General features: G+C 70.3%; 54 protein-coding genes and 1 tRNA gene (2 of these 55 running past the window's edge). 33 read left to right on the top strand and 22 right to left on the bottom strand.

Annotated features, from left to right (window positions below; translation table 11 throughout):
* A protein-coding gene (locus DN771_RS16150) for a hypothetical protein (RefSeq protein WP_162942019.1) crosses the window boundary here: on the top strand, positions 1-295 show its 3' portion. Its footprint begins 197 nt before the window's first position; 295 of the gene's 492 nt are visible here — the last part of the coding sequence; its start codon lies off the left edge, out of view; its stop codon occupies positions 293-295.
* A gap of 68 nt (positions 296-363) precedes the next feature.
* Here DN771_RS16150 and DN771_RS16145 read toward each other — a convergent pair whose 3' ends face one another.
* Positions 364-1,308: a hypothetical protein gene (locus DN771_RS16145; protein ID WP_116998567.1), complete on the bottom strand. Its 945-nt coding sequence runs from the start codon at positions 1,306-1,308 to the stop codon at positions 364-366.
* Positions 1,309-1,403: 95 nt separating this feature from the next.
* Positions 1,404-2,081, bottom strand: coding sequence for an endonuclease III domain-containing protein (locus DN771_RS16140; RefSeq protein WP_116998616.1), 678 nt, complete (start codon positions 2,079-2,081; stop codon positions 1,404-1,406).
* 94 nt (positions 2,082-2,175) lie between these two features.
* Between DN771_RS16140 and DN771_RS16135 the strand changes: the two genes are divergently transcribed.
* A tRNA-Pro gene (locus tag DN771_RS16135) sits at positions 2,176-2,250 on the top strand.
* A gap of 72 nt (positions 2,251-2,322) precedes the next feature.
* On the opposite strand, the gene DN771_RS16130 is transcribed toward DN771_RS16135, so the two are convergent.
* Positions 2,323-2,871, bottom strand: a complete 549-nt coding sequence (locus tag DN771_RS16130; protein ID WP_116998566.1) for a dihydrofolate reductase family protein — start codon at positions 2,869-2,871, stop codon at positions 2,323-2,325.
* A gap of 166 nt (positions 2,872-3,037) precedes the next feature.
* On the opposite strand from DN771_RS16130, the gene DN771_RS16125 reads away from it, so the two are divergent.
* Positions 3,038-3,358: a hypothetical protein gene (locus DN771_RS16125; protein WP_116998565.1), complete on the top strand. Its 321-nt coding sequence runs from the start codon at positions 3,038-3,040 to the stop codon at positions 3,356-3,358.
* A gap of 25 nt (positions 3,359-3,383) precedes the next feature.
* On the opposite strand, the gene DN771_RS30690 is transcribed toward DN771_RS16125, so the two are convergent.
* Complete coding sequence (locus DN771_RS30690; RefSeq protein WP_276113799.1) at positions 3,384-3,506, bottom strand: hypothetical protein; 123 nt, start codon at positions 3,504-3,506, stop codon at positions 3,384-3,386.
* A gap of 327 nt (positions 3,507-3,833) precedes the next feature.
* On the bottom strand, positions 3,834-5,096 hold the full coding sequence (locus DN771_RS16120) for an HNH endonuclease signature motif containing protein (protein ID WP_116998564.1): 1,263 nt from the start codon (positions 5,094-5,096) through the stop codon (positions 3,834-3,836).
* A gap of 137 nt (positions 5,097-5,233) precedes the next feature.
* Between DN771_RS16120 and DN771_RS16115 the strand changes: the two genes are divergently transcribed.
* Positions 5,234-6,091 carry a crotonase/enoyl-CoA hydratase family protein gene (locus DN771_RS16115; protein ID WP_116998615.1) on the top strand — a complete coding sequence of 286 codons (858 nt, stop codon included), beginning with the start codon at positions 5,234-5,236 and terminating at the stop codon, positions 6,089-6,091.
* On the top strand, positions 6,088-7,728 hold the full coding sequence (locus DN771_RS16110) for an AMP-binding protein (RefSeq protein WP_116998563.1): 1,641 nt from the start codon (positions 6,088-6,090) through the stop codon (positions 7,726-7,728). Before DN771_RS16115 ends, DN771_RS16110 begins: the two co-directional genes overlap by 4 nt.
* Before the next feature lie 172 nt (positions 7,729-7,900).
* Here DN771_RS16110 and DN771_RS16105 read toward each other — a convergent pair whose 3' ends face one another.
* Genes DN771_RS16105 through DN771_RS16095 form a run of 3 tightly spaced genes read right to left on the bottom strand, consistent with a single transcriptional unit; the run spans position 7,901 to position 10,944 of the window.
* The gene (locus DN771_RS16105; protein ID WP_116998562.1) at positions 7,901-8,134 is read right to left on the bottom strand and encodes a hypothetical protein; all 234 of its coding nucleotides are present in this window, start codon (positions 8,132-8,134) and stop codon (positions 7,901-7,903) included.
* A gap of 3 nt (positions 8,135-8,137) precedes the next feature.
* Positions 8,138-9,523 carry a ribosome biogenesis GTPase Der gene (gene der / locus DN771_RS16100; RefSeq protein ID WP_116998561.1) on the bottom strand — a complete coding sequence of 462 codons (1,386 nt, stop codon included), beginning with the start codon at positions 9,521-9,523 and terminating at the stop codon, positions 8,138-8,140.
* Positions 9,520-10,944: a DUF512 domain-containing protein gene (locus tag DN771_RS16095; RefSeq protein WP_116998560.1), complete on the bottom strand. Its 1,425-nt coding sequence runs from the start codon at positions 10,942-10,944 to the stop codon at positions 9,520-9,522. The genes der and DN771_RS16095 overlap by 4 nt, the downstream gene beginning before the upstream one ends.
* Positions 10,945-11,134: 190 nt before the next feature.
* Here DN771_RS16095 and ispH point away from each other — a divergent pair, with 190 nt between their 5' ends.
* A complete protein-coding gene (ispH, locus tag DN771_RS16090; protein WP_227462377.1) occupies positions 11,135-12,181 on the top strand; it encodes a 4-hydroxy-3-methylbut-2-enyl diphosphate reductase in 1,047 nt (348 codons plus the stop codon).
* 6 nt (positions 12,182-12,187) lie between these two features.
* Here ispH and DN771_RS16085 read toward each other — a convergent pair whose 3' ends face one another.
* Positions 12,188-12,613, bottom strand: a complete 426-nt coding sequence (locus tag DN771_RS16085; RefSeq protein WP_162942018.1) for a hemerythrin domain-containing protein — start codon at positions 12,611-12,613, stop codon at positions 12,188-12,190.
* Between the two features lie 114 nt (positions 12,614-12,727).
* On the opposite strand from DN771_RS16085, the gene nifJ reads away from it, so the two are divergent.
* Complete coding sequence (gene nifJ / locus DN771_RS16080) at positions 12,728-16,309, top strand: pyruvate:ferredoxin (flavodoxin) oxidoreductase (protein WP_116998612.1); 3,582 nt, start codon at positions 12,728-12,730, stop codon at positions 16,307-16,309.
* 1 nt (position 16,310) lies between these two features.
* Positions 16,311-17,336, top strand: a complete 1,026-nt coding sequence (locus DN771_RS16075; RefSeq protein WP_116998559.1) for a dihydroorotate dehydrogenase-like protein — start codon at positions 16,311-16,313, stop codon at positions 17,334-17,336.
* A gap of 50 nt (positions 17,337-17,386) precedes the next feature.
* Here the strand turns inward: DN771_RS16075 and DN771_RS16070 are convergent, their stop codons facing one another.
* Positions 17,387-18,589, bottom strand: coding sequence for an acyl-CoA dehydrogenase family protein (locus DN771_RS16070; protein ID WP_116998558.1), 1,203 nt, complete (start codon positions 18,587-18,589; stop codon positions 17,387-17,389).
* Positions 18,590-18,760: 171 nt separating this feature from the next.
* Here DN771_RS16070 and DN771_RS16065 point away from each other — a divergent pair, with 171 nt between their 5' ends.
* From DN771_RS16065 to DN771_RS16055, 3 genes are read left to right on the top strand one after another with little or no spacing between them, the layout of a single operon-like run.
* Positions 18,761-20,314 (top strand): AMP-binding protein, encoded by a 1,554-nt coding sequence (locus tag DN771_RS16065; RefSeq protein WP_116998557.1) that lies wholly within the window; start codon positions 18,761-18,763, stop codon positions 20,312-20,314.
* A gap of 54 nt (positions 20,315-20,368) precedes the next feature.
* Positions 20,369-20,845, top strand: a complete 477-nt coding sequence (locus DN771_RS16060; RefSeq protein ID WP_116998556.1) for a cupredoxin domain-containing protein — start codon at positions 20,369-20,371, stop codon at positions 20,843-20,845.
* Positions 20,842-21,255, top strand: a complete 414-nt coding sequence (locus tag DN771_RS16055; protein WP_116998555.1) for a hypothetical protein — start codon at positions 20,842-20,844, stop codon at positions 21,253-21,255. Before DN771_RS16060 ends, DN771_RS16055 begins: the two co-directional genes overlap by 4 nt.
* Before the next feature lie 81 nt (positions 21,256-21,336).
* Here DN771_RS16055 and DN771_RS16050 read toward each other — a convergent pair whose 3' ends face one another.
* Positions 21,337-22,773 (bottom strand): aldehyde dehydrogenase family protein, encoded by a 1,437-nt coding sequence (locus DN771_RS16050; protein WP_116998554.1) that lies wholly within the window; start codon positions 22,771-22,773, stop codon positions 21,337-21,339.
* 11 nt (positions 22,774-22,784) lie between these two features.
* Between DN771_RS16050 and DN771_RS16045 the strand changes: the two genes are divergently transcribed.
* Positions 22,785-23,537, top strand: coding sequence for a glycerophosphodiester phosphodiesterase family protein (locus DN771_RS16045; RefSeq protein ID WP_420810931.1), 753 nt, complete (start codon positions 22,785-22,787; stop codon positions 23,535-23,537).
* Positions 23,538-23,615: 78 nt separating this feature from the next.
* Positions 23,616-25,175 carry a gamma-glutamyltransferase gene (locus DN771_RS16040; protein ID WP_116998553.1) on the top strand — a complete coding sequence of 520 codons (1,560 nt, stop codon included), beginning with the start codon at positions 23,616-23,618 and terminating at the stop codon, positions 25,173-25,175.
* Here the strand turns inward: DN771_RS16040 and DN771_RS16035 are convergent.
* The 3 genes from DN771_RS16035 to DN771_RS16025 all read right to left on the bottom strand — a co-directional run bounded on the left by DN771_RS16035 (position 25,158) and on the right by DN771_RS16025 (position 27,366).
* A complete protein-coding gene (locus tag DN771_RS16035; protein ID WP_116998552.1) occupies positions 25,158-25,574 on the bottom strand; it encodes a hypothetical protein in 417 nt (138 codons plus the stop codon). The two genes, DN771_RS16040 and DN771_RS16035, sit on opposite strands and share 18 nt — an antisense overlap.
* Positions 25,574-26,095: a hypothetical protein gene (locus DN771_RS16030; RefSeq protein WP_116998551.1), complete on the bottom strand. Its 522-nt coding sequence runs from the start codon at positions 26,093-26,095 to the stop codon at positions 25,574-25,576. Before DN771_RS16030 ends, DN771_RS16035 begins: the two co-directional genes overlap by 1 nt.
* A gap of 98 nt (positions 26,096-26,193) precedes the next feature.
* Positions 26,194-27,366 carry an LLM class flavin-dependent oxidoreductase gene (locus tag DN771_RS16025; protein WP_227462375.1) on the bottom strand — a complete coding sequence of 391 codons (1,173 nt, stop codon included), beginning with the start codon at positions 27,364-27,366 and terminating at the stop codon, positions 26,194-26,196.
* Positions 27,367-27,403: 37 nt separating this feature from the next.
* On the opposite strand from DN771_RS16025, the gene DN771_RS16020 reads away from it, so the two are divergent.
* Positions 27,404-28,465 carry an amidohydrolase family protein gene (locus DN771_RS16020; protein ID WP_116998549.1) on the top strand — a complete coding sequence of 354 codons (1,062 nt, stop codon included), beginning with the start codon at positions 27,404-27,406 and terminating at the stop codon, positions 28,463-28,465.
* Between the two features lie 72 nt (positions 28,466-28,537).
* Here DN771_RS16020 and DN771_RS16015 read toward each other — a convergent pair whose 3' ends face one another.
* The gene (locus tag DN771_RS16015; RefSeq protein ID WP_116998548.1) at positions 28,538-29,791 is read right to left on the bottom strand and encodes a Zn-dependent hydrolase; all 1,254 of its coding nucleotides are present in this window, start codon (positions 29,789-29,791) and stop codon (positions 28,538-28,540) included.
* Positions 29,788-30,573 (bottom strand): creatininase family protein, encoded by a 786-nt coding sequence (locus DN771_RS16010; RefSeq protein ID WP_116998547.1) that lies wholly within the window; start codon positions 30,571-30,573, stop codon positions 29,788-29,790. Before DN771_RS16010 ends, DN771_RS16015 begins: the two co-directional genes overlap by 4 nt.
* Positions 30,574-30,657: 84 nt before the next feature.
* Between DN771_RS16010 and DN771_RS16005 the strand changes: the two genes are divergently transcribed.
* The 5 genes from DN771_RS16005 (at position 30,658) to DN771_RS15985 (ending at position 35,770) form a co-directional block, all read left to right on the top strand.
* Complete coding sequence (locus DN771_RS16005; RefSeq protein ID WP_205528618.1) at positions 30,658-32,187, top strand: phytoene desaturase family protein; 1,530 nt, start codon at positions 30,658-30,660, stop codon at positions 32,185-32,187.
* A gap of 72 nt (positions 32,188-32,259) precedes the next feature.
* A complete protein-coding gene (locus tag DN771_RS16000; RefSeq protein ID WP_116998546.1) occupies positions 32,260-33,354 on the top strand; it encodes a site-2 protease family protein in 1,095 nt (364 codons plus the stop codon).
* A gap of 143 nt (positions 33,355-33,497) precedes the next feature.
* Positions 33,498-34,406 (top strand): DUF559 domain-containing protein, encoded by a 909-nt coding sequence (locus DN771_RS15995; RefSeq protein WP_162942017.1) that lies wholly within the window; start codon positions 33,498-33,500, stop codon positions 34,404-34,406.
* Between the two features lie 35 nt (positions 34,407-34,441).
* Positions 34,442-34,954: a phosphoribosyltransferase gene (locus DN771_RS15990; protein WP_116998544.1), complete on the top strand. Its 513-nt coding sequence runs from the start codon at positions 34,442-34,444 to the stop codon at positions 34,952-34,954.
* 60 nt (positions 34,955-35,014) lie between these two features.
* Entirely contained in the window at positions 35,015-35,770 is a 756-nt protein-coding gene (locus tag DN771_RS15985) for a hypothetical protein (RefSeq protein ID WP_116998543.1), read from the top strand.
* An 8-nt stretch (positions 35,771-35,778) separates the two neighbouring features.
* On the opposite strand, the gene pucD is transcribed toward DN771_RS15985, so the two are convergent.
* The 4 genes from pucD to DN771_RS15965 form a co-directional block, all read right to left on the bottom strand.
* Positions 35,779-38,097 carry a xanthine dehydrogenase subunit D gene (gene pucD / locus DN771_RS15980; protein WP_116998542.1) on the bottom strand — a complete coding sequence of 773 codons (2,319 nt, stop codon included), beginning with the start codon at positions 38,095-38,097 and terminating at the stop codon, positions 35,779-35,781.
* Positions 38,097-38,573: a (2Fe-2S)-binding protein gene (locus DN771_RS15975; protein ID WP_205528617.1), complete on the bottom strand. Its 477-nt coding sequence runs from the start codon at positions 38,571-38,573 to the stop codon at positions 38,097-38,099. The genes pucD and DN771_RS15975 overlap by 1 nt, the downstream gene beginning before the upstream one ends.
* Before the next feature lie 42 nt (positions 38,574-38,615).
* A complete protein-coding gene (locus DN771_RS15970) occupies positions 38,616-39,491 on the bottom strand; it encodes an FAD binding domain-containing protein (RefSeq protein ID WP_116998541.1) in 876 nt (291 codons plus the stop codon).
* Between the two features lie 82 nt (positions 39,492-39,573).
* Positions 39,574-40,458, bottom strand: a complete 885-nt coding sequence (locus tag DN771_RS15965) for a PPK2 family polyphosphate kinase (protein WP_227462374.1) — start codon at positions 40,456-40,458, stop codon at positions 39,574-39,576.
* 71 nt (positions 40,459-40,529) lie between these two features.
* Between DN771_RS15965 and DN771_RS15960 the strand changes: the two genes are divergently transcribed.
* The 10 genes from DN771_RS15960 (at position 40,530) to DN771_RS15920 (ending at position 51,008) form a co-directional block, all read left to right on the top strand.
* Positions 40,530-42,257, top strand: a complete 1,728-nt coding sequence (locus tag DN771_RS15960) for an ABC transporter substrate-binding protein (RefSeq protein WP_116998540.1) — start codon at positions 40,530-40,532, stop codon at positions 42,255-42,257.
* An 8-nt stretch (positions 42,258-42,265) separates the two neighbouring features.
* Positions 42,266-43,237 (top strand): ABC transporter permease, encoded by a 972-nt coding sequence (locus DN771_RS15955; RefSeq protein WP_116998539.1) that lies wholly within the window; start codon positions 42,266-42,268, stop codon positions 43,235-43,237.
* Positions 43,234-44,196, top strand: a complete 963-nt coding sequence (locus tag DN771_RS15950) for an ABC transporter permease (protein WP_116998538.1) — start codon at positions 43,234-43,236, stop codon at positions 44,194-44,196. The genes DN771_RS15955 and DN771_RS15950 overlap by 4 nt, the downstream gene beginning before the upstream one ends.
* Positions 44,196-45,215: an ABC transporter ATP-binding protein gene (locus tag DN771_RS15945; RefSeq protein ID WP_116998537.1), complete on the top strand. Its 1,020-nt coding sequence runs from the start codon at positions 44,196-44,198 to the stop codon at positions 45,213-45,215. Before DN771_RS15950 ends, DN771_RS15945 begins: the two co-directional genes overlap by 1 nt.
* Positions 45,216-45,294: 79 nt before the next feature.
* The gene (locus tag DN771_RS15940; RefSeq protein ID WP_116998536.1) at positions 45,295-46,302 is read left to right on the top strand and encodes an ABC transporter ATP-binding protein; all 1,008 of its coding nucleotides are present in this window, start codon (positions 45,295-45,297) and stop codon (positions 46,300-46,302) included.
* Positions 46,303-46,411: 109 nt separating this feature from the next.
* The gene (locus tag DN771_RS15935; RefSeq protein ID WP_116998535.1) at positions 46,412-47,356 is read left to right on the top strand and encodes a DNA-3-methyladenine glycosylase family protein; all 945 of its coding nucleotides are present in this window, start codon (positions 46,412-46,414) and stop codon (positions 47,354-47,356) included.
* Between the two features lie 10 nt (positions 47,357-47,366).
* Positions 47,367-48,638, top strand: a complete 1,272-nt coding sequence (locus DN771_RS15930; protein ID WP_116998534.1) for a hypothetical protein — start codon at positions 47,367-47,369, stop codon at positions 48,636-48,638.
* Positions 48,638-49,900 carry a hypothetical protein gene (locus tag DN771_RS30435; RefSeq protein WP_227462373.1) on the top strand — a complete coding sequence of 421 codons (1,263 nt, stop codon included), beginning with the start codon at positions 48,638-48,640 and terminating at the stop codon, positions 49,898-49,900. Before DN771_RS15930 ends, DN771_RS30435 begins: the two co-directional genes overlap by 1 nt.
* The gene (locus DN771_RS30430) at positions 49,897-50,616 is read left to right on the top strand and encodes a glycosyltransferase family 2 protein (RefSeq protein WP_227462372.1); all 720 of its coding nucleotides are present in this window, start codon (positions 49,897-49,899) and stop codon (positions 50,614-50,616) included. Before DN771_RS30435 ends, DN771_RS30430 begins: the two co-directional genes overlap by 4 nt.
* An 89-nt stretch (positions 50,617-50,705) precedes the next feature.
* Entirely contained in the window at positions 50,706-51,008 is a 303-nt protein-coding gene (locus DN771_RS15920; RefSeq protein ID WP_116998532.1) for a hypothetical protein, read from the top strand.
* A 15-nt stretch (positions 51,009-51,023) separates the two neighbouring features.
* Here DN771_RS15920 and DN771_RS15915 read toward each other — a convergent pair whose 3' ends face one another.
* Entirely contained in the window at positions 51,024-52,187 is a 1,164-nt protein-coding gene (locus tag DN771_RS15915; protein ID WP_227462371.1) for a glycosyltransferase family 4 protein, read from the bottom strand.
* Between the two features lie 61 nt (positions 52,188-52,248).
* Entirely contained in the window at positions 52,249-53,304 is a 1,056-nt protein-coding gene (locus DN771_RS30090) for a thrombospondin type 3 repeat-containing protein (protein ID WP_193615376.1), read from the bottom strand.
* A 122-nt stretch (positions 53,305-53,426) separates the two neighbouring features.
* Here DN771_RS30090 and DN771_RS15905 point away from each other — a divergent pair, with 122 nt between their 5' ends.
* The 4 genes in view from DN771_RS15905 to DN771_RS15890 are tightly spaced (each overlapping or abutting the next) and all read left to right on the top strand, a layout consistent with a single transcriptional unit that may run on beyond the window.
* On the top strand, positions 53,427-53,792 hold the full coding sequence (locus DN771_RS15905) for a hypothetical protein (RefSeq protein ID WP_116998531.1): 366 nt from the start codon (positions 53,427-53,429) through the stop codon (positions 53,790-53,792).
* On the top strand, positions 53,789-55,231 hold the full coding sequence (locus tag DN771_RS15900; RefSeq protein ID WP_116998530.1) for a GMC family oxidoreductase N-terminal domain-containing protein: 1,443 nt from the start codon (positions 53,789-53,791) through the stop codon (positions 55,229-55,231). Before DN771_RS15905 ends, DN771_RS15900 begins: the two co-directional genes overlap by 4 nt.
* On the top strand, positions 55,221-56,294 hold the full coding sequence (locus DN771_RS15895; protein ID WP_116998529.1) for an NAD-dependent epimerase/dehydratase family protein: 1,074 nt from the start codon (positions 55,221-55,223) through the stop codon (positions 56,292-56,294). The genes DN771_RS15900 and DN771_RS15895 overlap by 11 nt, the downstream gene beginning before the upstream one ends.
* Positions 56,291-56,322, top strand: the start of a protein-coding gene (locus tag DN771_RS15890; RefSeq protein ID WP_162942015.1) for an NAD-dependent epimerase/dehydratase family protein. Its footprint extends 1,012 nt past the window's final position; 32 of the gene's 1,044 nt are visible here — the first part of the coding sequence; its start codon is at positions 56,291-56,293; its stop codon lies beyond the right edge, outside the window. The genes DN771_RS15895 and DN771_RS15890 overlap by 4 nt, the downstream gene beginning before the upstream one ends.

Genomic DNA, 56,322 nt, shown 5'->3' with positions numbered 1-56,322 from the left:
CACCACGGCGATCGTCGGGTTCGCGTCCGGCAACGAGGCGCGATTCGCCGCCGAGGGCCTGATCCCGTCGTACATCCAGTCTCAGTTCCAGCTCGAGGTCACCGACGCGGCGTGCTCCAAGCCGGCGAGCGGTGAGACCGGTCAGCAGTTCGTCTGCTACGCGCTCAAGCCGGGTGACCTCGTGATCGCGCTTCGCGCCACGATCGGCGAGGAGCGCCTGGTCGACCTCACACTGATCACCGATCAGCAGCCCACCACGACCACCACCGAGCCCGTCGCCACCACGACGGCCTGAACGCCGGACGCGCCACGGGCCGGCCGATCCGGCGATCGGCCGGCCCGTGACCAGGAGATCGGGACGACTCAGCCGACGGTGGTCACCGGCGCGGCGTCTGCGGCGACGGACGGAGCGGGGGCATCGGCGGTTCCCGTGATCGTGCTCAGGTCGGTGCAGGCGAGGAGCTTGGCGACTTCGGCCGCGATCGTCGGATCGACGGCGGTGGGATCGGCCTGGACGGCCCCGGTGTCGACGATCTGTTGCAGCACCTCGTCAGGGAAGGTCGACAGCATCTTCGAGGCGCACTCGAGGTCGAGGACGCCAGGGGGCGTGGACGACTCGGCGAGGGCGACGACCTGCTCGACGAGCGCCGGGTCGGCGTCGCCGTCGACGCACGTGACGAGCTGCTGCGACAAGGCCAGCGTCTCGGGCGACAGGCCCATGTCCCCAATCGGCGGGATCGAGATGGCGGGGACCGACGGGATCGAGATGTCACCGAGGTCGGGCATCGAGATGTCGGGCAGTTCGGGGATCGAGATGTCGCCCAGGTCGGGCATCGAGATGTCCGGCAGTTCGGGGATCGAGATCTCGCCCAGGTCGGGCATCGAGATGTCGGGCAGTTCGGGGATCGAGATGTCGCCCAGGTCGGGCATCGAGATATCGGGCAGTTCGGGGATCGAGATCTCGCCCAGGTCGGGCATCGAGATGTCGGGCATCGGCATGTCGGCGACCGTGGCCGACGCCTCGACCTCGGCGAGGATCGCCGCCACGTCGTCCGCAGGGACCTGCTCGACGATCCCGGCGACGCAGTCGCGGTTCATCGGGATGCCGCTCTCGGCGCTCGTTGACACGATGGTGTCGACGAGGGCGTCGTAGTCGGCACCGCCGGTGGGGGGCGAGGCGTCGCTCGAGGGTGGGTCGGAGGGTGGCGTGCTGGCGGACGCGGAGTGGGCGACGAGAAGCGTGCCGAAGGCGGCAGCGGCGACCGAGGCGCCGATCACGAGGCGGTTGCGGCGGGGTGAGCGGGTCATGGCGGTGACTCTCCTTTGTTGCTCGGGCACCTACGTCCTAGCAAGCAGGCCCGAGTGATGCACGTCACCCGCCCGCGGCGACAGTCCGGCGAACGTCAGGTGCTCAGCTTGCGCGCTCCGGGCCGCGGCGTGCGGGCGTAACCGTTGATGACCTTCTTCGAGGCCGCGAACGAGCAGATCGGACAGGCCGCGAAGTCGTGCCGGAGGGCCGGGCAGTACTCGCGCCCGAAGAAGATGATCTGCAGGTGGCGGGCGTTCCAGGTCTCCTTGGGGAACACGGCCTTGAGGTCGTGCTCCGTCTTCTCCACCTTGGTGCCGTCGGACAAACCCCACCGTGCGGCGAGGCGGTGGATGTGCGTGTCCACCGGGAATGCCGGCACGCCGAACGCCTGGGCCATCACGACACTTGCGGTCTTGTGGCCCACCCCGGCGAGCGACTCGAGGAACTCCCAATCGCCGATCACCTCTCCCCCGGCGTCGACGATCTGGTTGGCCGCGGTCCACAGGTTCTTGGCCTTCGTCGGCGCCAGGCCGACCTCGCGGATGTACCCGAGGATGCCATCCGGGCCGAGCTCGACCATCTTCTCCGGCGTCGGGGCGGCGTCGAACAGCGCCGGCGTGACCTGGTTGACCTTCTTGTCGGTGGTCTGGGCCGACAGGGCGACGGCGACCAGCAGGGTGTACGGATCCCGGTGGTCGAGCGGCACGGGCGGGTCGGGATAGAGCTCGTCGAGCACCTCGCCGATCCGGTCCGCCTTCTCACGTCGTCGCATGCGATGCACGGTACGGCCCGAATCGCGAACGCGTTCGCGATGATCGGCCGTCGATGTCGATCGTCCCGATAACATCTCCCCTCGGCATCGTCCACGGGCTGTGGCGCAGCTTGGTTAGCGCGCTTGACTGGGGGTCAAGAGGCCGGGAGTTCAAATCTCCCCAGCCCGACGAAGAAGCACCTGCTCCGGCAGGTGCTTCATGCGTTTTGGCCGCCTCCCGTTCGGCGGAGTGGCGGGACAATCAGGACGACGTCGGGCGGTAGGCGTGGACGACGGCACCGGTGGAGAAGATGGTGCTGTCGAGCAGCTCGAGGGTGCCCGCGCTGGCGGGACGGAACAGCGGCTCGCCGCCTCCCTTGACGACCGGGGAGGTGCAGATGCGGTACTCGTCGAGCAGACCGGCCGCCGCGAGCCCGTCGGTGAGCTGCCCGGCACCCCAGACCAGGATGTCGCCTCCGTCAGCCGACTTCAGCCGCCCGACCTCGTCGATCAGGTCGGCGCCGGCGATGGTGACGGTCGGGCTCCAGCTCGACGTGTCGACGGGCTTCGACGCGACCACGTACTTGGTGATCGAGTTGACGTGATCGCTGAACGGGTTGCCGCCCATGTTCGGCCACGCCTGAGCCATGCCCTCGTACGTGACCCGTCCCAGGAGGAGGGCATCGGCCTCGAGGTGCATGTCGAGGAGGTAGTTCTGCGACTCCTCGTTCGAGTAGGGCATCGACCAGTCCTGCGGGTCGTCGATGAAGCCATCGAGCGTCGCGTGGGTGAAGGAGATGATTTTGCGCATGGGGAAACAGTCCTCTCGTGTGGTGGGGGACGTCTGCTCCGCATCGGCGGAGCGTGACGGTCACTGCTAGACGACTCTCGAGGAACAGACTCATCGGACGAGTCCAACCGCTCGGGCCACGCCTGCTCGGCGCGCCTGGTGTCTTGGAACGGCGTACCATCGCGAAATGAGCGATCCGGTGCCGTCATCACGGTCGTCCGATCCGTTGGACCCCCTCGAGGCGACGGGCCCCGCCGAGCTGATCACGGGGCGCGGCGACTCCCGCGTCGAGGAGCTACTGGTCGACCAGGACGTCGGGGCCGGCTCGTTCGCCGGCTCGAGCGTCCTCACTCCGATGGGCCAGGTGGCCTCAGCCCGCCAGTTCGGCTCGTCGAGTCATTGGCAGACCGCGAAGGCCAGGAAGCGGGTCAAGGCCACCCTGCTGGCCGGCATCGGGATCGGGGTGTCCGCCCTCGCCGCGGCGATGCTGATCTCGGCGATCGGCTGACCGCCGAGTCGGGCAGGCGCGTCCGTCAGTGCCGGTGGCCGCGCCGGCTGCGCCGGTACATCCCGTCGATCCGGTGAGCACACCCGTCGCAACCGATGCCGAGACGAAGACGCAGGATGGACGGCACGATCGCGCCGTCGGTGATCACGTCGAGCACGGTGCGCTCGGACGGCCATGCGCACGCGCAACGACGTGACGTGGCGTTTCTCGGTTGGGTGGGTCGATCGAGGGTGTTCACGGGAGTGCTTCTTCTGGGACTCCCTGGCGGCGCGGCGTGAGCCGGCGACGTCCAACCTCGTCGTCCGCCCGACCGCCCCGTCAGAGACTGGGTTGTCGCGGCCCCGAGCCGGAGCGTCGGGGCCGATCAACTTAGACGAGCGACCCCCTGCCCTGGTTGCCGATTTCTAGCATCTACGGACTCGCGGCCGATGCGTCGCTGTAGTGGCACTGACGGCGCGACGGGTTGGGACGAAGATCAGCGCGGCACGTGAGCCGCATCGACGGCGATCCGGCATCGTCGCTCACGTGCCTCGCGGGACCGGACGAGATCGTCGATTCGTCGGCGTGTGGCTGCGATGACCGGATCGTCGTGATCCACGGTCAGGTCGGCGGCGGTGATGTTGCGGAGTCGCACATTGCGGTTGCGTCGACGGGCCAGGAGTTCGCCGTTGCATTGGCAGGTGATCCCGCCTTCGGCCTTGGGAATGATGTGGTCGACGTCGCAACGGTTGATCGGGTCGTGATCACCGAAGGGATGCTGGCAGGAACGGTCGCGGATCTCGATCGCGCGTCGGAGAGCACCGGTGAATGTCCGCTGCGGCGATGCTCCGATGGCGTGGAACGGGCCGTCGAAGATGATCGTGTTGACGTCGATCTCCGTGGCGTACGGCACGAGCATTCCCGGCGCGACGATCTGCCCGTTCGACAGCTCGCAAAGCCTCCGGAAGGACTCGTCGCCCACGGCGACGGTCACCAGCACACGAGGCTTCGACGCGCCGTCCGGCATCGCCATCGCCCGGCGAGCCAGCTCGACGAGAGCGTCGAGGCGCCGTTGGCCATGGCTGCGCGTGGAGTCCGGATCGTTGCGGTCGGCGACCGACAGCTCGTGCTCGATCCGTTCCACGGCCTCGGTGAAGACTGCTCCGCCGACCGGATCGAACGTCGCCGTGAGGGTCACCTCGTCTCCGACGCCCGGTCCCCACGTCGCCGTCCGATCTTCGAGCGCCGGTTCCTCCCCGTCAGGATCTACGGCGGCATCCGCTCGACACTTCCAGTACTCGACCGCCACGTTCGCTTCGTGCAGTGTGAGTTCCTCGCAGAACGAGAGCAGCTGCAATTCGTCACGCTGGAACAGCGCTCGACGCTTGGTCGTATTGGCACCGACAAGCAGCGCGATGTGGTCCATGTTGATGCGCCCCGACGAGAGCGACTCGGCGACGGCCGGCATGGACTCCAGCTGCCGCGCCAACCGGGTGATCCGACGGCACGACGCCGGAGCTGAATTGGTCTCCCGTGCGAGTCGGTGAGCCGGGCTTCGCGACCCGTCGTCTGACCAGACGCCGGAACCTTCCCAGACGGCGGCGTACCGGAGGGTGATGGCCTGCAGTCTCGCCGCCACATCGTGCAGCCCGATCAGGGTCCGGTGCACCGCCCCCGGCGACAACTCCGTCGGATCCACGTCGGAGAAGCGATCGAGTAAGTCGGACAGCCGGAGGAGCTCTTCGACGTCGACAACCATAGTCGTATGCTAACAGACATACGTACGATGAATCAAGAGAGTTCCACCACGATGGATAAATTTACTTTGGTGGAGCAAATCGACGATTGCGTATGTCGAAATACGATCCCGCGATCCGCCGCGCGTACGCTGCGGCGATGGACAGCCACGCGGTTCGCGTGTCCGACGAGGGGGCGGTACGTCGGTTGACGTTCTGCCGTCCGGACGCCTACAACACGATCACCCCGCAGCTGCGCGACGAGCTGGGGGCCGCGCTCGACCAGGCCCAGCGCGATCGGAGCGTCCGCGTCATCCTGCTCGATGCCGAGGGTCCGGCCTTCTGCGCCGGTTACGGGCTCGACTGGTCGACGGCGCAACAGGCAGCCGACGGAGCCCGCGCCGAGCGGACCTGGGACACGGCGGCCGACCTCCATGTGATCGGCCCGTTCGCCGCGACGTGGGCCAAGCTCCACGAGTCGACGAAGCCGACCATCGCCGCCGTACAGGGCTGGTGCATCGCCGGCGGCACGAACATCGTGTTCAACGCCCACCTCATCGTCGCTGCCGAGTCGGCGCGCTTCGGCTATCCCCCGTCGCGGGTGTGGGGCGTGCCCGAAGCACCGTGGACCTGGGTCGCCCGGATGGGCATCCAGCGGGCTCGCCGCTACATGCTCACTGGCGACGAGTTCACCGCCGCCGAGGCGCTGGAGATGGGCGTGGTCCTCGAGGTCGTGCCCGACGACGATTTGGCCGAGCGGGCATCCTCCCTCGCCCAGCGCATCGCCCAGGTTCCCGGGAACCAGCTGGAGATGATCACCCTGGCGCTCAACGCGGTCGCCAACCACCAGTTCGACCCACCGGCGTCGCGGTTGCTCGGCACGATCTTCGACGGGGTGGCCCGGCACAGCCAGGAGGGCGACGACTTCGTGGCCCGCTCGATGGAGGTCGGGTTCCGCGAGGCAGTGCGGGAACGAGACCGCCCGTTCGGGGATTACGGTGAACGGCCGCAGCCATGAGCAGCATGCCGACCGCACCGTTCGTCGACCCGTCGATCTCCTACGCGCGCGGACCGGCGGAGCCGGCGATCCTCGACGAGTCGATCGGCGACCTGCTCCGCCGCATCACGGCGTCGGCTCCCGACCAGCTCGCGCTGTTCGGCACGCGCGACGAACGGCGCTGGACCTACGCCCGCCTGCTCGCCGACAGCGAGGCGGCGGCTCGTGCGCTCCTGCAGCGCTTCCGACCCGGTGAACGAGTGGCCATCTGGGCCCAGAACCTGGCCGAGTGGGTCGTCGCGGAGTTCGCGCTGGCGCTCGCCGGGCTGCCGATCGTCACCGTCAACCCCAACCTCGGTCCGCAGGAGGCGGCGTACATCCTGCGCCAGTCGGGCGCCGCGGCGGTGATCGCGTCCACGGCGTACCGGGGGCGCGATCTCGCCGAGGCGGCGCGAAGCATCCAGGCCGAGTGCCCGGACCTTCGCGAGATCGTGCCCGTCGACGAGTTCGGCGCGTCGATCGCCACGGGCCGTTCCCTCGACACGCCGTTGCCTCCGGTCGGGAGTGGCGACCTGGCGATGATCCAGTACACCTCGGGCACCACCGGCTTCCCGAAGGGGGCGATGCTCCATCACCGTGGTCTGGTCACCAACGGCTTCCACACGGCCGACCGCAACGGCGCCCGGCCCGGCGACACGCTGCTCGGGGTGATGCCCCTGTTCCACACCGGCGGGTCGGTGCTCGCCGTGCTCGGTGCCGTGTCCACGGCGGGCACCCTGGCGCTCGTCGAGGAGTTCGAGCCCGGCCACATGCTCGATGCGATCGAGCAGTACCGCTGCAACACCATCAGCGGGGTTCCGACGATGCTCGTCGCCCTGCTCGAGCACCCGTCGTACGGCGAGCGCGACGTGTCGAGCGTGAAGGTGGTGACGTCCGGTGGATCGACGGTGCCGGCAGCACTGGTCGAACGGCTCGAGCGCGACATCGGCGCGCCGTTCACGATCGTGTTCGGCCAGACCGAGCTGTCCCCGGTGTGCACGATGACCCAGCCCGACGACTCGGTCGAGGACAAGGCCAACACCCTCGGTCGACCGATGCCGCACCTGGAGATCAAGATCGTCGACGTCGACGGCTCGACCGTGCCCCACGGCAAAGCCGGCGAACTGTGCGCCCGTGGCTACTCCGTCATGCTGGGCTACAACGACAACCCCGACGCCACCGCCGAGACGATCGACGCCGACGGGTGGCTGCACACGGGCGACCTCTGCGCGATGGACGAACGGGGCTTTTGCACCATCGTCGGGCGGCTCAAGGACATGATCATCCGCGGCGGCGAGAACGTGTACCCGCGTGAGATCGAGGAGGTGCTGTTCCGCCATCCTGCGGTTGCCGACGTGGCCGTCGTGGGTCTGCCGGACGACAAGTGGGGCGAGGTGGTGGCGGCCTTCATCCGCCGTGCCGACCCTGAGTCCCCCACCGTGGCGGAGCTCCGCGAGTACGTGCGGGCGCACCTGGCGGCCCACAAGACGCCGGTGCGGTGGTTCGCCGTCGACGCGTTCCCGCTCACCGGTTCGGGCAAGGTGCAGAAGTTTCGCCTCGTCGAACAGTGGCGTTCCGGAGACGTGAGCCCGCTCGCTGACTCCTCCTCCGCCGGCTGAACCTCGATGCAGGGGGCGCGCCGCCTTGCCCCACCCGCCGGCTCTGGGCGCGCCTGGCGAGTGGGGCGAAGGGCCCAGAAGCGCCACGGACTTCCGCCGTTCCGAAGCAGCTTCACGATCAAGACGCGCCGCCCTGCCCAAAGGTTGACTTACGTGACGGACGTCACTTCGTTCACGTGAAGATCTTGATCCCGATCTCCACGAAGCGGTAGCCGAGGTACACGACCAAGGCGACGATCATCAGCTTGAAGTGCCAAGGCACACCCTCGTCGTCGTCCGTTGCGCCTTCGGCGGTGGTCACCGGCGCCGTGTGGGCCTCGAGGTCGGCACCACAGCGCGGGCAGGTGCCGTCCTCGTTCATCGAGTTCGGCGTCCAGTACTTGTCGCAGTCGTCGCAGTACGGCATCGATCAGCTCGTGCGCTTGCGCACCCGCAGCTTGATGGGTGTGGAGCCGAACTCGAACGCCTCGCGGATCGAGCGCTCCAGGTAGCGCAGATAATGCTGCGGCAGCTCGCGGTTGACGAACAGCGTGAACGTGGGCGGGTCGTTGGCCCCCTGCACTGCGTAGAGCACCTTCGCTCCCCCGCCGGCCGGCTGGCGCTGCTGGGCGTCGGCCAGCACCTTGTTGACGTCACGGGTTGGGACGCGTCGGTGGTACTGGGCGATGGCTTCCTGGAGGACCGGACGCAGGCGATGGACGCCGCGACCGGTGAGCGCCGACACCTTGAGCACCGGGGCGTCGCCGACGAACGCCAGCTTGCGGGACAGGTCGGCGAGACGGTCGAGCCGCTCCTCGGGGTCGGTGATCAGCTCCCACTTGTTCAGGATGATCAGGATCGGGCAACCGGCAGCGTCCACCCGCTCGGCGAGGCGTTGATCCTGGCCGGTCACGCCCTCGGTGGCGTCGATGACGAGCAGGGCGATGTCGGCGTCGTCGATCGCCCGCAGCGCCCGCACCAGCGAGTAGTACTCGGCCGAGTCGTCGATGCGCGAGCGGCGGCGCATGCCTGCGGTGTCCACGTACACCAAGGGACCGTCGGGAGTGTCGACCACCGTGTCGATGGCGTCACGTGTGGTCCCGGCCATGTCGTGGACCACCGAGCGGTCCTCGCCGACGAGCCGGTTGAACAGCGTCGACTTGCCGACGTTGGGGCGGCCGACGATTGCCACGCGTGGCGCATCGGCCGGAGCGACCGCGTCGCCGTCCACGTCGACGCCGTCGACCTCGCCGGTGTGCTCGGCCGCCTCGTCGGCATCGGGGAAGTCGGCGATGACGATGTCGAGCAGGTCGCCGGCACGCCGCCCGTGCAGGGCGCTCACCGGGATCGGCTCGCCGAGTCCGAGCGCCATGAACTCCCAGCGCTCGTCCTCGCGGCGGTCGTTGTCGCACTTGTTCGCCACGACGAGCACGCGGTGGTCGCCCTGACGCAGCCATCCGGCGATCGCCTCGTCGTCGTCGGTCATGCCGACCGAGGCGTCGACCACGAACAACACCACGTCGGCACCCCGCACGGCCTCTTCGACCTGGCGCGACACCTTGGTGTCGAGGTCGCTCCCGGATGGCATCCATCCACCGGTGTCGACGAGGTTGAAGCGCACGCCGAGCCACTCGGCCTCGAGCATCTTGCGGTCGCGGGTGACGCCGGGGCGGTCCTCGACGATCGCCGCCTGCTCGCCGATGATGCGGTTGAACAACGTCGACTTGCCGACGTTGGGGCGGCCGACGACGGCGACGACGGGGAGCTCGCGCTCGGCGTCGGCTCGTCGAGCCTTGCGCTGGGCTTGCTGACTCATGAGACGGCCTCCGGGATGCGGGCGGTGAGGGAGCGGCGCAGGGCGTGGCCGTCGGTGGCGACGACCTCGACCGGCCGCGGCAGGTCGTGGACGGACAGACCGTCGAGAAAGCGGCCGTCGTCGGACAGGCAGACGTCGGGCAACAGGTAGCGGTGGCCCGCCGGCTCGGCGGCGAGCGTGCGAGCCAGATCGGCGCCGACCATCAGTCCCGACACCCCTGTGTTGCCGCCGAAGAAGTCGTTGGCGACGGGGATGACCCGCACGTCGGAGCGACCGAGCGTGGCGACGAGCGGCCCGAGGACGGCGGCACCGAGGGGCCCGGTGAGGATCCCGACGGGGGCGTCGCGGCGAGGTGCGATCCGCACGGCGGCGGTCTCGCCGGCGGACGAGCCGGCGCACGGCGTCCGGTAGTCGGTCGGGTTGGGCGGGTGGGCGACGGCGCGGTTCTCGCGCCCGTCCACCGCGGCGAAGAAGCCGCGGCGCACACCGGTGACGTCCTCGGCGAGCCCCAGGAACTCCTGCTCGAACGTTCGCGCCATGCCGATGCCGTCCTCGTGCATCGGGAAGCCGTCGTAGCGTTCGGCAGCGGGGAAGGGCAGCTCGGCCATCAGGTAGTACTCGTCGGCGGCGAACACGAGCCGGCGACCGAGGGCGACCTGGTAGACGTCCTGCCAATCCTCGACGGCGGCGACCACGGCCCGGGCCTCGGCGACGGTGTGAGGACGCATCGCCGCTTCGGGATTGAACCTCGACACGCCGAGCGGGACGACCGCCACCGTGGTCAGTTCGGGATACTCGTCGAGGATTCCGGCCAAGGTGGCGTCGAGCACGGCGCCGTCGTTCACCCCCGGGCAGACGACGATCTGGCCACGCACGTCGATGCCGTGGTCGAGCAGGGCGCGCAGCCACCGCAGGCTGGTCGCGCCACGCCGGTTGCGCAGCATGTCGGCCCGCCGATCGGGATCGGTGGCGTGAATGCTCACGTGGAGCGGCGACAGGCCTTCGGTGATGACACGCTCGAGATCGGCCTCGGTGAAGCGGGTGAGCGTGGTGAAGTTCCCGTACAGGAAGCTCAGCCGGTAGTCGTCGTCCTTCAGGTACAGGCTGCGGCGCAGGCCCTTGGGCAGCTGGTAGATGAAGCAGAACTCGCAGTGGTTGTCGCACGTGCGGATCCGGTCGAACAGGGCGCTGGAGACCTCGGCGCCGAGCGGGACGCCTGCCGACTTGGTGATCTCGACGTCGAACTGGGTGCCGCCGCGCGACACCACGAGGTCGACGTCGGGTTCGTCGGACCACAGGCGCCACTCGATCACGTCCCGCGGGACGCGCCCGTTGACGCGCACGACGGCGTCACCGGGAAGGAGTCCGGCCTGTTCGGCCGGCGACCCGGGCGCCACGGACACGACGACGGGAGCGCTCATAGGGCTGCTCCAGGGTACCGGCAGCACGTCGCGTCGGTTCTGGGCGAGCCACGACAGGCGTGTCATTGGTCACCGCACGCGTCATGCGCCCGACCGGCGCTCCGCACCGGGCCCAGTCGATCCCGGAAGGACCGGGCGTCAGGGTCAGGGAATCATGGCCCCCGGCCGCGCGTCGATAGCGTGAGCACCGGTGAGTGTTCGACGTGTGCTGCTTGCGGAACCGCGAGGATTCTGCGCGGGCGTCGAGATGGCGATCAAGGCGCTGGCGTGGATGGTGCGCTCGTTCCCACCGCCCGTGTACTGCTACCACGAGATCGTCCACAACCGTCTGATCGTCGAACGCTTCAAGCGCCAGGGCGTCGTGTTCGTCGACGAAATCGCCGAGGTGCCGGCCGGCCATCCGATCATGTTGTCCGCCCACGGCTCGGCCCCCGAGGTCGTCGCCGAGGCCCGGGCTCGCGGCAGCTACGTGGTCGACTCGGTGTGCCCACTCGTCACCAAGGTCCACCACGAGGTGCGAGTCCGCTCGGGCAAGGGCTATCGGATCGTCTACGTCGGCCACGCCGGCCACGAGGAGGCCGTCGGCACAATGGCGGTCGCGCCCGACGCCATCAGCCGCGTCGAGACCGTAGCGGAGGTCGATGCCCTCGACGAGTTCGATCAGCCGGTCGCCCTCCTCGCCCAGACCACGCTGTCGCACCGGGACTGGAACGACGTCGCCGTCGCCGTCAAGCGCCGCTTCCCCGACGCCTGGACCCCGGGCCGCAGCGACCTCTGCTTCGCCACGACCAACCGCCAGGCTGCCCTGATGGCGCTCGCCGAGCGGTGCGATGCCATCGTGGTCGTCGGCTCGGCGAATTCGTCCAACACCCGAGCCCTCGAGAAGCTCGCCCACGAGGCAGGGTGCAACGAGGTCGCCCGGATCAACACCGCCGACGAGCTGCCCGACGAGCTGACGCGTCCCGGACTCGTCGTCGGCGTGACGGCAGGCGCATCGGCGCCCAACGAGGTGGTCGAAGCGGTCATCGCTCGTCTCGACCCGGTCGAGGGCGTGGAGACGGTGTCGGTCACCGACGAGGACGAGTACTTCCCGCCGCCGCGCAACCTGCGCGAGCTGCAGACGTCGATCGAACTGGCCGCCACGGCGATGCTGGGCGGCCAGGTGGCGGGCCGGGCGGCGACGGACGATCGGTCGGTCGGCGCCTCCGCGGTTCTCGCCGCGCTCGCCGTTCGCTGACCCGGCTCAGCCGATCGCGGCCGCCACGTTCCGGTCGATCGCGTCCCAGTTGGCAGGCGAGAGCAGCTGGTGGGCGACATGGAACATGTCGTTCTCCTCGATGGTCAGATGGGCCTCGATCCGGCGGGCGAGCTCGGTGACCTGTGCGTGATCCCGGCGGGCCGCCTCGAGCGCATCCTCGATGTCGTGGTGGTGGTGCTCGAGGAGGGCGACGTACTGGGCGGGGACCTCGATGCTGCGGAGCTCGGCGAACACGCCGGACTCCTCGCGCCGGGTGTGGCGATCGAGGAGGCGGCCGAGCGCGTCGAGGAGATCGTCGACGGCCGGGTCGGCGGACTCGAGGAGCGCCCGGAGGGCGGCTCGGAGTTGCTCGTGCTCATCCTCGAGAGCGTCGAGCTCGACGTGGGAGCCGTGGTCGCTGTAGTCCGACATGCCCCCAGCATCGGCTCGCTTGCCCGGCGACGCCAGGGACTTAGGTCCGAAAGGTGCCGCCCGCCGGGACCTTGGTCCATTGGCCCCGATGGCCCGTGGGGAGAGGATGACGATATGTCCAACGCGTGTATGGACGGCAACCACGCCGCCGCGCTCGTCGGCTACGCCCTCTCCGAGGTCGCGGCCATCTATCCGATCACCCCCAGTTCGCCGATGGGCGAACATGCCGACGAGTGGGCCGCCGCTGGTCGCGCCAACGTCTGGGGCAGCGTCCCCGAGATCGTCGAGATGCAGTCCGAGGCCGGCGCAGCCGGCGCCCTTCACGGTGCGCTGCAGGCCGGAACCCTTGCGACGACGTTCACGGCGTCGCAGGGACTGCTGCTCATGCTGCCCAACATGTTCAAGATCGCCGGCGAGCTGACCCCGTCGGTGATTCACGTCGCGGCCAGGGCCGTCGCCACCCACGCCCTGTCGATCTTCGGCGATCACAGCGACGTGATGGCCGCCCGCACGACCGGATGGGCGATGCTCTGCGCCAGCTCGGTCCAGGAGGCCCACGACTTCGCCCTCGTCGCCCACGCCGCGACGCTGCGCACGCGTGTGCCGTTCCTCCACTTCTTCGACGGCTTCCGGACCTCGCACGAGGTGAACCGCGTCGAGCTGCTCGGCGACGACGACCTGCTCGCCCTCGTCGGCGAGGACCGCATCGTCGAGCACAAGGGCCGCCGGCTGCGCCCGAGCGCTCCGGTCCTGCGTGGGACTGCGCAGAACCCCGACGTGTTCTTCCAGGCGCGCGAGGCGGCGTCGCCGTTCCATGCCGCGGTCCCCGGCGTCGTCGCCACGGTGTTCGACGAGCTGGCGGCCCGAACCGGCCGGCAGTACCACCTCGTCGACTACCAGGGCGCGCCCGATGCCGAACGCGTGGTGGTCGTGATGGGATCCGGCGCCGGCGCCGTCGGTGAGACGGTCGAGCGCCTCGTCGCCGCCGGTGAGCGGGTCGGGCTGCTGACGGTCCGGCTGTTCCGGCCCTTCCCGGTCGACGCGTTCCTGGCCAGCCTCCCCGCTGCGGTGCGGTCGATCGCCGTCCTCGATCGGACGAAGGAGCCCGGCTCGGTCGGCGAGCCCCTGCTTCAGGACGTCGTCACCGCCCTCGCCGACAGCGAGCGTCCGGCCCTGCCGCGCGTGATCGGCGGGCGCTACGGACTGGGGTCGAAGGAGTTCACGCCGGCGATGGCCAAGGCGGTGTTCGACGAGCTCGTCGCCGACGCTCCGAAGCGTCGCTTCACGATCGGCATCGTCGACGACGTCAGCGGATCGAGCCTCTCGTACGACCGGGAGTTCCGCATCGACGACGGGGCCACGACAGCGGTGTTCTACGCCCTCGGCAGCGACGGCACGGTCGGCGCCAACAAGGCGTCGGTCGACATCATCAGCTCGCAGGGCGGCCGCTACGCCCAGGGCTACTTCGTGTACGACTCGAAGAAGTCCGGTTCGATGACGGTCTCCCACCTGCGGTTCGGCGACCGGCCGATCCGCTCGACCTACCTCATCGACCAGGCCGACTTCGTCGCGTGCCACCAGTTCGTCCTCCTCGATCGGGTCGACGTGGTCGGCGTGGCCAAGCCGGGGGCGACGCTCCTGCTCAACGCCCCCTACGGTCCCGGCGACGTGTGGGCGCATCTGCCCGACACGGTCCGCACGCAGATCGTCGACAAGGGACTCAAGCTGTTCGTCATCGACGCCGCCCGCATCGCCCGCGAGCTCGGCATGCCCGGGCGGATCAACACCGTCATGCAGCCGTGCTTCTTCGCCCTCGTCGACGTCCTGCCACGGGACGAGGCGATCGCCGCGATCAAGGATTCGATCGCCACCACCTATGGCCGTCGCGGCGCCGTCGTCGTCGAACGCAACGTCGCAGCCGTCGAGCGGGCCCTGTCCGAGCTGGCCGAGGTCACCGTCCCGGACTCCGCCGGAGAGGGCCCGCGACGCTCGCCGGCCGTGGCCGCGGATGCGCCCGACTTCGTCCAACGGGTGACCGCACGGATCCTCGCCGGCGAAGGCGACCTGCTGCCGGTGTCGGCGCTGCCCGTCGACGGCACGTTCCCCGTCGGCAGCGCCGCGTGGGAGAAGCGCAAGCTGGCCGAGCTGATCCCGGTGTGGGAGCCCGATCTGTGCATCGATTGCGGCAAGTGCGCCATCGTCTGCCCGCACGCCGTGATCCGGATGAAGGCCTACGAGCCCGATGATCTCGCCCGCGCGCCCGACGGCTTCTTGTCGAAGTCCTTCCGCTCCCGGGACCTTCCGGGCCGCCTGATGACGATCCAGGTCTCCCCCGACGACTGCACCGGCTGTTCCATCTGCGTCGAGGTGTGCCCGGCCAAGGACAAGTCGGAGGTCAAGCGCAAGGCGATCAACATGGCACCGTATGCCGAGCACGCCGACGTCGAGCGCGAGCGTTGGGACTTCTTCACGAGCATCCCCGAGCTCGATCGCGCAGCCGTCGCCCCCGACTCAGTGAAGACGTCACAGCTCCTCGAGCCGCTGTTCGAGTTCTCCGGGGCGTGTGCGGGTTGCGGCGAGACGCCGTACCTCAAGCTCCTCACGCAACTGTTCGGTGACCGCCTCGTGGTCGCCAACGCCACCGGCTGCTCGTCGATCTACGGCGGAAACCTGCCGACGACACCGTGGGCGGCCAACTCCGAAGGGCTCGGCCCGGCGTGGGCCAACTCACTGTTCGAGGACAACGCCGAGTTCGGCCTCGGCATCCGTCTCGGCGTGGAGCACCACCAACGCGAAGCACGCAGGTTGTTGACGGAACTGGCGGGTGCCATCGGGCCCGAGCTCGCCGGCGAGATGCTGGCGACCGAGCAGTCCGACGAGGCCGGAGTCATCGCCCAGCGCCGCCGCCTGGCCACGCTGATCGAGCGCCTCGACGAGCTCGCCGCAGGCGACGACCGTCGCGACCCGCGGGTCGCTCGCCTGCGCGTGATCGCCGCCGAACTGGTGCGATCGAGCGTGTGGCTGGTCGGTGGCGACGGTTGGGCCTACGACATCGGCTTCGGCGGTCTCGATCACGTGCTCGCCAGCGGGCGCAACGTCAACGTGCTCGTGCTCGACACCGAGGTCTACTCCAACACGGGCGGTCAGGCATCGAAGGCCACCCCGCGCGGCGCCGTCGCCAAGTTCGCCACGGCCGGCAAGCCCAGCGGCAAGAAGGATCTCGGCGCCATCGCCCGGAGCTACGGCAACGTCTACGTCGCCCAGGTGGCCCTCGGCGGAAGCGACGTGCAGACCGTCAAGGCGCTGCTGGAGGCCGACGCCTGGGACGGGCCGTCGCTGATCATCGCCTACTCCACCTGCATCGCCCACGGCATCGACATGGCGACGTCGATGGCCCACCAGCGCGACGCCGTGCGCAGCGGGTACTGGCCGCTCTACCGGTTCCGGCCGGCTGCCGACGAACAGGTCGAACCGTTCCAGCTCGACTCGGCGGCACCGTCGATCCCGCTGCGCGACTTCGCCCTCGCCGAAGCCCGCTTCGCCATGCTCGCCCGCACCGATCCGGAGCGATCGGACCACCTGCTCTCGCTGGCCCAAGGAGACATCGACGAACGACGCCGCTACTACGAGCAGCTCGCCCGGGTTCACCGCACCGCGCCGGGCTCGGGCACACCGCCAACACGGAAGGAACCCTGACATGACCGACCTTCGCACCGAGTACCTCGGCATGCCGCTGCGGTCGCCGATCGTGGCCTCGTCGGGCCCGTTCACCCGCGACCTCGACCGGCTCGCCGAGCTGGTCGATGCCGGGGCGGCCGCCGTCGTCCTGCCGTCCCTCTTCGAGGAGGAGATCGAGCACGACGCCACGGAGCTCGACCGGCTCTTCGCCGATCACGCCGACAGCTTCGCCGAGGCCACCTCGTTCTTTCCCGAGCTCCACGGTGTCGGCAACCCCGTCGACGTCTACCTGTCCCACATCGAGGCATCGCGGGCGCGGATCGACGTCCCGGTGATCGCCAGCCTCAACGGCACCAACCCCGGCGGGTGGGTGCGCTACGCCCGCCTGCTCGAGGACGCCGGGGCATCGGCGATCGAGCTCAACCTCTACGCCATCGCCGCCGACCCGGCGATCTCGGGAGCGAGGCTGGAGTCGGAACAGCTCGAGCTCGTCGCCGACGTGACCGGCGAGGTGCAGGTTCCCGTCGCGGTGAAGATCTCGCCCTTCTACACCAGCGTCGCCAACTTCGTCGTCGCCCTGCAGGAAGCGGGCGCGGCCGGCGTCGTCATGTTCAACCGCTTCTACCTCCCCGACATCGACATCGAGACCCTCGAGGTCGTGCCCCGGCTGGCGCTGAGCAATCCCGGCGAGCTGCGCCTACCACTGCGCTGGATCGCCATCGTCCGCGACCAGCTCCACATCTCGGTCGCCGGGTCGACCGGGGTGCACGCCGGCGAGGACGTCGCCAAGCTCCTCCTGGCCGGTGCCGACGTGGCGATGACGACCTCGTCCGTGTTGCGCAACGGCACCGGTCATCTCGCCCGCATCGAGGACGACCTCGTCACGTGGATGGCCGAGCACGACTACGAGTCGGTGTCCCAGATGCGCGGCGCGATGCGGCGTGACGCCACGCCGGACCCCGCCGCCTACGAGCGGGCCAACTACATCGGCACGCTGTCCACCTACACCAGCCGGTTCCTCGGCCGAAGCGAAGCGCCGGTCTGACCTCACGGTTGGTGTCAGGCACCAACCGTGAGGTCACACGGTCGACGGCGTCAGTTCCGTGGCACCTGGCTCCAGGGCACGTCGCGGTCGACGCGCACGTCGCCGGGCAGGCCGAGCACGCGCTCGCCGAGGATGTTGTACATCACCTCGGTGGTGCCGCCCTCGATCGTGTTGGCCCGGCTGCGCAGGAACGCCTGCTGCAGCGAGTTGGAGTCGCTGGCGTACCGCGGCGCGTGCATCGTGTAGTCGCCGTACAGCATCCCGTTGGCGCCCGACAGGTCGACCGCGTAGGACAGGACGTCCTGGTTGAGGATCGCCGAGGCGGCCTTCGAGATCGAACCCTCGGGACCGGGGTCGCCCTTCTTGCGGGCCGCGCTGGCGCGGATGTTGGTGAGGCGCAGGACCTCGGCGCGAGACCAGAGCCTCATCACCTCGTCGCGAGCGACGGCCGTGCGCTCGGACTCGGGCAGGCTGTTCCACACCTTCACGAGCTGGGCGATCACCCCTGAGCCTCTGGGCGGAATGGTGCCGCCGATCGAGACCCGCTCGTTCATCAGCGTGGTGAGCGACACCCGCCACCCGTCGCCGGGCCGCCCGAGCATCTCCTTGTCGGGGATGCGGACGTCGGTGAAGTAGACCTCGTTGAACTCGGCGTCGCCAGTCATCTGGCGGAGCGGGCGCACCTCGACGCCCGGGGCCTGCATGTCGACGACGAACGCGGTGAGTCCTGCGTGCTTGACGGCTTCGGGGTCGGTGCGCACCACGAGGAGCCCCCAACGGGCGATGTGGGCGAGCGTCGTCCAGACCTTCTGGCCGTTGGCGATCCACTCGTCGCCGTCACGCACCCCCTTGGCCGCGAGGCCGGCGAAGTCGGAGCCCGAACCGGGCTCGGAGAACAGCTGGCACCAGACCTCTTCACCGGTGAACAGGGGACGCAGGTACCGGGACTTCTGCTCCTCGCTCCCCCACACGACGACCGTCGGACCGCACATGCCGTGGCCGATCGGATTGCGGTGCGCCGAATTCGGCGCCCCGGCGGCGCTGAGCCGCTCGTTGATGAACTTCTGGTGCTTCGGGCTGAGGTCGAGACCGCCGTGGCCGACCGGGAAGTGCACCCACGCCAGGCCCCGGTCGAACTGCTCGCCGAGGAACGTCTCGGGGTCCGTCTGCTTGGGCGGGAACGATGCCAGCAAGTCGTCGACCAGGTCGGCAACCTGCTGTTCTTCGGTGCGCGGCTCGTCGGTGACAGTCATCGGAACTCCATCTCATCCCCGTCCCTCCTCGGGGCGGGCTGATGTCCGACCCCTCCGGGTCAGGTTTCGCCACAGCGGGGGCTGCGTGCTTCTACGGCCCGAAACCGTACTGGCGCCGCCGTCCGGCGTCCGAACCGAGCTGGCCGAAATCCGTGCGATACCTTCACGCCCATGTTCCCCGGAGCTCACGCTGCGACCACGCCCGACAAGCCCGCCGTGATCTGGGCACCCACCGGGGAGGTCACCACCTACGCCGAGCTCGACGCCGCGGCGAATCGCCTGTCGCGCCTGCTCCGCTCGGCCGGCGTCCAGCCCGGCGACCACGTGGCGCTGTGCCTCGAGAACCATCCCCGCTACCTGGAGATCCTGTGGGGCTGCCACTACGCCGGGGCGATCTACACGGCCATCTCCTCGCGTCTGACCAGCTCGGAGCTGGCCTACATCATCAACGACTGCGGGGCCAAGGTCTTCATCACGTCGCAGTACAAGGCCGACCAGGCGCGCGAGATCGCCGACGAGATCCCGGCGGTCACGACCCGGTTGATGCTCGACGGCGTGATCGACGGCTACGCCTCCTACGAGGACGCCGTGGCCGCGCAGGATCCCGCACCGCTCGAAGGGCGCATCGCCGGCACCGACATGCTCTATTCGTCGGGCACCACCGGCCAGCCCAAGGGCGTGGCCCTGACGTTGAAGTCCGAGCCATTGGAGACAGCGCCGCACGGCGTCGCGGCCATGCTCCAGCTGCTGTTCGGCATGACCCCCGACGACACCTACCTGTCCCCGGCGCCCCAGTACCACGCGGCACCGCTGCGCTTCATGATGGGCACCCACGTTTCCGGAGGCACGGTGGTGGTGATGGACCGCTTCGACGCCGAGGACTACCTGCGGCTCGTGGAACGTCACGCGATCACGATCTCGCAGGTCGTCCCCACGATGTTCATCCGCATGCTCAAGCTGCCCGAAGAGGTCCGCTCGCGCTACGACGTGTCCTCGCTGAAGTCGGTGATCCACGCCGCCGCCCCCTGCCCGGTCCCCGTCAAGCAGCAGATGATCGAGTGGTTCGGGCCGGTGATCCACGAGTACTACGCCGGGACCGAGGGCAACGGGTTCGTCTACTGCAACTCCGAGCAATGGCTCGCCCATCCGGGCACCGTCGGCCTGCCGATCGGCTGCACGATCCACATCTGCGACGAGGACCTCCACGAGGTCCCCCAGGGCGAGAGCGGGACGATCTACTTCGAGGGCTTCGGCGCCACGTTCGAGTACCACAACGACCCGGAGAAGACGAAGAAGTCGCGCCACCCGGAGGGCTGGACCACGCTCGGCGACGTCGGCTACCTCGACCCCGACGGGTTCTTGTTCCTCACCGACCGCAAGGCGTACATGATCATCTCCGGCGGGGTGAACATCTATCCCCAGGAGGCGGAGAACGTCCTGGTCACGCACCCGAAGGTGGTCGACGTGGCCGTCTTCGGAGTCCCCAACGAGGACTTCGGCGAGGAGGTCAAGGCCGTCGTCCAACCGGTGGAGATGCCCGCCGACGAGGAGGCCGCCGCCGCCCTCGCCGCCGAGCTGATCACCTTCACCCGCAGCCAGCTCGCCGACGTCAAGTGCCCGCGCTCGGTGGACTTCCGCGAGGAACTTCCCCGCCACCCGACCGGCAAGCTCTACAAGCGCCTGCTCAAGGACGAGTACTGGGCGGCCGCCGGCCGCTCCATCTGACGCCACCACACCCCGACCGCGAACCGCGGCGGGCTCACCAACGAAGAGGGGGCCATGGATCGCTGGACCTCGATCATCGGCGCCGCTGCCGCAGTCACCGTGGCCGTCGGGGCGTTCGCCGTGGCCCGGGCCGTGACCGACGAGTTGCCGGCGCCGCCGGTCGTCGCCGCCCCCTCCACCACCGTTGCCGCTGCGTCGCCCACCACCACCACCACCGCCACCACCGCCGCCGGCGGAGCCACGACGGCGGGAGGGGCGACCACCGCGGCGCCGGCGGCCCAAGCCGTGGAGATCGAGATCTCCGGGTTCGCCTTCTCGCCGGCCGAGATCACCGTCCCGCGGGGCACCACGGTGACCTGGGTGAACCGCGACGGTGTGAACCACAGCATCATCTCCGAGGACGGCAGCGTGCTGTCGCCGACGATGGCCGACGGCGACACGTTCACGTTCACGTTCGACGCCGCCGGCGTCTACCCGTACATCTGCGGCTTCCATCCCCAGATGACCGGCACGATCGTCGTGGAGGGATGATGCGCAATCTGGTGATCCGAATCGTCGCCGCCGCACTCGTGCTCGCCGGCGGCATCATCCACTTCCGTCTGTGGAGCGACGGGTACAAGGACATCGACAAGATCGGCCCGGCCTTCCTGCTCAACGCCGTCGGGTCGGCGGCGATCGCCGTCGCTCTCGTCGTGTGGCGCCACCGGCTGGTGCCCCTCGCCGCCCTCGGGTTGGTCAACGGCACGCTGCTCGCCTTCGGGCTCAGCCGCGCCAATGACGGCATCTTCGACTTCCGGGAGTACGGATGGAACCCGTCCCCCGAAGCGGCCCTCGCCCTGGTGTTCGAGCTGGCCGCGGCCGCGGTCCTGCTGGCGCTGCTGGTGCTGGAACGCAACGACTCCTCGCCGGCCCCCACGTACCACGACCGCCCCGACTGGTGAGCCCGCCCCGTCCTGACCGGAGGGCAAATACCCGACGCTTCGGTGAGGTAGATACCCTCCCGTTCTCAGGTGCGGCCCGGGTCAGGCGCCGAGGACGACCATGCGGATCTCGGTCATCTCCCGGATCGAGTAGCGCGGTCCCTCGCGGGTGTTGCCGCTGTCGCGCAGACCGCCGTAGGGCTGCTGGTCGGCTCGCCACGTGGGCACTTCGTTGACGAGCACGCCACCGAAGTCGAGCGCCTGGAAGGCCCGCATGGCCGCGCTGATGTCGTGGGTGAAGATCGCCGCCTGCAGGCCGTAGCGCGTGTCGTTGGCGATGGCGATCGCCTCGTCGAGCGTGTCGTAGGAGGCCACGGTGACGACGGGGCCGAACACCTCGAGCGCGCACACGTTCATCTCGGGTCGCACGTCGGTGAGCACCGTCGGCACGAGCACCCCGTTGTCGTCGAGATGTCCGCCGGTCGCCAGCGTCGCGCCCTGGGTGATGGCCTCGTCGACCCACGACTTCACGCGATCGCGCTCCCCCGGCGAGATCAGCGCCGAGACCTCGGTGGCCTCGTCGGCGGGGTCACCCACGACGAGCGTGGACACCTCGTCGACCAGGGCGCTGGTGAACTCGGCGGCGATCGACCGGTGCACGAGGACGCGCTGCGTGGAGATGCAGCTCTGCCCGGCGTGGGCGTAACCGGCCAGGCGGATCTTCGACGCCGCCGCCTTCCAGTCGCTGTTCGCCTCGATGATGACCGGGGCGTTGTTGCCGAGCTCGAGGCCCACCCGCTTGCGTGGTGCGGTGGCCCGGATGCCCCAGCCCACCTCGGGCGAGCCGGTGAACGTGATGAGGGCGATGTCGGGATGTTCCACGATCGCAGTGCCGACCGTGCCGCCGCTGCCGGTGACGACGTGGAGCCACTCGGCGGGCAGCCCGCACTCGTCGATGAGCAGCTCGGCGAGGGCGATGGCGCTGAACGGCGTCTGCGTCGCCGGCTTCAGCACGACCGGGCAGCCGGCGGCGATGGCCGGGGCCAGCTTGTGGGCGACGAGGTTGAGCGGGAAGTTGAACGGCGAGATCGCCCCGACCACGCCGATGGGGACCCGCATGGCGAACCCGACCTTGCCCTCGCCGGCGGGAATCGCGTCGAGCGGCACCATCTCGCCGTCGAACGTGCGCGCTTCGGCGGCGGCGAACTGGAACGTCCCGACGGCGCGCTGAGCCTCGGCCCGAGCGGTACGGATCGGCTTGGCCGCCTCGGCCGCGATGATCTGGGCGAACTCTTCCTCCCGCTCGGCGAGGAGGCGGGCCGCCGTGTCCAGCACCGTCGCCCGCTTCCAGCGCGGCAGAGCACCGGCGTGGAGGGCGGCCTTGGCGCTGGCCACGGCGCGGTCGACGTCGCCCGCCGAGCACAGCGGGATGCGACCGATCTCGTGGCCGTCGAACGGTGACGTGACGACGGTGCAATCGTCCCCCACGTACCGCTCGCCGGCGATGGGCAGCGCCCGTACATCACCGTCAGCTGTCATGTGGTGAGACTATGACGATGGCGACGACGCATCCGTATCTCGATTGGCCCGGTCCGATCGCCTTCGCCCACCGCGGCGGATCCAACGACAACCCCGAGAACACGATGCGGTCCTTCCGCCACGCCGTCGAGCTGGGGTATCGCTACCTCGAGACGGACGTGCAACTCACCGCCGACGGCGTGCTGCTGGCGTTTCACGACAGCGACCTGCAACGGACCTGCGGCCGACCCGAGCGCATCGCCGAGACTCCATGGGCCGGCCTCGCCGACGCCCGTGTCGGCGGGTCGGAGCCCATCCCGACGTTCCACGAGGTTCTCGAGGAGTGGCCGGATGCACGCATCAACGTCGACTGCAAGGCCGATGCCGCCGTCGAGCCGTTGCTGGCAGCGATCCTGGCCCACGACGCCTTCGACCGGGTGTGCGTCGCGGCGTTCGGCGACCGCCGGATCCGTCGCATCCGCCGCCTCGGGGGGGCCCGCCTGTGCACCTCGGCGGCCCGCGGCGAACTGGGCACACTGTGGGCCACCGGCGCCAGCATCGGTGGGCAGTGCGCCCAGGTCCCGGTCCGCCGGGGGCGGGTGGAGGTGGTCACGCCGCGGTTCCTCGCCAGGGCCCGGCGCCGTGGGCTCGCCGTGCACGTGTGGACGATCGACGACGCCGACGAGATGCACCGCCTCTTGGACCTTGGTGTCGACGGGATCATGACCGACGCCCCCGGCGTGCTGCGTGATGTTCTCGTCGCCCGCGATGCCTGGGTCGACTAGTGGCAGGCCACTAGGGGCGTTGGGACGCGGGGCCCGCCGTCTCGGTATGGTCGGGCGGTGACTCCCCGACCGGTTCCGATGCCTCTCGTGCGCGGCCGACGTGCCGCCGCCGCGACCGCCGATCAGCTGGCCACCCAGGCGGCGATGACGATCTACGCCAAGGGCGGCAACGCCGTCGACGCGGCGATTGCCGCCAACGCAGCCATGGCCGTGGTCGGCCCCCACCTCTGCGGGCTGGGCGGCGACCTGTTCGCCGTGGTGCACTCGCCCGGCGGCGAGGTCGTCGGCCTCAACGCCAGCGGCCGAGCGGGCTCGGGGGCATCGGCTGCCGCCATGCGATCCGAAGGAATGACCGAGATGCCGCTGCGCCACGACATCCGCACGGTCACCGTGCCGGGTTGTGTCAACGGGTGGAGTGCACTGCACGAGCGCTTCGCCACGCTCCCCCTCGACGAGTTGCTCGCTCCGGCGATCGCCCTCGCCGCTGGCGGCTTCCCCGCCAGCCCGCTGCTCGTCGGCTCGCTCAGCGCGCTCGACGAGGAGGGTCGAGCCCAGCTCGTCGAGCTCGTCGACCAGGCGACCGCACCGGGGGCACTCGTCCGCCGGCCCGGCGTCGCCTTCACGCTCCAAGCGATCGCCCGCGGCGGCCGGGAGGCGTTCTACGACGGTGCGTTCGGCGAAGGCCTCGTGGCTCTCGGAGGCGGGTTGTTCAGGGACGCCGACGTGATCGACAGCGCCGCCGACTGGGTCGACGTGCTGCGGGCCGAGGCGTTCGGCGTCGAGCTCTGCACGATCCCGCCGAACTCGCAGGGCTACCTCACGCTCGCCGTCGCCGCCCTCTGCGACACCCTCGGACTGCCCGACGACCCCGAATCCAGCGAGTGGGCCCACGTGATGATCGAGGCGACGAAGGCGGCCTCGAAGGACCGGCCGGCCGTCCTCCACGAGGGCGCCGACGGCGATGCACTGGTGGCCGCGGCGCTGGCCCGAGCCGGCGAGATCGACCGTGGTCGGGCCTCCGACCTGGCGACCGCCGGGGCCGACGGCGACACCACCTACCTGTGCACCGCCGACAGCAGCGGTCTCGCGGTCAGTCTGATCCAGTCGAACGCCTCCGGGTTCGGCTCGTGGATCGTCGAGCCGACGACCGGCATCAACCTCCACAACCGGGGCCTCGGCTTCTCACTCGTCGAGGGGCACCCGGCCGAGCTGGCACCCGGCCGGCGGCCGCCGCACACGCTGTCGCCGGCGCTCGCCCTGCGCGGCGGCCAGCTCGCCGCCGTGCTCGGCACGATGGGAGGTGACGCCCAGCCCCAGATCGTCGCCCAGTTGGCGGCCCGCCTGTTTCACCACGGCCAGTCACCCGCCGCTGCCGTCGCCGCCGCCCGTTGGACGGTGCGCGGCCGCGTGACCGGGTTCGACACGTGGATGGCGGCGCGGCCGCCGGAGGTGGCGATCGAGAGCGGCGCCCCCGACAGCTGGGCCGCCGGACTCGCGGAGGTCGGTCACGAGGTCGTGACCGTTCCCGCGTTCGACAGCGCGTTCGGCCACGCCCACGTGATCGCCGTGGAGCCCGGCGGCGGGTTCAGCGCGGCCGCCGACCCGCGCGCACGCGTGGGTTCAGCCGCTGCGATCTGACGGCGCCGGCGCCGAACGACCCGCCGCGCCGCGGGCGACGGCGAAGGCCGCAACCGTGGCGGCGACCACCACGAGCGCCGTCGGCGACACGAGCGACAGGGACATCTGGCGGACGGCGAGACCGAACGCCACGAGCATCGATCCGGCGGCGGCCGTGGCGGCGAGCCGGGCGTGTCGTCGCCCAAGCGTCGCCACGACGCCGAGGACGATGGCACCCACGATGAACACTCGGGCGTCGAGCGCCCGACCCGGCACGTTCCAATCCGGCGGCCGATACCAGTCGATGCCAAGGCTCAGGCCGGCGAGGACGGTGCCGAGCAGCGCCGGAGACGCGGTGGCAGCACGCAGCGCCGTGCGTGCGGTGCCACGCATTGCGGCGTCGGCGGGGAGGCCGGCCATCAGGACTCGTCGGCGCCCGACCGGCTCACCCACGCCGCACCGGCCGCGGCGAGCACGCCCAGTGTGGCGAGGAAAGCCCGGTTGGAATTGATGAACGGGAGGATGAACAGCACCCACCACAACCCGAGCACACCGGCGGCGACGGTGACGATGCTGACGACCTGGGTGCGCGACAGACCGAGAGCCGTCCCGACGACCGGAAGCAGCGTGGCGACGGCGGCCACGATGCCGAGTACCGCCCACGTCCAACCCATCTGGTCCCAGAAGCTCACGCTGCCGCCGGCGGTGTCGGCGCTCAGCACGAGGCCGAGCACGACGCCGACGACGGCCAGGATGCCGAGCGCCAGCGCGACGGGGTTGTCGACCGACAGCCTGACGCCTCCGCCGCTGGCCTTGCCGGACGGCGACGGGAGCGCACCGGTGGCGTCGGGTGGAGGCGGGGGCGGCGTGCTGCTCGCGGGCGGCGCGCTCCAGGACGGCTCGGTGGGCGGCGTTCCCTGCGCGTTGGTGTCGTCGGACATGTCTACCTCTCTCTGCTGGCGTCTCCGTTGGCGCTGACCGCACGAGTCGTGCGGCAGGCGTCAACCGTCAGTGGCGGTATGACGAGACCGTCGTCACGCTAGTTCGGGGTGTCGAGCAGAGGGAGGACTTCCGTCATGAAGCGCGTCATCTGTTCTTCGGCCTTGGCGTACGGGTCGCCGATGAGGTGCGGGAAGATCGTCAGGTGCTCCACGCCGAGCAGGTCGCGATAGAACTGCACACCCTCGGCCACGTCGGCCGGCGTGCCGAGGAGGATCGTCTTCTGCTCGATCGACTCTTCGAGCGTCGGGATCAGCCCGGCCGGCGCTGGCTTGCCGTCGGGACCGCGGTAGCCGCGGCTCCAGCCGTAGGGGCCGAGGAACTTCCAGAACTCGTCGTGGCCTGGCGTCGCCGTGCGCACCGCCTCCTCGTGGGTGTCCTCGACACGAACGGAGATGACCAGCATGCGCTTGTCGCTCGGGGCCAGTTCGGCGCCGTCGTGAGCGGCGGCATAGCGCTCGCCGTAGGTGTCCCAGAACCGCTTGATGAAGCTGTAGTGCTGGTTCCAGAACACCGCGCCGTGACCGACGACCGGAACGTAGTCGAGCGTGGGCGGACTCGTGACGGCCTGCCAGATCTCGTAGGGGTGGATGGGCCGAGGCACGAGCGACAGATGTTGCACGGTGGAGCCACGATCGGGAATACCGGCGACCGGCAGCTCGAAGTGCTTGCCGACGAACGAGAACGACTCGTTGGCCAGGGCCAGCCGGATGATCTCCATCGACTCCTCGAACACCTCACGGTTGTGCGCGTCGTCGGCCTGCTGTTCGGGATTGTCGTGCGACCCGATCGACACGTGCTTGTCGTTGAGGTGGAGCACCTCACGCGGCACGGTGCCGCGGCCGACACCGAGGATGGCCCGGCCGCCCGACAGGTTGTGGAGCGTGGCGAAGTCCTCGGCGAGGCGGAGCGGGTTCCACTGCGGCACGACGTTGAACATCGTGCCGAGGCGCACCCGCTCGGTGTGAGCGGCGATCCACGTGGACAGCAGGATGCCGTTGGGGATCACCTCGTAGCCCTCGTACTGGAAGTGGTGCTCGGTCGTCCAGAACGAGTCGTAGCCGAGCCGATCGGCCACCTGGGCGGCCGCCAGGTACTGCTCGGTGGCCCGCCAGACCTCGGCGTTGTCGTAGCGGCGGTCCATCGGGTTGGGCGGACCGGCACCGGCATCCGGCATCTCGACCCCGCCGAAGAAGAACGCACCGACTTTCACCCTTCGCAACGTACCTCCGCCGGTACCTTCGGGTCGCATGAACGAGCCGCGCTGTGACGGGTCTCTCACCACATCGGGCCAGCGGTCGCTGACGCTGCCGGCGGCGGTCGAGCCGCACGCCCACCTCGACAAGGCGTTCCTCGCCGATGTCGTCACGAACGAGACCGGCGACCTGTTCGGGGCGATCGAGGCGATGATCGCCGCTCGCGACCGGCTGAACGTGCACGAGACGATCGAGCGAGCCGAGCGGGCGGCCCGCCTGATGGCCGCCAACGGCTACCGGGCGGTGCGAACCCACGCCGACGTCACCGTGAACAACGGGCTGACGAGCGTCGAGGCGCTCGCCGAGGTCCGCCGCCGCGTCGAAGGCCTGATCGAGATCCAGATCGTCGCGCTCGCCGGTCACCCGGTGACGGGGACCGCGGGCGCCGACGCCCGGGCCCTGCTCGTCGACGCCCTCGCCGCCGGCGCCGATCTCGTCGGCGGTTGTCCGCACCTCGAGGACGACGGGACTCTCGTGGCCACCCACACGCTGATGTCGATCGCCGAGGACCACGGGCGGGGCGTCGACCTGCACACGGACGAGACGCTGGATCCGACGTCGGACGGCCTCGCCGAGCTGGCCGCCTACGTTCTCGCCAGCGGCTTCGACCGACCCGTCACCGCCAGCCACTGCGTCAGCCTCGGCATGCGACCGGAGATCGAGCAGCGCCACGTCGCCGAGCAGGTCGCCGAGGCGGGCATCGGCGTGGTCGCCCTGCCCGCGACGAACCTGTTCCTCCAGGGGCGCGGTCACCAGTCGGGGATGCCGCGGGGCCTCACCGCCGTGCGCGCGTTGCGTGAGGCAGGCGTCCCGGTGGCCGCCGGAGCCGACAACGTGCAGGACCCGTTCAATCCCCTCGGGCGCGTGTCCCCGTTCGAGACGGCCGCGCTGATGATCCTCGTCGGGCACCTGCTGCCCGACGACGCGTGGGCGTCGGTCTCCACGGTCGCCGCCGACGTGATCGGCGTGACACTCGCTGACGACGACGTGCTGACGGTCGACGCCGCGTCGGTTCGAGAGGCGATCGCCTTCGGCGGCCCCGGCCTGCGCGTGTGAGCGCGAGCCACGACACGTCGCTCGAGGTCGAGATCGTCGCGGTGTCCGGGACGATCAGCGCCTCACGCGGCCTCACTCGCTGAGGCGGAGCACTGTCTGGAGGAGCACGTTCGCCCCGGCCGTGACGTCGGCGGGGTCGGTGTACTCGGCGATGTTGTGCGAGAGGCCGTTCACGCTCGGGGTGAAGATCATCGCCGTCGGGCACACGCGGGCGAGCATCTGGGCGTCGTGTCCGGCGCCGCTCGGCAGCCGACGTGTCGTGTGACCGAGCCGCCGGGCCGTCTCCTCGACGAGGTCGACGGTTGCCGGGTCGAACTGCACCGGCTCGAAGCGGGCGAGCGACCGGCGCCCGATCGTCACCTGCTCGGCCGCTTCGAGGCGAGCGACCTCGTCCGCCAGCCGGCGCTCGGCTTCCTGCAGCGCGGACTCGTCGGTGTTTCGCAGATCGACATTCATGGTCACGGTCGACGGCACGACGTTGACCAGGTTCGGGCGCACGTCGAGCCGGCCGACCGTGGCCACCTGGTTGCCGCCCACCTCGGCGGTCAGCCGGCGCACGAACGTGGTGATCTCGGCGGCGACGTAGAGCGGATCGCGGCGCAGTCGCATCGGCGTCGTGCCCGCATGGGCCGACCGCCCGTCGATGGTGAGCTCGGTCCACGAGATGCCCTGCACACCCTCGACCACGCCGATCGTCACGCCCTCGTCCTCGAGGATCGGTCCCTGCTCGATGTGGAGCTCGACGTACGCTGCCGGCGCCGCGGCGGTGGGACACGGCGTGGGCCCGACGTATCCGATGCGGTCGAGCTCATCGCCCAGGCGCGCCCCGTCGTCGGCCGCCCGCACGTCGAGGGCTTCTTCGACCGCCATGCCACCGACGTACACGAGACTTCCGAGCATGTCGGGGGCGAAGCGGGCCCCCTCCTCGTCCGTGAAGAAGGCGACCGAGATCGGCCGGCGAGTGGCGATGCCGTGCTGTTCGAGCGTCTCGATCACCTCGAGCCCGGCGAGCACGCCGAGGTTGCCATCGAACCGTCCGCCGGTCGCCACGGTGTCGATGTGCGAGCCGGTCATCACGGCTGCGGCGGTCGGGTCGGTACCCGCCCTCGTGGCGACGACGTTGCCGATGGCGTCGATGGACACCTGTAACCCGAGGTCGCGCATCCAACCGACGACGAGGTCGCGGCCCTCCCGGTCGGCGTCGGTGAGGGCCAACCGGGCGCAGCCCAGTTCCCCGTTCGGACCGGTGATCGCTCCGACCTCACCCAGGGCGACGATGCGGTTCCAGAGCCGCTGTCCGTCGATGCGCAGGTCGTCGCGACTCACGGGCGGGCGGCCGGTCGGTGCGTGAACGCGGCGATCTCGGCGAGGGCGGCGGAGAAGGCGTCGACGGCCGCCGCGAACAACACCTTGCCGTGCTCGGCGTCGGCGCCGGTCGGGTCGCCGATCACGCCGTCGTCGGCGAAGTCCTTGGACACCCAGCCGAACGACACCGTGCCGCCGAAGCGCACGTAGCGGTTCCCGGCGAGGTGCTCGGGGATGCTGCGGCGGGCCGCCGACATGTCGACCAGCTCGGGCGCGAGGTGCAGCATGATCGAGGTCTCGTCGTGACCGGCGTGCACGCCCATGCCGTACTCGTGCTCGGCGGAGAGCCCACCCTGGTCCGGCGGCACACCCGGGTGGGTGAGAAAGGTCATCAGTCCGTGATGCAGGCGCAGCTCGCGGTTGGCCACACCGGCGAGGGCCGAGTTGCCGCCGTGCCCGTTGAGGAAGACGAGACGCTTGGCCGGCGTGAGGGCGAGGCTGCGACCGATGTCGTCGAGGACGGCGAGCATCGTGGTCGGCGAGAGCCAGATCGACCCGGGCGCCCAGGCGTGCTCGTTGGACTTCGTGTAGGCCAGCCCAGGGAGCAGCCAGACGTCGAGCTCCTCCCCCACCCGCTCGACCGCCGCCGTGGCGACGGCCTCGGCGATCAGCAGGTCGGTGGTGAGCGGCAGGTGTGGACCGTGCTGCTCGATGGCGCCGAGCGGCAGGACGACGGTGCTGCCGGGCCCGAGGGCGGTGGCGATCTGCGGGGCGCGGAGATGGTCGAGCCGGCGACTGGTCACGAGTCCACGCTAGAGCTCGGTGCGGGCGAACGTCACGGCCACGCACGGCAGCGGACCGGGTCGAGCGAGGCCATGATGGCTCCCGTGACGGATGTCGATGCGATCGTGGTCGGAGGCGGCCACAACGGGCTGGTGACCGCGGCGTACCTGGCGAAGGCCGGGCGCCGGACCCTGGTGCTCGAGGCGCGCGACCAGGTCGGCGGCACCGCCGGAAGCGAGGGCTTTGCAGGGGCCACCGTGAACATCTGCAACTGCGACCATATCACGTTCCGCACGACGCCGGTGATGCAGGACCTCGGCCTCGAGCAGTTCGGGTTGCGCTACGACGACATCGAACCCGGTGGTGTCGGCATGTCGTGGACCGAACCCGAGGGGCCGGCCTGGGCGCACTGGCACTCGCTCGACGCGACGCTCGGCGGACTCGCCCGCACCCATCCCGGCGAGGTCGACGGCTACCGCCGATTCGCCAAGCGGGCGATGCCGGCCGCCGCGGCGATCCTCGCTGCTGCCGCCGAACCCCCCACGCTGGCCGGTCTGACCCGCCTCGCGCTGCGGAAGCTCTTCGCCGGAATCCCGACGGTCTGGGCTTGGAGCCGGCGCAGCGCCGCCGACGTGATCCGCTCGTACTTCCGGCACGACGCGCTCACCGCCGTCGCCATGGCCAGCGGCCCGATGGTGTGGGGCATCAGCCCCGAACTACCGGGCACAGGCCTCGGTGCACTCGGGTATGCCATGCGACACGTCGCCCGGGTGGGCCGCCCCGTCGGCGGCAGCGGCATGGTGCCCGCCGCCCTCCGGGCCAGCGTCGAGCACCACGGCGGCACCGTCCGCACCGGTGCTCGCGTGGCGGCGATCCTGTGCGACGGCAACCGGGTCATCGGGGTGCGGCTCGACGACGGCACCGAGATCACCGCGCCGGTCGTCGTGTCGGCGGCCGACCCGCGCCGCACCTTCGTCGAATGGTTGTCCCACGCACCCGCCGGCGCCGACTCGCTGATCAAGCGCTGGTCCGGCCATCGCGCCGAGGACGGCTACGAGTCCAAGATCGACGCCGTCATCTCGGCACCGCCGACGCTGCGCGGCAGCGAGCATCCGCTGTCGTCGACTCACACGATCGCCCCGACGATCGCCGAGATGGATGCCGCCCACCGTCAGCTGGGGGCCGGCACCGTGATCGATCGGCCGGCGCTCTTCGTCAACGTGCCGTCGCTGCTCGACCCGACGATCGCCCCGCCCGGACGGCACGTGCTGTCGATCGAGATCCTCCTCACCCCGTACGCCCATCCCGGCGGTTGGGCGGCGTCGAGCGAGCCGCGCCGGTGGCTCGAGCTCGTCGACAGCCTGTGCGAGAACGACCTGCTGGGTTCGATCGAGGAGTACCGGGTGATGACCCCGGAGGTGTACGAGCGCGACTTCAACCTGCCGCGCGGTCACGCCACCAGCTTCGCCGGCGGTCCGCTGGCCGCGTTGCGCAACCCGGACCCCGAACTGACCCGCTATCAGACCGCCGTTCCCGGCCTCTTCATCACCGGTGCGGCCACGTTCCCGGGCGCCGGCATCTGGGGTGCGAGCGGCCGCAACTGCGCCACCGTCGTCCTCGGCACCACCGGCTGACACGATCGCCGCCGGCCGCGGGGCGAAGCCTGGGTCGGCCCGGCGCCTCGGTAGACTTGGGGACAGATCACGATGCTGCGCGGCTCACTCTCCGTCGGCCGGTTCCTCGGCACGACCGTGCGGATCCACTGGACCGCGTTCGTCATCGCCGGGCTGCTCGCGCTGTTCCTCGTCGAGGACCTCGGCGCCGTGCTCGCCGTCATCGGCGTGGTCAGCTTCTTCGGCGCCATCCTGCTGCACGAGTTCGCCCACGCCCTGATGTCACGGCGTTTCGGGATCTCCACGTCGTCGATCGAGCTGTGGGGTCTCGGTGGCCTCGCCCGCCTCGACAAGGACCCGGCGACCCCGCGCGCCGACGGCTGGATCGCCGCCGCCGGGCCGCTCAGCAACGGCATCGTCGGCGGCCTGGCCGCGCTCGCCGCGTGGCTCCTCGACCGGGCCGTCGCCGACGAGGACGTCGTCGTCTCCGTGGCCTGGTTCGCCGCCGTCAACCTCGCCCTCGCCGCGTTCAACGTCCTGCCCGGTTCGCCGCTCGACGGCGGCCGGATCTTCCGGGCGATCCGGTGGGCCCAGCATGGTCAGCGCTACCGGGCGATGCGCGAAGCGGCGATCCTCGGCAACATCGTCGGCTGGGGCCTCGTCGCCCTCGGCGTTTCGTTCATGCTCAACGGCCGCTCCGGCGTCTGGCTCGTCGCCAGCGGCCTGTTCATCATCGTCAGTGCACGGGTCGAGGCGATGGCCGCCATCGTGGGCGAGCGGCTCGGCCCGGCGAAGGTCAACCAGTTCACGTGGTTCGGTCTCGCCGAAGTCGGCCCCGACATGGACGTCGACTCGATGCTCTGGCAGCGGACACGACTCGGTGAGGCCGGCGTCGTGGCGGTGCGCGGCGCCCGCGGCACGCTCGACGGCATCGTGCTCGAGGACGAGATGTGGGCCGTCCCCAGCGAGGCCCGCCCGTGGACGATGCTGACGCAGCTGATGGCGCCGCTCGACCGGGTGCCACGAGCCGACATCGACGACGACCTCGCCAGCGTGCTCCCCGCCGTCAATCCGCTGCGGCCGGTGATCACCGTGTGGAAGCAGGGCCGCCTGCTCGGCGTCGTGCCCCCGAAGGTGGTCCGCGAGCGCATCCGCAGCCTCGTCGAGTCCCCCGCCCCCAACTACTGATTCGACCGCGCGGCCCGGACACTCCGCCGTTCGTTCCGCCGCACGACACCATTCGGTCCGCACCACGGTCCGCCCCGGACCGCTCCGCGGACCGAATGCCCGACCGGCAAACGCGCGTGACACCCCATCGTCAGACTCGGGCCATGGCGAGCTTGTTCAACACCGTCGCGGCCAGCGCGGGTCGGCACCACGGAGCGATCAGCACGGCGGAGCTCGCGTCGCTCGGGGTCAGTCCGAGCCTCCGAGCCAAGTTGGTTCGCCGGGAGCTGCTCATCCCGATCGGACCCCGCTCGTACGTCGTCGCGGGAGCACCTCGTGGCGCCGCGCAGGTGGCTTGGTGCGCCGCTGCCGATGTCTCCGGGCTGGGCTACGTCGCGGGGCGGACGGCGGCGTGGCTCCACGGGCTGGACGGGTTCCAACCGCCACCACGCCCCGAGGTGCTGCTCCGCCGGGAGCACCGCGGCGCGCGGCTCCCGTACGTGGTCAGGACCACATCGAGGCCCTTCGGAGGCAACGACGCAGTCACGGTCAAGGGAGTGCGCTGTCTCTCGGCCGAGCGGCTCGTGCTCGAGTCGCCGCGCTTCGACTTCACCGCGTCCGAGCTCGAGAACGCGATCGACTCCGGCATCCGCCGCAAGAAGCTGTACGAGCCGCACCTGCGCGAGCGGGTCCTGGCGGCGGTACGACCGGGATCGGGCCGCGCCGCGGTACGCGAGGCGCTGTTGGACAGCGGAGGCGAGAGCCGGCTCGAGCGTTGGTTCCTGGCGATCGTCCGAACCGGTGGGCTCCCGCGACCGGAGATGCGGGTCGTAGTACGCGCGGGCGGCGAGTTCGCAGCCCGCCTCGATGCGTCGTTCCCGGGCGGGCTCGTGATCGAGCTGGAGGGGCACGCCACCCACAGCTCGCGGCAGCAGCGCCAACACGACGAGGAACGGCGGACGGTCCTCACGCTGGCGGGCTACCGCGTGATCGTGTTCACCTACAACGACGTGCGTGATCGGCCCTACTGGGTGCTCGGTCGACTGCGGTCGGCGATCGGGTCGGTGGCTTGACGTGGTCGGGGCATTCATCAGTTAGCTTCGATCCCATGACCGACGCACCGGCGCCCCAGCGCGAGATCATGTCGTGGGCCGACTTCGGGGTGGCCTCCCGGGAAGTCGCCCAGATGGTGGCCGACGACGGATACGACCCCGACATGATCCTGTCGATCGCCCGGGGCGGCCTGCTCATCGGTGGGGCCCTTGGCTACGCGCTGGCGGTCAAGAACGTCTACACGATGAACGTCGAGTTCTACACCGGCGTCGACGAGCGTCTGGAGGTGCCGCGCATCCTGCCGCCCGCCCCCGACTTCGTCGATCTCGGCGATGCCCGGATCCTCATCGCCGACGACGTGGCCGACACTGGTCACACCCTGCGCAGCGTCGAGCAGTTCTGCGAGGGTAAGGTCGCCGAGGTGCGCACCGCCGTCCTCTACGAGAAGTCCCATTCCGTCGTGAAGTGCGACTACGTGTGGAAGCGCACCGATCTGTGGATCAACTTCCCGTGGAGCGACAAGGATCCGGTGGGCAGGCGCGAAGGCGCCGTCAAGGACTTCGTCTGAGCCGGACGTCAGTGAGTTGATGCCGTGAAGGGTGCAGCAGGACGATCGAAGAGCCGGCTCGTGGCGGCCATTGCCGTCATCGCCGGGGGTCATCTGGCCGGTGGCCACCTCGCCGGCGCCAGCACCGTGCCGGAGCCCGGCGAATCGGTCGCACCCGTCACCGAGGGCAAGTGGTGCTCGCTCCATCTCCACTGGGCAGGGGGCAACGGGCAAGCGGACGCCGCTGAGGAGGACCAGGGCGGCTACTGGAAGCTCTGGCCGAGCAGCCCCGCCGGAGCGTTCTGGGAGTACGACGGTCCCCACGACTACGCGGTCGACCCCGAGACAGGCGACGAGGAGTACCAGGCCATCGTCGAGTTCCTCACCGGATACCTCGACGAGCGGGACTGCGGACCCGTCCTCGTCGTCGGTTACTCAAACGGTGGTGGGCTCGCCGCCAAACTGTTGTGCCAGGGCGAGGACTTCGGCGGCCGGGCATGGGGATTCATCGTGGACGACCCCGTGATGGACGACGGTGTGCTCGAGTGCGAGCCGTCACCGCTCGTGCGGCACGTGCTGTTCACGCACAGCGAGGAACTCGTCGCCGACGCCGAGGCGGCGAACGGCGACTGCTCGGTCACCGGCTGGTATTGCGAGGACAACCACACGATGCCGCTGGCCGACTACGAAGCGGCAACGGGGTACCCGTCACAGCTCCAGCGCGAGTTCCACGGCGGCGACGGCTGGTCGGACGACGAGCTGGCCCCGTGGCACACGGAGTACCTCGCCTGGACGACGGTGTTCGAGAGCGCGTCTGTGCCTGCCACCACCGGCTGACGTCGCGGTCAGAGGCCGACGATGTCGCTGGGACGTACCGGGACGCGGTTGATGCGATCGGCCCGCCGGTTGTCGCCGTCGGCCTGACGCAGGGCGTCGCGGATGGCCGCCGCGATGGCGGGGGTGACCGAGATGCACGGCGGCTCACCGACCCCCTTGGCGCCGAGCGGCGCCTGCGGATCGGGCTCCTCGACGAGGGCGGCGACGACCGGAGGCATGTCCAGCGCCGTCGGCAACAGGTAGTCGGTGAAGCTGGCGTTGCGGATCCGCCCGTCGATCTGGATGATCTCCTCCATCACGGCCAGCCCGAGCCCTTGGGCGATGCCGCCTTCGATCTGACCGGTGACCGACAGGGGGTTCAGCGCCCGGCCGACGTCCTGAGCCGTGGCCACCTGCACCACCTTCACCAGGCCGAGGTCGGTGTCCACGTCGACGACGGCGCGGTGCGCGGCGAAGGCGAACGCCGTGTGGCAATCACCCTGGCCGTTCTCGTCGAGCTCCTCCGTCGGCCGATGGTGGTACTCGACGGTCCGGTCGAAGGATGCATCGCCGATGGCGTCGGCCACCGGCACCCGCAGCGAGCCCATCGAGTCGACGACCTCGGACCCCTCGATGACGAGCCGCAGGGGATCGATGCCGTGCTGCTCCCCCACCCGCTGGAACAGCTCCTCGCGCACCGCCCGGCACGCTGCCTCGACGGCACCGCCGCTCATCCACGTCTGGCGTGACGCAGATGTCGACCCGGCCGATCCGACACCCGTGTCGATGCGGTCGAGGACGACCTCGTCGACGCCGAGGATCGTGCGGGCGATCTGCCCGGCGATGGTGACGAACCCCTGGCCGACCTCCGAGGTGGCGAACTTGAGCGTCGCCACGGGGACCCCGTCGGTGACCGCCAGACGGCAGCGGGCCGTCGAGTAGTCGTCGAAGCCCTCCGAGTACATCAGGTTCTTGATCGACACCGCCCAGCCCACCCCGCGGTGCACGTGCGACGCGTCTGCGGTGAGCCCGGCCCCGCCGGGCCGATCGAGCGCATCGCCGGCGCCGGCGCCGGGCGGCTCGGGCATCGGCAGGGCGTCCATCTCGTCGATGCAGCGCCGCACCGGCGCCACGCTCTCGACGATCTGGCCGGTGATGAGCCGATCGCCCGTGACCATCGCGTTGCGCCGCCGGATCTCCAGCGGGTCGAGACCGCATGCCGCGGCGAGGCGGTCCATCTGTCCCTCGTGGGCGAAGCAGGCCTGTACCACGCCGAAGCCGCGCATCGCGCCGCACGGCAGGTGATTGGTCCGCGCAGCGAAGCCCTCGACGACGGCATTCGGGCAGCGGTACGGGCCCTGGGTGTGGGTGATCGCGTTCAACAGGACCGCCGACGACGTTGACGCGTAGGCACCCCCGTCGAGCAGGAAGCGGGCCTCCACCTTCACCAGCTCACCGTCGCGGGTGGCGTGGTGGCGCATCCAGATCGTGGCGGGGTGCCGGTGCACGTGTCCGACGAAGCTCTCGGCACGCGAGTACTGCATGCGGACCGGCCGACCGAGATGGAGCGCGAGGAGGCAGGTGTGCACCTGGAGGCTGATGTCCTCGCGCCCACCGAACGCGCCGCCGACGCCGCCGAGGACGAGACGCACCTTGTCGTCGGGCAGGCCGAGGCAGGCGGCGATCTGGTGGCGATCCTCGTGCAGCCACTGCGTGGCGATGTGCAGCTCCACACCGGCGCCGTCGTGGTCGGGGACGGCGAGCGCCGCCTCGAGCCCGAGGAACGCCTGGTCCTGCATGCCGAGCTCGTAGGTGGCTTCCACCACCACGTCGCCGGTGGCCGTCGGATCACCATGGATGATGCGCTGCGACCGCAACACGTTGCCGTCGGGGTGGATCGGGTCGCGGGCTCCGGAGATCGCCGCCTCCGCATCGATCAGTGGCGTCAGCACCTCGTACTCGACGGCGATGGCGGCGATGGCCCGACGACCGGTCTCGGGATGGTCGGCGGCGACGATCGCCACCGGCTCGCCGACGTAGCGGACCACGCCATCGGCGAGGACCGGCTGGTCCGCCGTGACGAGCCCGTAGGTCAGCTTGCCCGGCACGTCGACCGCGGTGAGCACGGCATGGACGCCAGGGATCGCCAGGGCCGGCGCAGTGTCGATCGACACGATGCGGGCGTAGGGGTGTGGTGACCGCAGCGTTGCGCCCCACACGGCATTCTCGAAGGGCAGGTCGGACGAGAAGGCGAAGGACCCCTCCACCTTGGCTCGCCCGTCGGGGCGGATCGGCGAGTCGCCGATGCGCGCCCCGGACTCGACGCCGCGTACCAGGACGTCGGTCATCAGCCGGCGCTCCGGGAGACGGCGACGCGCTGGACGGCGTCGAGGATGCGGCCGTAGCCGGTGCAGCGGCAGATGTTGCCCGACAGCGCCTCACGAACCTCCAGATCGGTGGGTTCGGGCGTCGTCTCGAGCAGCTGATGAGCGGCCATCACGAGTCCGGGAGTGCAGAAGCCGCACTGCACCGCTCCGGCCTCGACGAACGCCTGCTGCACGTCGCTCAATCCGTCGGCCTCCCCGATCCCCTCGATCGTGACAATCGGTTGATCGACGGCGCTCGCCGCCAGGACCAGGCACGAGCACACCAGCTCGCCACCGACGAGGACGCTGCAGGATCCGCACTCTCCCTGCTCACACGCGCCCTTCGAGCCGTACAGCCCGAGTCGCTCACGCAGCACGTACAGGAGGTTCTCGCCGAGCCAGGCGTCGGCCACCTCGTGCTCGGTGCCGTTGACCTGCAGTCGGTACTGCTCGCTCACGTCAGAGGCCCTGCCCTCGTGGCCCACCGCTGACACCGACGTTCACGCTGCCACCTCCGCCGTCGCCGGGAAGGCCCGCACGAGCAGTCGCTTCGCCAGCACCTCGACCGCGTGGCGGCGATAGACGGCCGACGACCGGTGGTCGTCGATCGGCCGGGCGGCCGCCGCCGCGCGCCGGCCGAACTCCTCGACCACCGCCACGTCAACCGTTCCGCTCTCCCAATCGACGGCGTCGGCGGCGAACCGCTCGGCATCGCTCGCCCGCAGGATGGTCGGGCCGACCGACCCCAGGGCGACACGCACCGACCGGGCCGGGCGGTGGACCGCGAGGCACGCCCCGGCGATCGAGATGACCATGGCGTTGCGAACGCCGACCTTGGCGTAGCCCTGCCAGCCGTCGAGCAACGGCACGGTGATCGCCGTGATCAGCTCACCGGGTGCGAGGGCGGTGCGCTTCACACCCACCATGAAGTCGGTGATCGGCAGCGAGCGGACCCCCTCCAGCCCGGTGAGCTCGACGTCTGCCTCGACGGCGGCGAGCACCGGCAGCCCGTCTCCCGCCGGGGAGCACGTCGCCACGTTGCCGCCGATCGTGGCCGCGTTGCGGATCTGCGGTGACCCGACCGTGCGCGCCGCCTGGCCCAGCGCCGGCACGATGCCGGCGAGTGGCTCCGCTTCCAGCTCGCGATAGGTCACGCCGGCGCCGATGCGCAGCGTGTGGGCAGCCCGGTCGAGCGTCCAGGTGCGCAGTTCGGCGACCCGGTTGAGGGCGATGACCGTCTCGCCGGGATCGACACGTCGATGCGTCTCGTTGACCTCGACCATCAGATCCGTACCGCCGGCGAGCAGGGTGGCCTCGGGCCGGTCGGTCAGGGCTGCGACCGCCTCGGCGACGGTGCGGGGAACGACCACTGGCATGGCCGGTCACCGTACCGCTCGCGCCACCACTCGCGCTGAGGGACTGGGCGTCGCCGGAGTCGCTCGGCCCGTTCCCGGCGCGTCACTCGACGATCGTGCCCGCGATACCCGGTTCAGGCGGTGGAAACTTGGGGTCGAGCTGCTCCAGCTCGTGGCGGAGTATCCGGGCGACGACCAGGTTTCGAACCCACTTGCGATCGGCCGGGACGACGTACCAAGGGGCGTGGTCGGCATCGGTGCGGCGGATCGCCTCGGTGTAGGCGGCCATGTAGTCGGGCCACAGCTTGCGATCCTCGAGATCCCCGCGCCGGAACTTCCACCGCTCGTCGGGGCTGTCGACTCGATCCTGCAGGCGCTCACGCTGTTTCTCGTTGGACACGTTCAGGTACAGCTTGACCACCGCGGTGCCGTCGTCGACCAGGGTCCGCTCGAACGCGGCGATGTGGTCGTAACGCTTCTTCCACACCTTGGCGGGAGCGAGGCCCTTCACGCGCACCACCAGCACGTCCTCGTAGTGGCTGCGGTTGAACACGCCGATCTGTCCCTTGGCCGGGGTCTGACGGTGGACGCGCCAGAGGAAGTCGTGGGCGAGTTCCTCCTCCGACGGCACCCCGAACGAGGTGACGTGAACGCCCGCGGGGTTGAGCCCGGTGAGCACCGTCCTCAGGACACCGTCCTTGCCGGCGGCATCCATCGCCTGGAGCACCACCAGTAAGGCCTGCTTGCGCTCGGCGAACAGCAGCTTCTGCAGCTCGGCGACCACGGCGATCTCGGACAGGACGCGGGCCTTGGCCGCCTCCTTGTCCCAGCCGAAGGTGTCTCGCGGGTCGTGATCGTCGAGCGAGAACGACGAGCCGGCCCGGCTCCGGGCGACCACGCCGCCGAGGTCGAGGTCCTCGGGAGCCGATCCGGTGGGCTCCGTGTCGGCGGTGGTCTCGTCGGGATCGATTTCCGTGTCGGATGTCACGCCCGAACCGTACCAACGGTAATGCTTGTCGTATGCTCCGGTCCGTCCGACCGACAAGGGGGAATGTTCACATGGCCACACTCACGGGGCGCGCGAGTCGCCGTCTGATCGCCGGGGCCGCGGCGCTGACCTTGATCGGCGCTGGGAGCGCGGTGGTCACCGCCGCCGGTCCGGCGCCCGCGTCGACGGCTGCCGAGCCGGTCATGGGCGGGCACATCACCGTGTCGGGCGAGGCCGAGGTCGCCAATGCCTGGACCCCGGCCGCGATGCAGTGCGACTCGTACTGTTACGTGCGGGCCCGGACGTTCTTCGACACGATCGCCGCGATCGACGAGAACGGCGAGCCGGTGCCGATGCTCGCCGAGTCGTTCACGCCCAACGACGACTTCAGCGAGTGGACCGTGAAGCTCCGCGAGGGGATCTCCTTCACCGACGGCACGCCGTTCAACGCCGAAGCCGCCGTCTACAACCTCCAGGTCGCGGGCACCAGCCTGTTGCTCGCGGCCGCGCTCGGGGACATCGCCAAGGTCCCGTCGGCCGACGATCCGTCGAAGATGGAGCTGAAGATCGAGATCGCCGACGAGTACACGTTCACCGTCTACCTCGGCAAGGACGGCGATCCCGAGCAGCCCCGCACCTGGCCGCGCTTCCCCGCCGCGTTCAGCACGCAATGGGGGATGATGGCCTCGATGGAGTGGCTGCAGGCCGTCGCCGGTGACCCGTCGCTCGCCGCCACGCCCGTCGGCACCGGTCCGTTCATGGTCGAGAGCTACTCGCCTCGTGAGTCGCTCGACGTGGTGCGCAACCCCGACTACTGGATGACCGACGCCGCCGGGAACCAGCTCCCCTACCTGGACGGCATCACGTTCCGCGTCATCGAGGACTCGGAGGTCGCGGCAGAGGCGCTGCAGGCAGGAGACATCGACCTGATCACCACGTCCGGCGCCCGAGCCATCGCCGACTTCCAGGAGATGACCGACGACTACTCGGTCAACATGCAGGAGGAGCAGGGCGAGACCAACTACATCCTCCTCGACCTCGACAAGGTAGGCCCGCTCCAGGATCAGCGCGTCCGCTGTGCCCTGTCGCTGGCGATCGATCGCCAGGAGCTGATCGACGCCACCGCCGCAGGCATCCTCGAGCCGGCCAACGGCCTGTTCTCTCCGGGCCAGCAGGGCTACCTCGAGGACAACGGTCTGCCGATCGAGCAGGACCTCGAAGCCGCCTCCGCCCTGATCGCCGAGTACGAGGAGGAGACCGGCGAGGACGTGACGATCAACCTCGGCCACACGCCGCCCAACAGCGTCGTGCAGTCGGCCGAGCTCATCATGGGCTACTGGAACGAGATCGGCGTCGACGTCACCGACCAGACGGTGCCGCAGAGCGACTTCATCACCCTCGCCCTCTTCGGCGATCCCGCCTTCGAGGCGTTCCTGTGGCGCAACCACGCGGGAGCGCTGGTGTCCGACCAGTACTTCTGGTGGCACTCGACCAACGCCGCGCCCGACGGCCAGCTCGCTCTCAACTTCTCCCGGATCCGCGACGAGGACATCGACGCCGGTCTCGAGGCGGCCCGTGGCGCCCTGACGCCGGAGGAGGGCCAGGCGGCGGCTGAGCAGGTGAACCGGGCATTCGCCGAGAACTGCTACGAGATCCCGCTGAGCTGGACGAAGTGGGCGATCATCAGCGCGCCCGAGATCCAGGGCTACGGCGATCTCCGTATCGAGGGCTCCGAGCAGCCGCTGCGTCAGGCGGCCGGTCAGTTCTGGGTGCACACGCTCTCGCTCGCCGAGGGCTGATCGGCCCGATGCGGCGCTACGTCCTCCAGCGGCTCACCCAATTCCTCATCGTCTTCTTCGTCGTCACGTTCGGCGTGATGGTGTTTCTCAGGCTGGGTCTCGACGCGCCCGGGGACCCGGCCCGGACGATGCTCGGCGGCTACCCGGACCAGGCGCTCATCGATGCCACCAACGCCAAGTACCACCTCACCAGCAACTACTTCGTTCAGTACTTCTACTGGTTGAAGGGATTGCTGATCGACCAGGACCTCGGCTACTCGGTGTCGAACAGCATGGCCGTGAGCTCCCTGATCGGCCGGCGTCTCGGCGTCACGATGCTGCTCGGGTTCTACGCCCTGGTGCTGGCCCTCGTCCTCGCCGTGCCCCTCGCCGTCGCCCAGGCGTACTGGCGGGACCGCCCGTTCGACAAGGTGTCGAGCTTCATGTCGTTCGTCTTCGTATCGGTCCCGGCGATCGTCACGGCGGTGTTCCTCAAGCTGCTCTTCGTCGAGCAGTGGCACCTGTTCCCGCGGATCGCCGACAAGGTGTACCCCTGGCAGGATCCGCTGGAGCACGTGAGGAACTTCGCCCTGCCGGTGCTCACGCTGTCGCTGCCGGCGGCCGCCGTGTTCAGCCGCCTGCTGCGGGCCGAGATGGCGATGACGCTGCAATCCGACTTCATCGGGCTCGCCCGGGCCAAGGGGATGTCGCCGCGCCGGATCCTCTGGCGTCACGCGCTCCGCAACTCGGTGTTCTCGCTGGTCACGTCGGTGGGGGTCCAAGTGGGTGTCGTGCTCGGCGGCGCCGTGGTCGCCGAGACGTTCTTCGATCTCGACGGCATGGGCCTCCTGCTCATCACCGCGGTTCTCAGCAACGACCTGTTCACGGTGCAGTCGATCACGGCGATCCTCGTCATCACGGTCGTGGTCGCCAACCTGCTCGTCGATCTCCTGTACAGCTTCATCGACCCTCGGGTCCGCCTGGCGAGCGCGCTCAGATGACCGTCGACGGGATCACCGCGCCGGCGATCGCCACCGCCACGGCGGATCGCACGCCGTCACCGCCGAGCCGGCTGCGCCGTGCGTGGGAGTCGCGACCGCCGTTCGGCGCCCTGTTCGGCATCGTGTTCCTCGTCGTGCTGACGTTCCTCGCCATCTTCGCCGGCGTCCTCCCCTTCGTCCGTGATGCGACCGAGAAGGTGCGGGTGGGCGGCGAGGTCGCCAACCAGTACGGCCTCGGGCCGGGTGCGACGGCGCTGTTCGGCACCGACAGCCTCGGCGGCGACGTGTTCGCCAAGTGCATCTACGGCGCCCGCACCACGCTCATCGTCGGACTCGGAGCAACCGTCATGGGACTCGTCCTCGGCGGCGTCATCGGGGTCCTCGCCGGTTACCTGCGCGGCTACACCGACCGCGCCGTCGGCATCATCGTCGACTGCCTGCTGGCGATGCCCTCGATCGTGCTCGCCGTCGTGATGGTCACCAAGCTCGACACGCTCACCGAGACGACGTCGGGACTCGGCTGGCTGAGCCGGCGCTGGCAGATCACGCTCACGTTGGGGATCCTCGCCATCGCCCCACTGGCCCGCATCGTGCGGGCGCAGACGCTCTCGCTGCGAGAGCGGGAGTTCGTCCTCGCCGCCCGCAGCATCGGCGCCCCGACCCGCCGGGTGATCGGGCGCGAGATCCTGCCCAACCTCATCCCGACGATGATCACGGTGTCGTTCACCGGGCTCGGCATCCTCATCGCCGCCGAGGGAGCGCTCGCCTTCCTCGGCCTGAGCGTCGAGACGCCCACACCCACGTGGGGCAAGTTGATCGACCAGAACCGCAACGACATGGACGACGCGTGGTGGGCGACGATCTTTCCCTGCCTGATGCTGTTCCTCACCGTGCTGTCGTTCAACCTCGTCGGCGACTGGCTCTCCCGCCGCTTCGACATCCGCAAGGCGGCGATCTAGTGGACTCATTGATCGAGGTCGAGGACCTCGTCACGCACTTTCGCACCAAGCGCGGCCTGGTCCGGGCGGTCGACGGCGTGTCGCTGCGCGTCGACCGCGCCGAGGCGGTCGGCATCGTCGGCGAGTCGGGGTCGGGCAAGACGGTGCTCAGCCGTTCGATCATGGGGTTGCTGTCGGGCCCGGACGTCGTCCGTTCGGGCTCGGTTCGCTTCGAAGGCGACGAGCTCGTCGGCCGGTCGACCAAGCAGATGCGTTCGGTGTGGGGCCGGTCGATGGCGATGGTCTTCCAGGACCCGATGGGCTCGCTGAACCCGTTGATGCGCATCGGCGACCAGATCGCCGAGCCGCTCCGCGTCCATCTCGGCATGGACCGCACCAATGCCAACGAGACCGCCGTCAAGCTCCTCACCGACGTCCGCATCCCCATGCCCGAGGCGCGGCTGCGCCAGTACCCGCACGAGCTGTCGGGTGGCATGCGCCAGCGCGTGATGATCGCCATCGCCTTGGCCTGCGGGCCCAAGGCACTGTTCGCCGACGAGCCGACCACCGCCCTCGACGTGACGGTTCAGGCCCAGATCCTCGACCTGATCGGTGAACAGCGGCGAGAGCGGAACATGTCGGTGGTCCTCGTCACCCATGACCTCGGCGTCGTCGCTCGCCACACCGATCAGATCGTCGTGATGTACGGCGGCCGCGTCGTGGAACGGGCGCCCACCCGCACCCTCTTCGCCGAGATGAAGATGCCCTACACCGAAGCGCTGATGGAGAGCATCCCCTCCCTCGATGCACCGTCGCACACGCGGCTGCGGGCGATCCCGGGACGCCCGCCTGATCTCGTGCACCCGCCCGACGGGTGCCGGTTTGCTCCCCGCTGCGCCTTCGCCCGCGACCGGTGTCATCGCGAGGCACCGCCGCTCACCCCGGCCGACAGTCCCGGCCACGAGTACGCCTGCTGGTACCCGGTGGGCTCCCCGGAACACACCGAGCGCAAGGTGACGATCACGAAGGCGGTCAGCTGATGAGCATGGCACGGTTCAGCGAGCGTCCCGGCGTCGGCGCGGGCGATCGCGCAGCCTGCGTGGCCGGGGAACGCTGACGATGGCGGGTACGGGAAAGGCTCATCTGCGCGACGACGATGACGACATCGTCTTGCGCGTCGACGATCTCGTCGTCGACTTCCCCATCGGACGCACCGGCCTCACCGTCAGCGCCGTGGCCGGGATCAGTCTCGACGTCAAGCGCGGAGAGACGCTCGGGATCGTCGGTGAGTCCGGCTGTGGGAAGACCACCACCGGGCGCGCCGTCATGCAGCTCCCGCCCCCGACGTCGGGCACGGTCCGCTTCGAGGGCGCCGACCTCACCACCCTCGACAAGGCGGCGATGCGCACGGCCCGCACGCGGATGCAGATGATCTTCCAGGATCCGATCTCTGCGCTCAACCCGCGCCGCAAGGTGCGCGACATCGTCGCCGAGCCTCTCGACATCTGGAAGCGGGGATCGAAGGCGGAGCGCGGCGCCGTCGTCGACCGCACGCTCGAAGAGGTCGGCATCGACCCCGAGCGGGCGGCCGAGAGCCAGCCACACCAGTTCTCGGGCGGCCAGTGCCAGCGCATCTCGATCGCCCGTGCCCTGGTGCTCGACCCGTCGCTGATCATCTGCGACGAGCCCGTGTCGGCCCTCGACGTGAGCGTGCAGGCCCAGGTGCTCAACCTCCTCGAGGACCTCAAGGCCAAACACCAGTTGACGTTGGTGTTCATCGCCCACGATCTGGCCGTCGTCAAGAACGTCAGCGATCGGGTGGCCGTGATGTACCTCGGCAAGATGTGCGAGGTCGCGGCCAGCGACGCCCTCTACGAGCGCCCGGCCCACCCCTACACCAAGGTCCTCCTCGACTCGATCCCCGTCGCCGACCCCGAGGCGCCCGACGTGCCGCCACCGATCACCGGGGAGCCGCCGTCGCCGGTGCTGCCGCCGCCGGGGTGCCGCTTCCACACCCGCTGCCCCTTCGCCACCGACGTGTGCCGAACCACCGAGCCGGAGATCCGGCCCGTCGGCGGCAACGGCGGCGACCACTTCGTCGCCTGCCATCATCCGCTCGTGGCCTGACCGGTCGCCGGACAGGGATCCGGCGCGCCTGCCCCGGGCGGCGGTTCGCCACGTCGGCCGACCAGGGAGACCGCAACGCCATGACACCCCCTTGCTACGGTCGGTAGCCATGACGATGCCGGCGCCGACGATCGCTCCCCCATCGGCGGTGTCGCGGTCGGCAGCACTCACGCCGGCCGCCGAGCTCAAACAGATCCGAGCCAACGTCAGCTGGTATCGCCGTGGTCGCGGGGATCCCACCACCCGTCTCGGTCCCACCTGGATGCTCCGCGCGATGCGCACCCCCGACGGTCCGGCGACGGCCCTCGTGGACTGGAGCAGCCAGGAGCGGCGCGTCGAGGCCTGGGGCCCGGGCGCCGACCACGCGGCGGCCGCCATCGTGGCCATGACCGGCAACGGCAAGGTGCTCGACATCCCCGACGGTCCGCACCCGCTCGTCACCGAAGCCGCCCGGCGCAACCCGTTGCTCGCCGCCGGCGCCAGCGGCGATCTGTATCACTCGCTGATCCCGGCGGTGGTCGAACAGCGCATCACCGCTCGCGAGGCCCTCCAGCAGTACGCCATCCTCGTGCGACGCCTCGGCGAGCCGGCGCCCGGCCCGCACCCCGGCCTGCTGCTGCCGCCCGATCCCCGGCGTCTCGCCCGCCTTCCCACCTGGTGGTTCCATCCCATCGGCATCGAACGCAAGCGGGCGGCCGCCCTCATCGCCGTCGCCCGGGCGTCGCATCACTTCTGGGACTGGGCCGGCCTCCCGCATGCCGAGACGGCCGCCAAGCTGGCGCTGATCTCCGGCGTCGGCCCGTGGACGATCGGCATCGTCATGGGTCCCGCCTGCGGCGACGACGACGCCGTCGCCGTCGGCGACTACCACCTGCCCAACCTCGTGGCCTGGAACCTCGCCGGCGAACCGCGCGGCGACGACGCCCGCATGCTGGAGCTGCTCGAGCCGTACCGGCCACAGCGCGGGCGCGTTCTGCGCCTTCTGGGCATGGTGGGCAGGCGGGCCCCGGCCTTCGGGCCCCGCCGGCGCATCCTGCCCATGCACCTGTACTGAGCACATCGACGTGGCCGTCACCGTCTCCCCTCCTCGACGCATCGGGCCGGCCCTCGCCGGCGCCTGGACCGCCCGGCGACACGCCCGCCCGTCGCTCGATCCGATGGCCGCGGCCGAGGCGCAGGCGTGGCGGTCGGCACGGCGGGCCGGGATCGGTGCCTTCATCGTGTCGCGCCTGCTGGTGTTCGGGGCCGTGTACGCCCGCGCCGCCCAAGACGTGTGGGAGCGCTACACCCGTGGTCTGCCGTTCGAGCCGAGCATGCGCGGCATCATGGACCAGATCCTCATGCAGTGGGACGGGCGCTGGTTCCACTCCATCGCCAGCAGCGGCTACCCGCGGAACATCCCCGAGAGCCTGGGCAGCCTCCGCGGCACCGGCGCCACGCTCGGGTCCCTGCCGCTCCTGCCGTGGACCGCCCGGGGCTTCGACGTCATCTGGCCGGGCGGCGTCGACGACGCCTTGATCGCCGTGATGGTGCCGATCTCGCTCGCTGCCGTCGTCATGGTGGGTGCCGTCGCCCGCGACCTCTACGACGCCGACGTCGCCCGACGGGCGATGGTGCTGTTCTGCTTCTATCCGGGAGCGATGGCGCTCACGTGGCCGTCGGCGGAGCCACTGCTCGTGCTGTTCGCGGCGGCGGCATTCGCCTGCATGCACCGGCGACGCTGGCTCCTGGCCGGCGCCTTCGCCGCCGTCGGCGCGCTCGCCAGCCCTCACGCCGTCGCCCTCGTGTTCGCTTGTCTCGCGGCGGCCGTCGTCGCCGTCGCCGTGCGCCGCGAGTGGCGGGCGCTCTGGTCGCTCCTCGCCGCCCCGCTCGCCCTGATCGCGTTCTACGCGTGGTTCGCCAACCACACCGGAGTGGCCGCCGGCTGGTGGCGGATCCAACGCCAAAGCTGGTACGAGGGGTGGAACTGGGGCGAGACGACAGCGCGCTATGTCTGGCGGTTCGTCGACAACCCGCTGGCCGCCGACCAGGGAGCGGTGTACGGCCACACCGCCCTCGCCGTGGCGTCGCTGGTGGCCGGTCTCTATTGCGCCGTCCGCCGCCGCATTCCCGCCCCGATGATCGTCTACTGCGTCGTCATCGCCGTCATGATGCTCGGCTCCGACAACCTCACGGCCCGTCCCCGGCTCGTGCTCGCCGCGTTCCCGCTGGCGATCGCCGTCGCAGCCTGGTGGCCCCGCCGCCGTCACCTCGCGTTCGGCGGTCTGGTGCTGCTGTCCACCAGTGTGCTGGTCGGCTACTCGCTCGTCTACGCCGCCTACGGGGCGGTGCCCTGATGTCGGTCGCCGCCCTGCCCGTTGCCGCCGAGCACGGGACCGGCGTCATCGGGGCGCGCCAGGCCGAGACGGCGGCCGACCGCTTCGCGGCCGCCTCCCGACGAGAATGGCACCGCACGATCGGCATCGGCCTCGCCGCCTACGTGATCTCGCGGATCCTCGTGTACGTCGGGTCATACGCCCAGGCCACCCAGGAGGTCAGCGAGCGCCAATCGCGGTTCCTGCCCGTCCCGGGCAGCGTCCGCGTGATGATCGAGAACGTCCTGTGGCGGTGGGATGGCAAGTGGTACAAGATCATCGCCGACGAGGGGTACCCCCGGCAGCTCGCCACGTTCATCCGCTACGACCAGGGATCGAGCGCCAGCGTGGCCTTCTTCCCGGTCTATCCGATGCTCGCCCGCTGGTTCGACCTGGTGTTCCCGGGCAACGTCTTCTACGCCCTGCTCGGTCTCAACGTCGTGCTGTCGGCCATCGCCGTCGTGCTCGTCGGCATGATCGCTCGCGACCTCTACGACCTCGACACGGCCCGCCGGGCCATGATCCTGTTCTGCGTCTTCCCCGGAGCGGTCACGTTGTCGTGGTCGTACGCCGAGCCCTCGCTCATCGTGTGCGCGACAGCGTGCTTCTTGTGCCTCCACCGTGAACGGTGGATCCTCGCCGGCGTCTTCAGCGCCATCGGGACGGCCACCCGCCCCAACGCGATCGGTCTCGTCGCCGCCTGCGGGGTCGCCGCGCTCCTCGTCATCTGGAAGCGCCGCCAGTGGCGCGCCCTCGTGTCGGTCGTGCTCGCTCCGCTCGGCGTGTTCGGCTACCACCTCTTCCTCACCCACCACACCGGCGAGTCCGGCGCATGGATGCGCGCCCAGCGCGAGGCGTGGGACGAGGGGTACAGCTGGGGCGCCACCGCCGTGCGATTCACGTGGCGCTTTCTCGAGAATCCGTTGGGGTCGTGGTACGGCGGCACGTACATGCACACCGCGCTCGCGCTCTTCGCCCTCGCCATCGGTGCGTACTGCGCCGTCGTCCGGCGAGTGCCACTGCCCATGCTCGCCTACGCCGCGGGCGTCGCCGCGCTGATGGTGATGCCCGCAACGGTCTCGGCCCGCCCGCGTTTCGTGTTTGCCGCGTTCCCGCTGGTGTTCGGGGTTGCCGCCTGGTTGCCCCGTCGCCGCCGCTATCTGTTCGAGGGGGTCGTCGTGCTCAGCGCCGGTTCGATGGTCGTGTTCACGCTGATCTACGGCTCCTACGCGGTGATCCCGTGATCAGCGAGCTGACACCACGGCCTTGCCTGTCGGTCGCCGTCCCCTGCTACAACGAGGTGGCCACCGTCGAGGCGCTGCTCAAGCGGGTCCTCGAGTCGCCGTGGGTGGCCGAGGTCGTGGTGGTCGACGACGGCTCCTCCGACGGCACGGTCGACGTGCTCCGATCGGTCACCGACGAGCGGGTACGCGTCCTCGAGCACGGCCGCAACCGTGGCAAGGGCGCGTCGCTGCGGACCGCGTTCGCCACCGTGCGCGGCGAGTACGTGATCGTGCAGGACGCCGACCTCGAATACGACCCGAGGGAGTACGGCCTGATGCTCGAGCCGCTCGAGCGGGGCGTCGCCGACGTCGTGTTCGGATCGCGGTTCCTCACGGGGCGGCCGCACCGGGTGCTGTACTTCTGGCACTCGCTCGGCAACCGGCTGCTCACGCTGCTGTCCAACATGTTCACCGACCTCAACCTCACCGACATGGAGAGCTGTTACAAGGCCTTCCGACGCGAGGTCCTGGAGTCGATCGAGCTGCGCGAGGACCGCTTCGGCATCGAGCCGGAGATCACCGCCAAGGTGGCCGGAGGCCGTTGGCGGCTCTACGAGGTGGGCATCTCATACGACGGGCGAACCTACGAAGAGGGCAAGAAGATCGGCTGGCGCGACGGCCTGTGGGCCCTCGTGTGCATCGTGCGCTACTCCCCTGCTCTTCACCGCCGCCGCTGACGCTCAGATGAGCGCGGTACACTCGCGCCACGACCAGCACGTGGGCCGCTGGACGGAGGAGGGTGAACGACGTGGGTGACAGTGTGGCAATGCCGGCGACCGAAGGTTCGACCGAACCTCGGGTCGCCGTGTCGTTCTCGGAATCCCCCCAGAGCTCTCAGTGCTACGTCAACGCTTCGCTCTCCGGCTTCCTACCGAACAACGACTACGTCGTCACCTTCTACCGCAGTGGGGCCGGAGCCCCTGGGACACTCATCGCCTTCGTCGACGTACCGGTGACGACCGACGACGTCGGCAACCTCCCCAACGTCGGCGAGTCGATAGCGATCCCGAGCGGTACGCAGTTCGCCGCCGGCGTCGGCGACGTCCTCAGCCCAGTCAGCTCCTGCTGAGCCTCGAGCGCCGGCTCAGTGCGGCTGGCGAGCGACCTCGCCGTGCAGCGCGCGCAGCACGCCGGTCGCCGAGGCCTCCCACGTGAGGATCGCCGCCCGGGCCAGAGCGGCGTCGGCCAGCGACTGACGGCGGGCGCCATCGGTCAGCACCGCCGTGAGCGCCGCTCCCAGCGCATCAGGCGACGCCAGCACGCCGGTGACGCCGTCGACCACCGAGCAACGGTGCCCGGGGATGTCGGTCGCCACGGCGGGTGTGCCGCACGCCGCGGCCTCGGTCAGGGTGAGCCCCCAGCCCTCGGCGAGCGAGCCGCTCGCCACCACCCAGGCGCGGCGGTACTCGTCCCGCAGCCGCTCGCCGGCCACGCGCCCCGTGAACGTGACCCAGTCGCCGGCCCCGTGTGACGCGACCAGTCGCTCGAGCTCGCCGCGGAGCGGTCCGTCGCCGACGAGGCGGAGGCGGAGCTCAGGCACGTGGCGGCGAGCCTCGACGGCGGCGGCGATCGTCACCTCGAATCGCTTGACGGGCGCGAAGCGTCCGACGGCCACGACCAGTGGAGTCGGCGATCGCTCCGGGCCGGGCGAGAAGAAGGGGTCGACCCCGTTGTGCACGGCCGTCACGCGATCGGGACGGAAGCCGAGCCCGATCAACTCGTCGCGCGTCGCTTCCGACGGCGTGACCACCGACGTCCGACGGTAGAAGGGCGGCGCCAGCCGCGCCTCGAGGGCTCGCCCGAGTCCGGCAAGGGGCCGGGGAAGGATCTGGTCCCACATCGGTCCGTGCACGTGGTGGAGGACCGTGATCCGCGGCCGGCGGCACCACACGGGCGAGAACCACGGCACCCCGTTCCAGATCTCCACGAGGGCGTCGAACGGCCCCATCCGCCCGAGCACCTCGGCGACGGCGGTGCGGGGGAACACGCTGTACCGGCTGCCCCTGCGCACGACGTGGTAGCCGTTGCGGTCGGCCTCCGGAGGGCGACCCACGGCCGCCGACGTGCGGTGGGTGATCTCGAGGCCCGCGGCGGCCCACCGCCGCATGAACTCGTCGGCGTGGACCTCTGAACCCCCCGCATCGTCGTCGTCGAGATCACGCCACGCAAGCACGTGGACGCGGCGCACACCCCGCTCGATCATGTCGGCGGCCATGTCCGCGATCGTTGCGGCCCCTGTGTCCGTCACGGCCGGGACCGTAGCCGCCGATCTCGCGACGACCGAGGCCGTCACGCCGGGCGGCTGTTGTTCATCCGTTGTTGGCGACGGCGCAGTTGGTTCCGGCATTGACCTCCGAACCGTCGGAGAAGCCGTCGCCGTCGGTGTCATAGGAGGTCGGGCTGCATCCGTTCCCGCGATCGACCCCATCGGTCAAGCCGTCATTGTCGGTGTCCGAGTCGAAGGGGTCGGAACCGAAACCGGCCTCGTCGCTGTTGAGCAGCCCGTCGCCGTCGGCGTCGCCCATCGGATCCAGCTCCGGCTCCGGCTCCGGTTCGGGCTCGGTCGCCGGCGGTGCCGGCTCGGTCTCAGGTGGGGCATCGGTGGCCGGCGGGTCCTCGGGCGCCGGGGCCGGAGGAGCGGCCGGGGCGTTGGTCGCGGCGGGCGCCTGCGTGTCGGTGGGTGCCGTCGCAGCCGGTTCGGCGACATCGCCGAGGGTCGCACCGATCACGGCGACGAAGACCGTGGCCGGCTGACCGGCCGTGTTGATCAACGTGACGTCGCCCGTGATCGCGGTCGAGGACCCGGCGGTGACGGGGACACCGCCGGCCGACACCTCGCCCGCCGTCACCACGACGAGCGCCGAGACCTCGGCCCGCAAGACGAGTGCCTCGTTGGTGTTGAGCACGTCGCGGACGAGGTCGACGTCCCGCGTCGACGCCCCCGGCGTGAACGTCGCCGACCCGTCGCCGGCGCCAGCGGCGGCCGAGACGATCACCGCCGTTGCGCCGGCCGGCGCGGCTGTGTGGAGGGCGGTCGGAGCACCGGCCGGCCGGAAGACCGCCTCGCCAGGTGCGAGTCTGGCCACCGGGCCGGCATCGCCGTCCACGACGACGGCTGCTGCGCCGCTCGACAGCACGAACGCCGGAGCGGACGCGTCGAGCGGCGTCGGAGCCGACGTGACCGGGACCGTGGTGAGCTGCCAGCTGAACGCACCCTCGGCGAAGTCCACGACCCCCTGAGTGACCACCGCGGCATGCCCGGTGGCCGGCGAGGGAGGGTCGACCGCCGCCCCGACTGGGTTGGGGGCCAGGGCCAGCACGCCGAGCGCGAGCGACGCAACGATGAGGGGGTTTCGGGGGTTCACGGCGCCGCACCGTAGGAACCACGGCTCGGTCCGTCCACAGATTTGAACGGCGACGGCGGACGGGCACCAGGTCAGGGGTCTGTTACCGCGTGTAGCAGCGGCGCCGTCTAGATTCTCCCCAGATGTCGTCGCTGCTGCCGGACCGGCTGCTCACCTGGCTGCCGACCGGCCGAATCGACCGCTTCACCAATGCCGTGCTGGCTCACGACTTCCCGCAGCTTCCGCCGTCCCGTCGCGATGAGGTCCGCCGCTTCGTGGCTCGCCGCGCCGCCCGGCTGCCGGCACCGATGCACCTCGGCGTTGCGGCCGTTGCCGCCGTGACCGGCGTCGCCGCCGCGATCGCCGGGGTCGAACGCACCGTGGGGCTGCTGGATCGCGTGCCGCTCCCCCTCGCCGGTGAGTACCTCCGTCTCGTGCGGTCGCTGGCGTACGCCTACATCTGGGAGACGTGGCCGGACACCGCCGCTGATGGGGCGCCGCTGCCGTGAGTGCGGTGCTCACCGCCGACGTGCTGGTGGTCGGCTCGGGGGCCGGAGGGGCGCCGACGGCGGCTCTGCTCGCCGAGGCCGGCCTCGATGTGCTCGTCGTCGAGGAGGGTCCCGACGTGCGCCAGGGCGAGGTCGTGCCGTTCTCCCTCGACCAGATGGACCGCCAGTACCGCGCCGGCGGCGTGACGGCGGCGATCGGTCGCCCGTCCATCGCCTACACCGAGGCCTGCTGCGCCGGGGGCGGCACCGAGATCAACTCCGGCCTCTACCGCCGGCCGCCCGAGGACGTGCTGACGCGCTGGCGCGACGATCATCACATCGAGCAGTTCGACACCGCCGACATCTACACCATTTGCGACGAGCTCGAACGCGAGCTGAGCGTGCAGACGCTCCCCGGTGACCCCATCGCCGCCAGCGCCGCACTCCAGCACGGCGCCCAGCGTCTCGGCTGGGCGGCCGACGAGATCCCCCGCTGGATGGCGTACGAGCACGGCTCTCAGGGCACCCCGGCCGCTCGGCGCCTGAGCATGACCGAGACGTACCTGCCACGCGCCCTTCGTGCAGGTGCCCGCCTGCTCACCGGCAACCGGGTGCAGCGACTCGAACGTGTGGGAGACCGAGCCGTGTCGGCGCGACTCATCGACCGCTCCGGCAACAGGTCGACCGTCCACTTCGCCGACGTGATCGTCTGCGGCGGCGCGATCCAGACACCTGCGCTCCTCCAGCGCTCGGGCTGGCGCCACCGCATCGGGACCAGCCTCGCGGTCCACCCGACGGTGAAGCTCGCCGCCCGCTTCGACCACGAGATGAACGTCCCCGACGACGTGCCGGTCCACCAGGTGAAGGAGTTCGCCCCCGACCTCTCCTTCGGCGGGTCGGCGTCCAGCCCCGGTCTCATCGCCCTCTCGCTGTCCGACGCCTGGCCGAGGTTCGGCCCGGCGATCGAGCAGTGGAAGCAGATCGCCGTCTACTACGCGGCGATCACCAGCGAAGGCCGCGGTCGCGTGATCAGTGTTCCCGGTGTGCCCGACCCTCTGGTGACGTATCACCTCACCCGCCGGGACCGCGATCTGCTCGGCCAAGGCCTCGCCCGGCTCGCCCTGGTGATGCTCGAAGCCGGCGCTCGCGAGGTCTTCCCGTCATACCGCGGAGCACCGGTCGTCACCGGCCGCGGTGATCTCGCTGCGCTGCGCGGAACGTTCCGCGCATCGAGTGCGAGCGTGATGACGGTGCACCTGTGCTCCACCGTCCCGATGGGCGGCGACCCGGGGCGATCCGCCACCGACTCGTTCGGGCGGCTTCTCGGAACCGCCAACGTGTACGTCAACGACGCCTCGCTCCTTCCCGACGCGCCCGGTGTGAACCCGCAGGCGTCGATCATGGCGGTCGCCTTGCGAAACGCTCGCCACTTCCTCGCCGGAGGACGCGGTGACCACTGAGCCGCCGGTGCCGTCCGCCGTCGCGCGCCGGGGGACGCCGGACCTGACGATCGTCACCGGTGCTGCCGGCTGGTTCGGACGGGCGTTCCTGGCTGCGCTCCTCGATCGGGACGGGCCGTACGCACGGCCGGGCCGGATCCGCGCCCTGCTCGGGCCGGACGACGACGCCGCCACGCTTCCCCGCGACCCTCGGCTCGATGTGGTCGTCGGCGACGTCCGCTCCACCGCTGGGGTCAGAGAGCTCTTCGCCGATCTCGCCGGCGTCACCGACGTCGTGCACGCGGCCGGCGTGATCCATCCGAGCTCCACGGGCGACTTCATCGAGGTCAACACCCGGGGCACGCAGAACGTCGCCGCGGCGGCGCGGCGCAACGGTGTCCGCCGCGTCGTCCACATCTCGTCGAACAGCCCCTTCGGTACCAACGCCCACCCCGACGACCGCTTCCGCAACGAGGAGCCCTACCACCCATATCTCGGCTACGGGCGATCCAAGATGCGCGCCGAGCGGCGCCTGCTCGACGAGGTCGGTTCGGGCCTCGACGCCGTCATCGTGCGGCCGCCATGGTTCTACGGACCCCACCAGCCGGCCCGCCAGACGACGTTCTTCACGATGATCCGCACCGGGCGCTTCCCCGTCGTCGCCGGCGGCGGACAGCGACGCTCGATGGTGTACGTCGAGAACCTCGTGCAGGGCGTGGTCGCCGCCGAGCTCACCGAGACTCCTCCGGGACGGGGGTGGTGGATCGCCGACGCCGAGCCCTACGCCATCACCGAGATCGTCGCCGCAGTCAAACAGGCGCTCGCCAGCGCCGGCCTCGACGTCGCCTCCCGCCAGATCCGGCTGCCCGGCCTGGCGAGCACGGTCGCAGAACGACTCGACCGCGTCATCCAGGCCACCGGCCGCTACAACGCCCAGCTCCACGTGCTCGGTGAGCTCGGCCACACGATCGCGTGCGACATCACGGCGGCCCGCGACGAGCTCGGCTACGACCCCGAGATCGATCTCGCCGAGGGGATGCGTCGCAGCGTCCGGTGGTGCCTCGACCAGGGGCTGACACTGTGAGCACCGCCTTGGTCACCGGCGGCAACGG

Origin of the sequence: Desertimonas flava (genome assembly GCF_003426815.1) — a bacterium.
GTDB classification, from domain to species: domain Bacteria; phylum Actinomycetota; class Acidimicrobiia; order Acidimicrobiales; family Ilumatobacteraceae; genus Desertimonas; species Desertimonas flava.
This window is presented reverse-complemented; position numbering and strand designations above follow the sequence as displayed.

Bases quoted from the DNA above. Each gene is read 5' to 3' on its own strand.
- DN771_RS15970 (WP_116998541.1), bottom strand. From the start codon at position 39,491: ATGCCAGTGGTCGTTCCCCGCACCGTCGCCGAGGCGGTCGCAGCCCTG.
- DN771_RS16115 (WP_116998615.1), top strand. From the start codon at position 5,234: ATGGACAGCCACGCGGTTCGCGTGTCCGACGAGGGGGCGGTACGTCGG.
- DN771_RS16085 (WP_162942018.1), bottom strand. From the start codon at position 12,613: ATGTCGGACTACAGCGACCACGGCTCCCACGTCGAGCTCGACGCTCTC.
- DN771_RS16000 (WP_116998546.1), top strand. From the start codon at position 32,260: ATGCTGCGCGGCTCACTCTCCGTCGGCCGGTTCCTCGGCACGACCGTG.
- DN771_RS15920 (WP_116998532.1), top strand. From the start codon at position 50,706: ATGCCGGCGACCGAAGGTTCGACCGAACCTCGGGTCGCCGTGTCGTTC.
- DN771_RS16095 (WP_116998560.1), bottom strand. From the start codon at position 10,944: ATGAGCGCTCCCGTCGTCGTGTCCGTGGCGCCCGGGTCGCCGGCCGAA.
- DN771_RS16110 (WP_116998563.1), top strand. From the start codon at position 6,088: ATGAGCAGCATGCCGACCGCACCGTTCGTCGACCCGTCGATCTCCTAC.
- DN771_RS15990 (WP_116998544.1), top strand. From the start codon at position 34,442: ATGACCGACGCACCGGCGCCCCAGCGCGAGATCATGTCGTGGGCCGAC.
- DN771_RS15935 (WP_116998535.1), top strand. From the start codon at position 46,412: ATGACGATGCCGGCGCCGACGATCGCTCCCCCATCGGCGGTGTCGCGG.
- DN771_RS16020 (WP_116998549.1), top strand. From the start codon at position 27,404: ATGAACGAGCCGCGCTGTGACGGGTCTCTCACCACATCGGGCCAGCGG.
- DN771_RS16035 (WP_116998552.1), bottom strand. From the start codon at position 25,574: ATGGCCGGCCTCCCCGCCGACGCCGCAATGCGTGGCACCGCACGCACG.
- DN771_RS15955 (WP_116998539.1), top strand. From the start codon at position 42,266: ATGCGGCGCTACGTCCTCCAGCGGCTCACCCAATTCCTCATCGTCTTC.
- DN771_RS16130 (WP_116998566.1), bottom strand. From the start codon at position 2,871: ATGCGCAAAATCATCTCCTTCACCCACGCGACGCTCGATGGCTTCATC.
- DN771_RS16055 (WP_116998555.1), top strand. From the start codon at position 20,842: ATGATGCGCAATCTGGTGATCCGAATCGTCGCCGCCGCACTCGTGCTC.
- DN771_RS16045 (WP_420810931.1), top strand. From the start codon at position 22,785: ATGACGATGGCGACGACGCATCCGTATCTCGATTGGCCCGGTCCGATC.
- der (WP_116998561.1), bottom strand. From the start codon at position 9,523: ATGAGTCAGCAAGCCCAGCGCAAGGCTCGACGAGCCGACGCCGAGCGC.
- DN771_RS16140 (WP_116998616.1), bottom strand. From the start codon at position 2,081: ATGCGACGACGTGAGAAGGCGGACCGGATCGGCGAGGTGCTCGACGAG.
- DN771_RS16125 (WP_116998565.1), top strand. From the start codon at position 3,038: ATGAGCGATCCGGTGCCGTCATCACGGTCGTCCGATCCGTTGGACCCC.
- DN771_RS15960 (WP_116998540.1), top strand. From the start codon at position 40,530: ATGGCCACACTCACGGGGCGCGCGAGTCGCCGTCTGATCGCCGGGGCC.
- DN771_RS16145 (WP_116998567.1), bottom strand. From the start codon at position 1,308: ATGACCCGCTCACCCCGCCGCAACCGCCTCGTGATCGGCGCCTCGGTC.
- DN771_RS16050 (WP_116998554.1), bottom strand. From the start codon at position 22,773: ATGACAGCTGACGGTGATGTACGGGCGCTGCCCATCGCCGGCGAGCGG.
- DN771_RS15905 (WP_116998531.1), top strand. From the start codon at position 53,427: ATGTCGTCGCTGCTGCCGGACCGGCTGCTCACCTGGCTGCCGACCGGC.
- DN771_RS16070 (WP_116998558.1), bottom strand. From the start codon at position 18,589: ATGACTGTCACCGACGAGCCGCGCACCGAAGAACAGCAGGTTGCCGAC.
- DN771_RS16060 (WP_116998556.1), top strand. From the start codon at position 20,369: ATGGATCGCTGGACCTCGATCATCGGCGCCGCTGCCGCAGTCACCGTG.
- DN771_RS16040 (WP_116998553.1), top strand. From the start codon at position 23,616: ATGCCTCTCGTGCGCGGCCGACGTGCCGCCGCCGCGACCGCCGATCAG.
- DN771_RS15940 (WP_116998536.1), top strand. From the start codon at position 45,295: ATGGCGGGTACGGGAAAGGCTCATCTGCGCGACGACGATGACGACATC.
- DN771_RS16075 (WP_116998559.1), top strand. From the start codon at position 16,311: ATGACCGACCTTCGCACCGAGTACCTCGGCATGCCGCTGCGGTCGCCG.
- DN771_RS16120 (WP_116998564.1), bottom strand. From the start codon at position 5,096: ATGGTTGTCGACGTCGAAGAGCTCCTCCGGCTGTCCGACTTACTCGAT.
- DN771_RS30435 (WP_227462373.1), top strand. From the start codon at position 48,638: ATGTCGGTCGCCGCCCTGCCCGTTGCCGCCGAGCACGGGACCGGCGTC.
- DN771_RS16030 (WP_116998551.1), bottom strand. From the start codon at position 26,095: ATGTCCGACGACACCAACGCGCAGGGAACGCCGCCCACCGAGCCGTCC.
- nifJ (WP_116998612.1), top strand. From the start codon at position 12,728: ATGTCCAACGCGTGTATGGACGGCAACCACGCCGCCGCGCTCGTCGGC.
- DN771_RS15995 (WP_162942017.1), top strand. From the start codon at position 33,498: ATGGCGAGCTTGTTCAACACCGTCGCGGCCAGCGCGGGTCGGCACCAC.
- DN771_RS15950 (WP_116998538.1), top strand. From the start codon at position 43,234: ATGACCGTCGACGGGATCACCGCGCCGGCGATCGCCACCGCCACGGCG.
- DN771_RS16105 (WP_116998562.1), bottom strand. From the start codon at position 8,134: ATGCCGTACTGCGACGACTGCGACAAGTACTGGACGCCGAACTCGATG.
- pucD (WP_116998542.1), bottom strand. From the start codon at position 38,097: ATGACCGACGTCCTGGTACGCGGCGTCGAGTCCGGGGCGCGCATCGGC.
- DN771_RS16065 (WP_116998557.1), top strand. From the start codon at position 18,761: ATGTTCCCCGGAGCTCACGCTGCGACCACGCCCGACAAGCCCGCCGTG.